This window comes from Streptomyces sp. ISL-99, assembly GCF_018614005.1.
GTDB lineage: Bacteria > Actinomycetota > Actinomycetes > Streptomycetales > Streptomycetaceae > Streptomyces > Streptomyces flavidovirens.
In genome coordinates this window covers 1-57671 of record NZ_JAGGPC010000063.1, presented here as the reverse complement: position 1 = coordinate 57671, position 57671 = coordinate 1, and the positions used below count along the sequence as shown (strand labels likewise).

Annotated in this window: 49 protein-coding genes, 2 pseudogenes and 1 riboswitch (1 of these 52 running past the window's edge); of the genes and pseudogenes, 13 read left to right on the top strand and 38 right to left on the bottom strand. The window is 70.6% G+C overall.

All coding sequences use genetic code 11. The annotated features are described in order from the left end of the window. Positions 1-725 carry the 5' portion of an ATP-dependent endonuclease gene (locus J7E91_RS30710; RefSeq protein ID WP_214910079.1) on the bottom strand. It extends 1156 nt beyond the left edge of the window, so 725 of the gene's 1881 nt are visible here — the first part of the coding sequence; the start codon lies at positions 723-725; its stop codon lies beyond the left edge, outside the window. Between the two features lie 739 nt (positions 726-1464). On the opposite strand from J7E91_RS30710, the gene J7E91_RS30705 reads away from it, so the two are divergent. Beyond that, a complete protein-coding gene (locus J7E91_RS30705) occupies positions 1465-2805 on the top strand; it encodes an HNH endonuclease signature motif containing protein (RefSeq protein ID WP_214910078.1) in 1341 nt (446 codons plus the stop codon). Between the two features lie 424 nt (positions 2806-3229). On the opposite strand, the gene J7E91_RS30700 is transcribed toward J7E91_RS30705, so the two are convergent. Continuing rightward, positions 3230-4612, bottom strand: a complete 1383-nt coding sequence (locus J7E91_RS30700) for a class I SAM-dependent RNA methyltransferase (RefSeq protein WP_214910075.1) — start codon at positions 4610-4612, stop codon at positions 3230-3232. 102 nt (positions 4613-4714) lie between these two features. Further along, positions 4715-6763 carry an APC family permease gene (locus J7E91_RS30695; RefSeq protein ID WP_214910074.1) on the bottom strand — a complete coding sequence of 683 codons (2049 nt, stop codon included), beginning with the start codon at positions 6761-6763 and terminating at the stop codon, positions 4715-4717. A gap of 339 nt (positions 6764-7102) precedes the next feature. On the opposite strand from J7E91_RS30695, the gene J7E91_RS30690 reads away from it, so the two are divergent. Together J7E91_RS30690 and J7E91_RS30685 are read left to right on the top strand one after the other, a co-directional pair. Further along, positions 7103-7774 (top strand): TrkA family potassium uptake protein, encoded by a 672-nt coding sequence (locus J7E91_RS30690; protein ID WP_028814135.1) that lies wholly within the window; start codon positions 7103-7105, stop codon positions 7772-7774. After that, entirely contained in the window at positions 7771-8448 is a 678-nt protein-coding gene (locus J7E91_RS30685) for a TrkA family potassium uptake protein (RefSeq protein ID WP_028814136.1), read from the top strand. Before J7E91_RS30690 ends, J7E91_RS30685 begins: the two co-directional genes overlap by 4 nt. Positions 8449-8539: 91 nt before the next feature. Here J7E91_RS30685 and J7E91_RS30680 read toward each other — a convergent pair whose 3' ends face one another. From J7E91_RS30680 to J7E91_RS30620, 13 genes and pseudogenes are all read right to left on the bottom strand, one after another. Further along, entirely contained in the window at positions 8540-9307 is a 768-nt protein-coding gene (locus J7E91_RS30680) for a DUF3159 domain-containing protein (RefSeq protein WP_214910073.1), read from the bottom strand. 3 nt (positions 9308-9310) lie between these two features. Then, entirely contained in the window at positions 9311-9709 is a 399-nt protein-coding gene (locus J7E91_RS30675; protein ID WP_214910072.1) for an OB-fold nucleic acid binding domain-containing protein, read from the bottom strand. A gap of 74 nt (positions 9710-9783) precedes the next feature. Then, a complete protein-coding gene (locus tag J7E91_RS30670; protein WP_214910071.1) occupies positions 9784-10467 on the bottom strand; it encodes a response regulator in 684 nt (227 codons plus the stop codon). After that, positions 10464-13037 carry an ATP-binding protein gene (locus J7E91_RS30665; RefSeq protein WP_214910070.1) on the bottom strand — a complete coding sequence of 858 codons (2574 nt, stop codon included), beginning with the start codon at positions 13035-13037 and terminating at the stop codon, positions 10464-10466. Before J7E91_RS30665 ends, J7E91_RS30670 begins: the two co-directional genes overlap by 4 nt. Before the next feature lie 79 nt (positions 13038-13116). Next, positions 13117-13786, bottom strand: a pseudogene (locus J7E91_RS30660) (ABC transporter ATP-binding protein). Positions 13787-13854: 68 nt separating this feature from the next. After that, positions 13855-14526, bottom strand: coding sequence for a potassium-transporting ATPase subunit C (locus J7E91_RS30655; RefSeq protein WP_214910069.1), 672 nt, complete (start codon positions 14524-14526; stop codon positions 13855-13857). Between the two features lie 5 nt (positions 14527-14531). Continuing rightward, on the bottom strand, positions 14532-16643 hold the full coding sequence (gene kdpB / locus J7E91_RS30650) for a potassium-transporting ATPase subunit KdpB (protein ID WP_214910067.1): 2112 nt from the start codon (positions 16641-16643) through the stop codon (positions 14532-14534). Then, the gene (gene kdpA / locus J7E91_RS30645) at positions 16640-18304 is read right to left on the bottom strand and encodes a potassium-transporting ATPase subunit KdpA (RefSeq protein WP_214910065.1); all 1665 of its coding nucleotides are present in this window, start codon (positions 18302-18304) and stop codon (positions 16640-16642) included. Before kdpA ends, kdpB begins: the two co-directional genes overlap by 4 nt. 8 nt (positions 18305-18312) lie before the next feature. Then, on the bottom strand, positions 18313-18402 hold the full coding sequence (kdpF, locus tag J7E91_RS30640) for a K(+)-transporting ATPase subunit F (protein ID WP_063789431.1): 90 nt from the start codon (positions 18400-18402) through the stop codon (positions 18313-18315). Next, on the bottom strand, positions 18399-18620 hold the full coding sequence (locus J7E91_RS30635; RefSeq protein WP_214910089.1) for a hypothetical protein: 222 nt from the start codon (positions 18618-18620) through the stop codon (positions 18399-18401). The genes kdpF and J7E91_RS30635 overlap by 4 nt, the downstream gene beginning before the upstream one ends. Positions 18621-18704: 84 nt before the next feature. Continuing rightward, entirely contained in the window at positions 18705-19478 is a 774-nt protein-coding gene (locus J7E91_RS30630; RefSeq protein ID WP_214910063.1) for a DUF3710 domain-containing protein, read from the bottom strand. A 1-nt stretch (position 19479) separates the two neighbouring features. Then, positions 19480-19995, bottom strand: coding sequence for a dUTP diphosphatase (dut, locus tag J7E91_RS30625; protein ID WP_069926482.1), 516 nt, complete (start codon positions 19993-19995; stop codon positions 19480-19482). After that, entirely contained in the window at positions 19992-20534 is a 543-nt protein-coding gene (locus J7E91_RS30620) for a PaaI family thioesterase (protein ID WP_214910087.1), read from the bottom strand. Before J7E91_RS30620 ends, dut begins: the two co-directional genes overlap by 4 nt. 124 nt (positions 20535-20658) lie before the next feature. Between J7E91_RS30620 and J7E91_RS30615 the strand changes: the two genes are divergently transcribed. Then, the gene (locus J7E91_RS30615; RefSeq protein WP_214910061.1) at positions 20659-21117 is read left to right on the top strand and encodes a DUF3093 domain-containing protein; all 459 of its coding nucleotides are present in this window, start codon (positions 20659-20661) and stop codon (positions 21115-21117) included. Here the strand turns inward: J7E91_RS30615 and J7E91_RS30610 are convergent. The 4 genes from J7E91_RS30610 to J7E91_RS30595 all read right to left on the bottom strand — a co-directional run bounded on the left by J7E91_RS30610 (position 21114) and on the right by J7E91_RS30595 (position 24589). Next, entirely contained in the window at positions 21114-21986 is an 873-nt protein-coding gene (locus J7E91_RS30610) for a hypothetical protein (protein ID WP_214910060.1), read from the bottom strand. The genes J7E91_RS30615 and J7E91_RS30610 overlap by 4 nt on opposite strands. An 11-nt stretch (positions 21987-21997) precedes the next feature. Further along, positions 21998-22294 carry a DUF4193 domain-containing protein gene (locus J7E91_RS30605; protein WP_028814145.1) on the bottom strand — a complete coding sequence of 99 codons (297 nt, stop codon included), beginning with the start codon at positions 22292-22294 and terminating at the stop codon, positions 21998-22000. Positions 22295-22687: 393 nt separating this feature from the next. Then, complete coding sequence (locus tag J7E91_RS30600; RefSeq protein ID WP_214910059.1) at positions 22688-23929, bottom strand: HAMP domain-containing sensor histidine kinase; 1242 nt, start codon at positions 23927-23929, stop codon at positions 22688-22690. 6 nt (positions 23930-23935) lie between these two features. Then, entirely contained in the window at positions 23936-24589 is a 654-nt protein-coding gene (locus J7E91_RS30595; protein WP_138895681.1) for a response regulator transcription factor, read from the bottom strand. A gap of 302 nt (positions 24590-24891) precedes the next feature. Here J7E91_RS30595 and J7E91_RS30590 point away from each other — a divergent pair, with 302 nt between their 5' ends. Then, positions 24892-25065, top strand: a complete 174-nt coding sequence (locus tag J7E91_RS30590; protein WP_167546483.1) for a hypothetical protein — start codon at positions 24892-24894, stop codon at positions 25063-25065. 91 nt (positions 25066-25156) lie between these two features. Here the strand turns inward: J7E91_RS30590 and J7E91_RS30585 are convergent, their stop codons facing one another. Both J7E91_RS30585 and J7E91_RS30580 read right to left on the bottom strand, forming a co-directional pair. Continuing rightward, the gene (locus J7E91_RS30585) at positions 25157-25957 is read right to left on the bottom strand and encodes an inositol monophosphatase family protein (protein WP_214910058.1); all 801 of its coding nucleotides are present in this window, start codon (positions 25955-25957) and stop codon (positions 25157-25159) included. 21 nt (positions 25958-25978) lie between these two features. Next, complete coding sequence (locus J7E91_RS30580; RefSeq protein WP_214910057.1) at positions 25979-27109, bottom strand: ferrochelatase; 1131 nt, start codon at positions 27107-27109, stop codon at positions 25979-25981. Between the two features lie 108 nt (positions 27110-27217). Here J7E91_RS30580 and J7E91_RS30575 point away from each other — a divergent pair, with 108 nt between their 5' ends. Continuing rightward, on the top strand, positions 27218-28474 hold the full coding sequence (locus tag J7E91_RS30575; RefSeq protein ID WP_214910056.1) for an MFS transporter: 1257 nt from the start codon (positions 27218-27220) through the stop codon (positions 28472-28474). Then, positions 28425-29753, top strand: a complete 1329-nt coding sequence (locus J7E91_RS30570) for a D-arabinono-1,4-lactone oxidase (protein ID WP_214910054.1) — start codon at positions 28425-28427, stop codon at positions 29751-29753. Before J7E91_RS30575 ends, J7E91_RS30570 begins: the two co-directional genes overlap by 50 nt. Before the next feature lie 59 nt (positions 29754-29812). Here J7E91_RS30570 and J7E91_RS30565 read toward each other — a convergent pair whose 3' ends face one another. Continuing rightward, positions 29813-30667, bottom strand: a complete 855-nt coding sequence (locus tag J7E91_RS30565) for a hypothetical protein (RefSeq protein WP_214910052.1) — start codon at positions 30665-30667, stop codon at positions 29813-29815. Positions 30668-31115: 448 nt separating this feature from the next. Here J7E91_RS30565 and sepH point away from each other — a divergent pair, with 448 nt between their 5' ends. After that, on the top strand, positions 31116-32186 hold the full coding sequence (gene sepH / locus J7E91_RS30560; RefSeq protein ID WP_214910048.1) for a septation protein SepH: 1071 nt from the start codon (positions 31116-31118) through the stop codon (positions 32184-32186). A gap of 83 nt (positions 32187-32269) precedes the next feature. On the opposite strand, the gene J7E91_RS30555 is transcribed toward sepH, so the two are convergent. Next, positions 32270-33097 carry a sulfurtransferase gene (locus tag J7E91_RS30555; RefSeq protein ID WP_214910046.1) on the bottom strand — a complete coding sequence of 276 codons (828 nt, stop codon included), beginning with the start codon at positions 33095-33097 and terminating at the stop codon, positions 32270-32272. Between the two features lie 244 nt (positions 33098-33341). Here J7E91_RS30555 and J7E91_RS30550 point away from each other — a divergent pair, with 244 nt between their 5' ends. Then, complete coding sequence (locus J7E91_RS30550; RefSeq protein ID WP_214910045.1) at positions 33342-34121, top strand: VOC family protein; 780 nt, start codon at positions 33342-33344, stop codon at positions 34119-34121. On the opposite strand, the gene J7E91_RS30545 is transcribed toward J7E91_RS30550, so the two are convergent. The 4 genes from J7E91_RS30545 to J7E91_RS30530 are packed head-to-tail and all read right to left on the bottom strand — an operon-like array spanning position 34093 to position 40077. Next, the gene (locus tag J7E91_RS30545) at positions 34093-34785 is read right to left on the bottom strand and encodes a thymidine kinase (RefSeq protein ID WP_214910044.1); all 693 of its coding nucleotides are present in this window, start codon (positions 34783-34785) and stop codon (positions 34093-34095) included. The genes J7E91_RS30550 and J7E91_RS30545 overlap by 29 nt on opposite strands. A gap of 51 nt (positions 34786-34836) precedes the next feature. Beyond that, on the bottom strand, positions 34837-36024 hold the full coding sequence (locus J7E91_RS30540) for an alkaline phosphatase family protein (protein ID WP_214910043.1): 1188 nt from the start codon (positions 36022-36024) through the stop codon (positions 34837-34839). Beyond that, complete coding sequence (locus tag J7E91_RS30535) at positions 36024-36611, bottom strand: DUF5998 family protein (RefSeq protein ID WP_028814156.1); 588 nt, start codon at positions 36609-36611, stop codon at positions 36024-36026. The genes J7E91_RS30540 and J7E91_RS30535 overlap by 1 nt, the downstream gene beginning before the upstream one ends. Positions 36612-36663: 52 nt before the next feature. Then, positions 36664-40077 (bottom strand): bifunctional GNAT family N-acetyltransferase/acetate--CoA ligase family protein, encoded by a 3414-nt coding sequence (locus tag J7E91_RS30530; RefSeq protein WP_214910042.1) that lies wholly within the window; start codon positions 40075-40077, stop codon positions 36664-36666. Between the two features lie 144 nt (positions 40078-40221). Between J7E91_RS30530 and J7E91_RS30525 the strand changes: the two genes are divergently transcribed. After that, the gene (locus J7E91_RS30525) at positions 40222-40503 is read left to right on the top strand and encodes an HPr family phosphocarrier protein (RefSeq protein ID WP_093803258.1); all 282 of its coding nucleotides are present in this window, start codon (positions 40222-40224) and stop codon (positions 40501-40503) included. Between the two features lie 165 nt (positions 40504-40668). Here the strand turns inward: J7E91_RS30525 and J7E91_RS30520 are convergent, their stop codons facing one another. The 4 genes from J7E91_RS30520 to J7E91_RS30505 form a co-directional block, all read right to left on the bottom strand. After that, positions 40669-41376, bottom strand: a complete 708-nt coding sequence (locus J7E91_RS30520) for a GntR family transcriptional regulator (protein ID WP_214910041.1) — start codon at positions 41374-41376, stop codon at positions 40669-40671. 178 nt (positions 41377-41554) lie between these two features. Next, entirely contained in the window at positions 41555-42382 is an 828-nt protein-coding gene (locus J7E91_RS30515; RefSeq protein ID WP_214910039.1) for a M23 family metallopeptidase, read from the bottom strand. A 12-nt stretch (positions 42383-42394) separates the two neighbouring features. Then, a riboswitch (cyclic di-AMP (ydaO/yuaA leader) is annotated at positions 42395-42562 on the bottom strand. A gap of 223 nt (positions 42563-42785) precedes the next feature. After that, on the bottom strand, positions 42786-44153 hold the full coding sequence (locus J7E91_RS30510; protein WP_214910084.1) for a pitrilysin family protein: 1368 nt from the start codon (positions 44151-44153) through the stop codon (positions 42786-42788). A 20-nt stretch (positions 44154-44173) separates the two neighbouring features. Continuing rightward, entirely contained in the window at positions 44174-45553 is a 1380-nt protein-coding gene (locus J7E91_RS30505) for a pitrilysin family protein (RefSeq protein WP_214910037.1), read from the bottom strand. 215 nt (positions 45554-45768) lie between these two features. Here J7E91_RS30505 and J7E91_RS30500 point away from each other — a divergent pair, with 215 nt between their 5' ends. Further along, positions 45769-48222, top strand: coding sequence for a DNA topoisomerase (ATP-hydrolyzing) subunit A (locus tag J7E91_RS30500; protein ID WP_214910035.1), 2454 nt, complete (start codon positions 45769-45771; stop codon positions 48220-48222). A gap of 141 nt (positions 48223-48363) precedes the next feature. On the opposite strand, the gene J7E91_RS30495 is transcribed toward J7E91_RS30500, so the two are convergent. Further along, positions 48364-49419 (bottom strand): GTP-binding protein, encoded by a 1056-nt coding sequence (locus J7E91_RS30495; RefSeq protein WP_374224804.1) that lies wholly within the window; start codon positions 49417-49419, stop codon positions 48364-48366. Positions 49420-49568: 149 nt separating this feature from the next. On the opposite strand from J7E91_RS30495, the gene J7E91_RS30490 reads away from it, so the two are divergent. Both J7E91_RS30490 and J7E91_RS30485 read left to right on the top strand, forming a co-directional pair. Beyond that, positions 49569-51278: a sensor histidine kinase gene (locus J7E91_RS30490; protein WP_214910033.1), complete on the top strand. Its 1710-nt coding sequence runs from the start codon at positions 49569-49571 to the stop codon at positions 51276-51278. Then, positions 51275-51952: a response regulator gene (locus J7E91_RS30485; protein WP_214910031.1), complete on the top strand. Its 678-nt coding sequence runs from the start codon at positions 51275-51277 to the stop codon at positions 51950-51952. The genes J7E91_RS30490 and J7E91_RS30485 overlap by 4 nt, the downstream gene beginning before the upstream one ends. 44 nt (positions 51953-51996) lie before the next feature. On the opposite strand, the gene J7E91_RS30480 is transcribed toward J7E91_RS30485, so the two are convergent. From J7E91_RS30480 to J7E91_RS30460, 5 genes and pseudogenes are all read right to left on the bottom strand, one after another. Further along, a complete protein-coding gene (locus J7E91_RS30480) occupies positions 51997-53589 on the bottom strand; it encodes a cation acetate symporter (RefSeq protein WP_214910029.1) in 1593 nt (530 codons plus the stop codon). Then, complete coding sequence (locus tag J7E91_RS30475; RefSeq protein ID WP_308377509.1) at positions 53586-54071, bottom strand: DUF485 domain-containing protein; 486 nt, start codon at positions 54069-54071, stop codon at positions 53586-53588. The genes J7E91_RS30480 and J7E91_RS30475 overlap by 4 nt, the downstream gene beginning before the upstream one ends. 96 nt (positions 54072-54167) lie before the next feature. Then, complete coding sequence (locus J7E91_RS30470) at positions 54168-54854, bottom strand: response regulator transcription factor (protein WP_214910027.1); 687 nt, start codon at positions 54852-54854, stop codon at positions 54168-54170. Then, positions 54851-56066: pseudogene (locus tag J7E91_RS30465) on the bottom strand (sensor histidine kinase). Before J7E91_RS30465 ends, J7E91_RS30470 begins: the two are co-directional and overlap by 4 nt. Before the next feature lie 102 nt (positions 56067-56168). Further along, a partial coding sequence (locus J7E91_RS30460) for a toprim domain-containing protein (protein ID WP_214910023.1) occupies positions 56169-57671 on the bottom strand: 1503 nt, incomplete at its 5' end.

Genomic DNA, 57671 nt, shown 5'->3' with positions numbered 1-57671 from the left:
ACGTCGTCACCGATCGCGAACCGCTGCAGGTATGCCGAGTTGATGTCCTCACTCACCTCCGCGACGGCCTTGTTGTCGCGGATATCGCACTCAGCCCTCCTCAGGATTCCCCGCAGGGTCGACGGGGGTTCATCACCGGTCGGGTCGAAGTCGTCGACGTCCTGGTCCTTCATCGCCGGGTAGCCGGCGAGGATCTGGGACAGCCGTGACCCGCGGCCCGAGCGCAGTTCCGCCTCTGCATCGCGAAGGGGGCGCAAGTAGGTGGCGCGCAGGAGTTCGCGAGCAGCGCCGTCCAGGGCGGGGCCATTGCCGTCCGGTCCGGTCCGGGTGGTGACCGAGACCCGGTTGCGCAGCGGATCCATCCGCTGGGCCTTGAACGTGACACACAACCAGGCGGTGCCGTCGCGGTCGTGGGTGAGCAGTTCCAGGAAGACCGCCTGCTCCTCGGTCGACAGGTCGGTGAAGGCGCACCCGATGGTGAAGGTCTCCGCCCTCCCGTCCTTCCCGAGGTGGAAGTCGTCCTGGGAGACCCGGTAGTAATCCGATGCTGCGGACTGCAGGCACAGCCGGATCGCGTCGACGATCGCCGTCTTCCCGCTGTCGTTCTCCCCCACGAGCACATTAGTCCCGGCCGTGAACGACAGGCTCAGCGCATCATCCCGCTCGCCCTCGCCCTGCGCTGCGGGTCCGAAGACCCGGAAGTTCTCGACCCGCAGATGCGCCAAGTACACACAGTCCCCCCGCCAGCAGGGGCCGCGGCACCCTTTTCTCCGAGACGGAGCCCCCAGGCGGCACGGCCCTTGTCAATATTCCCGGAATCCTACGCTCTCCGCTGGCTCCGCCCAGAAGGATTCCGGCAGAGCGGTGGGCGCCAACGGCATGAGTGCACCTCCGGCGACGACAACGTAGCTCGCGGAGCCCCGGCGGTACGTCGACCACCCAGCGCGAGGCAGTCGGGCGGAGCGTCGGCGTCGGTCGCGGCGAGTTCGTAGTATCGGACCCGTTCCTCACCATGCGGGATGGCCGGTCCCTTCGCGGCTCGGCAAAGGTAGTCGAGAACGGCGGTGGTCGAGCGCAGCTGGTTGAACAGGAAGTCCCGGTCGCGGCGGGTCAGGGCGATGGAGGGCATGCCGGCCGGCTGCCACGTTGCGGTGGTTCCTTCCGGTACGCAGGGGCGGTCCAGTAGGAGTAACACCGCGTCTTACTCGTAGCCGTTGCCATCCACGCGCAGCGTTGATCGGCACAGCGAACGGGCGGACCCACGCGTCCTCAAACGCTTCAACATTCACTGCAGGCACGGAGCCAACCCGCGTTTGAAGGGGGCTTTGACCCGGCCGCAACAGCTCGGGCCACGAGCCTGTCGGGTTAGATTGACTCCAGGCCCTCGTCCGTCGCCATGGAGTCAACAGCTTCACATGTTCGTAGAGTTCGATGCCGTTCCGTTCAGCCCCGTGGGAGAGCAGCATGTGGTGTGCGGGTGCCACCCCCGCCGGGTTCGGCCCACCGGTCTACGTCCAGAACCCGGACGCACAGCCGAACGACGTTTCGAGGAATCTGCTTGAGCGCTACCCACGGTTGCCGAAAGGGTTGAAGTCCGCCGGCCAGCTAAAGGCGGCAGGGCTGCGCGCGTCGAACTTGTTCCGTCCCGACGCCTACGTGCTCGGGCCTCCGCAGCTGATTGCCATCCCCGGGGTGCCCACGAGCACCGGGCGCACGACGCCGGAATGGGAAGAGACCGTATATCCGCCGTCGCCTGTCTACCGCGCGGATCAAGCTCTCCCCTTCTCGGCGCCACCCGATGCCGCCGAAGCCCAAGCCATCCGCCATGCTGCGATCCGTTGGACACAGGATGTCCTCGACGACCCCGATACGGTCATTCTGGCCGTCAGCGCCATCGGGTCACCTGATCCGTCCACCCCACCTCTGGAACGGGCCGTGCCCTATGAAATAGCACTCACCTCGACCGGTGGCCGCAAGAGATGGCATCAATTCATCAACCCCGAATGGGAAACGACATACCTGCAGCAGCTTCGACTCGGCCATACCTGCCCTGCGGAACTCGAAGCCGCCCCCCGTTTCCGCGAGGTAGCTGACACCCTGCTGCGCAGACTCCAGGGCAAGCGCGTCGTCACCTACGGACGCAACCTCCAATACGCCGCGATCTACGCGGGGCTGGAGTACGCCTGGCTACGGGACGGCCTCCCCTACGGTGCCCTGTGGCCGGACACGGCGATCACACTCACGAAGTTGAACCGCAGCCGCTGGGAGTGCGCGCGTCTGCGCCACGGCGAGTTCCACAGCGACTGGGACTCGACCGCCGGTCACTTCGCACTGCCGACCGAGGAACCGGCCGCCGACGCACTCGACCGCTGCCGGATGACCGTTGCCCTGCTGCGCCGCATGGCAGATCCGGCTCTGCGCTACGCGGAGCTGAATGCCCGGGCGGAGCACGCTGTGCGGGACGGCAAGAGCCACCGCCGCCGACCCCAAGGTGGTCAGCGGCTGAGCCGCATCGCCGCATCCCGCCACGCAGTGCTCGAGCGCAGCCAAGGGGGCTGCGAGAACCCCCGCTGCCCTGATCCCCGCTACACCTCGGCACTCAGCCGCAATGGCTCTTACCTGTTGGAAGTGGATCACATAGACGACCACGCCAAGGGTGGCGCGGACCTTCCCAAAGCCATGATCGCTTTGTGCCCGAACTGCCATGCCCTGAAGACTCGTGGGAAGGTGACCGACGAGTTCCGTGCTCTCCTCCGCAGTACGGCCCTCGCCAGACACCAGGAACTGCTCGCCGCGGCTCGATGAACCTGCCCCTTCATCGGCACCGACACGCCGGCTGATGGTGTGTGCGGTCCCTCGCGCAGCTCGCGGAGGGCGCCCGAGGACCAAGATCCGGACCATACACGGGCCAGTGGCTCTGCTCTGGACTTTCCACCGCCTGTTCGTGCCGGTCAGAGTCGTGTGGGCAGGTGTACCACCAGCAGACGAAGAACCTGCTGGAACTCTGCGCAGGTGACTGAGTGGGACCGCTCAGCACCACGAAATTCCCGGCACTTTGCCGCACCCGTGCAGTCGGGAGCCCGCCTGACCAGCGGCGCGATGCACCTGATGGCCCATCAGAACGAGCGTCAAATGAGCGTCAAGATGCCTCGGAGAGCGTCATTTCAGCGTCAAGATATCGCCCGTAACGCCCACAATGCACATAGCGCACACGACCCAAACCTGCAGGTCAGGCGCCCTTTGCGACGGGTTCCAGGATCGCCACGCACTCCACATGATGCGTCATCGGGAACAAGTCGAACGCGCGCAGCGTGCGCGGCTTGTAGCCCGCGTCGCGGAAGTACGCCAGGTCGCGGGCCAGGGCCGCCGGGTCGCAGGCGACGTATGCGATGCGGCGGGCGCCGAGGGAGGCCAGGTGCTTCACCGTCTGCTTGCCCGCGCCCGCGCGCGGCGGGTCCAGGACGATCAGGTCGGTCTCGGTGATGCCGGTGCGCGGGAGCACCTGCTCGACCTTGCCCTGCTCGATGCGTACGTACTCCATGTCCTGGAGGTTGTGCCTGGCGTCCTCGACGGCGCGCTTCGAGGTCTCGATGCCGAGCACCGCGCCCTTGTCGCCGATGCGCTCGGCGATCGCGCCCGCGAACAGGCCCACGCCGCAGTACAGGTCGAGCGCCGACTCGCCCTTCCTCGGCATCAGGCCCTGCATGACGGCCTTGATGAGGATGTCGGGCCCCTGCGGGTGGACCTGCCAGAAGCCGCCCATGCCGACGCGGTACGTGCGCCCGTCCGCCCGCTCGCGCACGAAGGCGCGGCCGTGCACCCGGTGTACTCCGCCGTCCTTCTCCTCCACGCGGAGGACCGAGACCGGCTTGTCGAGTTCGACGAGGGGCAGGCGGCCGCCCGGTCGCGGGGTGAGGACCACCTGGCGGTCGTTCGAGCCAGTGGCCGCGATCGCCTCGACCGACGCCATCTGGGGCCAGTCCTGCTTCTCGATGCCGAGCTCGCTGACGCCGGCTGCGGCGATCATGCAGTGGTCGATGGGCTGTACGTCGTGCGAGCGGTGCTTGCGCAGTCCGGCCCGGCCGTCGGGGTCAACGGCGTACTGCACGCGCGTGCGCCAGGCAGGGACCTCACCCTGCGGGAGCTTGTCGCCCGGTGCCGGCATGACGGTGCCGTCCCAGCCGGCCTCCTCCGGCGTGAGGCCCGCGAGGCGCATGAGCTGCTCGGCGATGACCTCGCCCTTGAGCCTGCGCTGCGCGCCCGGCTTGGCGTGCTGCCAGTCGCAACCGCCGCACTTGCCGGGGCCGGCGTACGGGCACGGGGCCTCGATGCGGTCCTTCGACGCCTCTATGACCTCGATCGCGTCGGCGCGCAGGTAGCGGGAGGTCTCCTCGCCGTCCGTCACGCGGGCGCGGACCTTCTCGCCGGGCAGCGCGTGCCGTACGAACAGGACCCGGCCCTCGTCGGTGCGGGCGATGCAGTGGCCGCCGTGGGCGACCGGGCCGACCTCGACCTCGTACTCGGTCCCTACGAGGGAAGCGGCCGACGTGGCCGGCTCAGCCGACTCGACCGACTCGGCCGATTCCTTCGCGTCCTTGGAATGTGACTGCATTGCGGGGTGACTCCAGGGATCAAAGGGGTACGGCCGGACTTCAGCCCACCAGTCTACGTGGGAGTCGTCCGGCCGTTCACCACAGCGAAGAAAGCAGCGGCGTCAGCGTTTGTTGTTCGGCTCCTTCGGGCGGCGGTCCACCGGTCCGCGCCGCACCGCACCCGGCGCGTTCCACTCCTGGCGCTTCTTCGCCCGCTCCTTCGCCAGCTCCGAGGACTGCAGCTGGTACGGCACCGAGGTCACCATCACACCCGGCGTGAACAGCAGCCTGCCCTTGAGCCGCAGCGCGCTCTGGTTGTGGAGGAAGTGCTCGTACCAGTGGCCCACCACGTACTCCGGGATGTAGATGCTGATCGCGTCCCGCGGGCTCTCCCGCCGCAGCCCCTTCACGTAATCGATGATCGGCCGCGTGATCTCGCGGTACGGCGAGTCGAGGATCTTCAGCGGCACGTTGATGCCGCGCCGCTCCCACTCGTCCTTGAGCGCCTTGGTCTCGGCCGGGTCGACGCTGACGCTGAGCGCCTCAAGGCGGTCGGAGCGCGTCAGCTTGGCGAAGGCCACGGCCCGCAGCGTCGGCTTGTGGACCTTGGAGACCAGGACGATGGAGTGGACGCGCGACGGGCGGACGCTGTCGTCGGACGGGCCCTCGTCGGCGGCGATCTCCTCGGAGACACGGTCGTAGTGCTTACGGATCGCGGTCATCGTCCCGTAGAAGATCACCATGCCGAGCAGCGCGACCCACGCGCCATGCGTGAACTTGGTGGCCAGTACGACGACGAGCACGAGGCCCGTGAAGAAGGCGCCGAAGGTGTTGATCGCCCGGGAGCGGATCATGCGGCGGCGCGCGGCCGGGTCCCGTTCCGTCCGCAGATGGCGGTTCCAGTGCCGCACCATGCCGATCTGGCTGAGCGTGAAGGAGACGAAGACGCCGACGATGTAGAGCTGGATGAGCCGGGTCGAGTCGGCTTCGTAGATCCACACGAGCAGGATGGCCGCGCCCGCGAGCAGCACGATGCCGTTCGAGAAGGCGAGGCGGTCGCCGCGGGTGTGGAGCTGGCGCGGCAGGTAGCGGTCCTGCGCGAGGATCGAGCCGAGCAGCGGGAAGCCGTTGTACGCCGTGTTGGCGGCCAGGAAGAGAACGAGCGCGGTGGCCGCCGCCAGCAGGATGAAGAAGAACGTTCCGTCACCGAAGACGGCCGCCGCGACCTGTGAGATCACCGGGTCCTGGACGTACTCGGAGCCGACGGCGACGCCGTTGTGGAGCAGGTCCTTCGCCGGGTTCTCGGCCATCTTCACGTCGGTGGCCATGGCGAGTCCGATGATGCCGCAGAACATCGTGACGGCCAGGCCGCCCATCAGGGCCAGTGTCGTGGCGGCGTTCCTGCTCTTGGGCTTGCGGAAGGCCGGCACACCGTTGCTGATCGCCTCGACGCCGGTGAGCGCCGCACAGCCGGAGGAGAAGGCCCGCAGCAGCAGGAAGACCAGGGCGAAGCCGGCCAGGCCCTGGTGTTCGGGCTTGATCTCGAAGTCGGAGGTCGGGGCGTGCATGGTGTCGCCCACGACGATGCCGCGGTAGGCGCCCCAGGCGATCATGATGAAGACGCCCGCCACGAAGACGTACGTGGGGATCGCGAAGAGCTTCCCCGACTCCTTCACCCCGCGCAGGTTCATGAGCGTCAGCAGCACGATGATGCCGATCGCGCACATCACCTTGTGCTCGACGACGAAGTGGATCGCCGAACCGAGGTTCTCCACTCCCGACGAGATCGACACGGCGACGGTGAGGACGTAGTCGACGAGCAGGGCACTGGCGACGGTCAGTCCCGCCTTGGGGCCGAGGTTGGTGTTGGCGACCTCGTAGTCACCGCCGCCGCTCGGGTAGGCGTGCACGTTCTGGCGGTACGAGGCCACCACGGTGAACATCAGCACCACGACGGCGACCGCGATCCACGGGCTGAAGTGGTACGCCGACACACCCGCGATGGAGAGCACCAGGAGCACTTCTCCCGGTGCGTACGCCACGGAGGAGAGCGGGTCGGAGGCGAAGACGGGAAGTGCGATGCGCTTGGGGAGAAGGGTTTCTCCCAGCCTGTCGCTGCGCAGCGCCCGGCCGATCAGGATCCGTTTGGGCACGTCGGTCAGTTTGGACACGCAGAGGATCGTAAGCGTTCGAAAAGGACACCGCCCACCCACCACCCACTTGAGCGGTGGAAACTTCCATATCTGCCACACTCTCCCCGCTTCCGCCACGATGCGCACCGCGGACGCGGGGACTGAGCGGGAACGCGTCACCGCGCGACCCCTGAATGAACCCGGAGATGCCGACGTGATCGATGGCGCGTTCGGAGTTGACGCTACGGTGGACGAAGACAGGGGCGAGGCAGTACCGGGCACTGGTGCCCGCGCCACCCCCGGTGAGCCGAGAAGGAAGATGTGAGCAGGGTGTTTGTGCAGGTCAGCGGGGCGACCAGGAGTGCGGGGTAACGGACGATGCACGTCGTCATCATGGGGTGCGGGCGAGTGGGAGCCGCGCTCGCGCAGAACCTGGAGCAACAGGGGCACACGGTCGCGGTGATCGACCAGGACCCCACGGCCTTCCGCCGCCTGGGGTCCGGTTTCGGTGGCCGCAGGGTCACCGGGGTCGGTTTCGACCAGGACACCCTACGCGAGGCGGGCATCGAGGACGCCGGCGCGTTCGCCGCGGTGAGCAGCGGCGACAACTCCAACATCATCGCGGCCCGGGTGGCCCGCGAGATGTTCGCGATCGAGAACGTCGCGGCCCGTATCTACGACCCGCGGCGCGCCGAGGTGTACCAGCGCCTGGGCATCCCCACCGTCGCCACGGTCCGCTGGACCGCCGACCAGATGATGCGCAGGCTGCTGCCGTCGGGGGCGGAGCCGCTGTGGCGGGACCCGAGCGGCGGCGTACAGCTCGCCGAGGTGCACACCTCCCCCGCCTGGATCGGGCACAAGATCAGCCGGCTCCAGGAGGAGACGGGCGTACGGGTCGCGTTCCTCACCCGGCTGGGCGAGGCCGTCCTGCCGACCTCCCAGACGGTGCTGCAGGAGGGTGATCTCGTCCACGTGATGATGCGTACGGAGGACATCGCGAAGGTCGAGGCGGCCTGCTCGCACGGCCCCGAGGAAGGCGGTCAGGGATGAGGGTCGCTATTGCCGGTGCCGGCGCGGTGGGGCGTTCCATCGCGGGCGAGCTGCTGGAGAACGGTCACGAGATCCTGCTCATCGACAAGGCGCCGACCGCCATCTCGGTGGAGCGTGTGCCGCTCGCCGAGTGGCTGCTGGCCGACGCCTGCGAGATCACCTCGCTCGACGAGGCGGCGCTCCAGCGCTGCAACGTGGTGATCGCGGCGACGGGTGACGACAAGGTCAACCTGGTCGTGTCCCTGCTCGCGAAGACCGAGTACGGCGTGCCGCGGGTCGTGGCCCGCGTCAACAATCCCAAGAACGAGTGGCTCTTCACCGAGGCATGGGGTGTCGATGTCGCGGTCTCCACACCGCGTCTGATGTCGGCGCTGGTCGAGGAGGCGGTGAGTGTCGGCGATCTCGTACGGCTGCTCCGCTTCAGCCACGGCGACGCCAACCTCGTCGAGCTGACGCTGCCGCCCGAGTCGGCGCTGGCCGGGACGCAGGTCGGGGACGTGGACTGGCCCGAGGACACCTCGCTGGTCACCATCATCCGCGGTACGCGCGTGCTCACGCCGAGCCAGGAGGAGACCCTGGAGGCGGGCGACGAGCTGCTGTTCGTGGCCGCTCAGGCGCGCGAGGAGCAGCTGGAGGACCTGCTGTCGGTCCGCAAGACGGACGCGGCGAGCTGACGGCGGAACGTACGACAACGTGTGTGGGGCCCGGAACGAGGACGGTTCCGGGCCCCACACACGTACGTACGGGAAGTCAGGCGTACGGGAATCAGGCCTCGCGCCGCGCCGCCGCCTTGCGCTCCTTCTCGGCCTTCTCCTGCGCCTCCATCTCCGCGAACACGTCGATGGGCGGCGGGGCCTTCGCCAGGAAGACCCACGTCAGGTACACCGCGAGCAGGAACGGCGGGATCTTCAGCGCGACCAACACCCAGCCGAGCTGGGTGGTGTCGGCCCACCAGTACAGCGGGAAGAGGATCGCGCACTTGGCGAGCAGGATCAGGCCCCAGGCCCAGCTCGCCTTGGCGTACGCCTTCTTGCGTCCCGGGTTCCGCGTCCGCCAGGAGAGGTTCTCCTTGAAGATCGGGCCGAGGATCAGGCCGATCAGCGGAACGCCCGCGAGCGTGGTCACGATGTACGCGAGGGCGAGTCCCAGGGTGTAGATCATGCCCGGCAGGTAGAAGTCCTTGGCGTTGCCGGTCATCATCGCGAAGACGACACCGAAGGCGACTCCGAAGACGCCGCTGAAGGCGTGCTTGACGGTGTCCCGGCGGATCAGCCGTACGGCGACGAGCAGCAAGGACACCGCGAGAGCGGCGATGGCCGAGATGTGCAGGTCCTTGTTGATCGTGAAGATGGTCACGAACAGCAGACCGGGAAGCACGGTCTCCACCATGCCGCGGAGGCCGCCGAAGGCCTCGAAGAGGGCCGCCTCGGTAACGGCCTTGGCGGCCCTGGCGCCCTGGGCGCCCCGGGCGTCCTCGGCTTCGGTCTGTTCGCTGTCGTGGTCCGTCGCGGTCGGCTTGTCGAGAGACGTCACCGGCTACTCCTGTCCGAGCGGTCGGAGCTCGTATTTGGGATTGAAAAGCACCCGGCGGCCGTGGCTCATGGAGATCCGGCCCGAGGCGATGAGCCTGCGGCCCGGTTCTATGCCCACGATGGAACGGCGGCCCAGCCACACGACGTCCAGGGGCGCGGTGCCGTCGAACAGCTCCGCCTCCAGGGCGGGTACACCGGCCCGCGGACGCAGGGTGACCGTGCGCAAGGTACCAGTCACCTTCACCACCTGGCGGTCGTCGCAGTCGCAGATGCGTGAGCAACCCGCGGCCTCCGCGTCTTCCTGCAGCTCCGCGGAGTGCAGGTCCTCCTGCGAGGTGGACAGCCGGTCAAGCATCCGGCGGAACCGGCCGGCAGGCTTCTCCGAACGTGGTACGGCACTCATACACGAAGCCTACCGGGGAGCGGGCCGCCCCGGATCACCCCGGATTCCGGTCGTCGCTGCCGCTGCAGCTACCGCTACCGCTCGAAGCGGTATCCCATGCCGGGTTCGGTGACGAAGTGCCGGGGGTGCGAGGGATCCGCCTCCAGCTTGCGGCGCAGCTGAGCCATGTAGACGCGCAGGTAGTTGGTCTCGGTGCCGTACGAGGGGCCCCAGACCTCCTGGAGGAGCTGCTTCTGGCTGACCAGCCGGCCCGTGTTCCGTACGAGCACCTCCAGGAGGTGCCATTCGGTGGGGGTCAGCCGTACGTCCCTGCCGTCACGGTTCACCTTCTTGGCGGCCAGATCGACGGTGAAGTCGCCCGCGTCGACGATCACGTCGTCCTCCGCCCCTCCCGTCGGCTCGGCCCTGCGGACCGCGGCGCGGAGCCTGGCCAGCAGTTCGTCCATGCCGAAGGGCTTGGTGACGTAGTCGTCGGCCCCGGCGTCCAGCGCCTCGACCTTCTCGTCGGAGGTGTGGCGGGCGGAGAGCACCAGGATCGGTACGCGGGTCCAGCCGCGCAGGCCCTTGATCACCTCCACGCCGTCCATGTCGGGCAGGCCGAGGTCGAGGACGACCACGTCGGGGTGGCGGGCGGCGGCGAGCTGGAGCGCGGTCGCGCCGTCGGGGGCCGCGTCCACTTCGTACTTGCGCGCCTTCAGGTTGATCACGAGGGCGCGTACGATCTGCGGCTCGTCGTCGACCACGAGCACCCGGGTCATGGAGTGCCTGCCTTTCTGCTGGATGCACAGGTGGATGTACGGGCGGGGCGACCGGTTCGTACCGGCGGGTGCCCGGGGGCCGCTTTGAGGGTGAGGACCATCGTCATGCCGCCGCCGGGCGTGTCCTCGGCGGTGAGCGTGCCGCCCATGGACTCGGCGAAGCCGCGGGCGACCGCGAGCCCGAGGCCCACTCCGGCGCCGCGCGGGGCGTCGCCGTAGCGCTGGAACGGCTCGAATATCCGGTCCTTCTCGTCGTCGGGGACTCCGGGCCCGCGGTCCGCGACGCGCAGCTCGACGCGGTCGCCGAGCGCGCTGGCGGCGACGGAGACGGGGACGCCGCCGGGGCTGTACTTCACGGCGTTCTCGACGATGTTGGCGACGGCGCGTTCGAGGAGGCCGCGGTCGACGGCCACCATCGGCAGGGTCTCCGGGATGTCGAGGCCAACGCTCTCGGCGGGTACGCCGACGAGCGCCATCGGGACGACCTCGTCCAGGTCGGTCTCGCGGATGAGGGGGGTGACAGTTCCGGTCTGGAGCCTGGACATGTCGAGGAGGTTGCCGACCAGGTGGTCGAGGCGGTCGGCGCCGTCCTCGATGCCCGCGAGCAGTTCGGCCTCGTCGGCGTCCGACCAGGACACGTCGTCGGAGCGCAGGGACGACACGGCGGCCTTGATCGCGGCGAGCGGCGTACGCAGGTCATGGCTGACGGCGGCGAGCAGGGCGGTGCGGATGCGGTTACCCTCGGCCAGTTTGCGCGCCCCCTCGGCCTCGCCCACCAGGCGCTGCCTGTCGAGTACGACCGCTGCCTGGGCGGCGAAGGCGCCGAGCACCCGGCGGTCCTCGGCGGGCAGGACGCGGCCGGAGAGCGCGAGCGCCATGTGGTCGCCGACGGGCATGTCCACGTCGGCGTCCTCGGGGCGTGTGACCGGGCGGGGGCCGACGCTGCCCGCGCACGTCCAGGGGTCGACGTCGCTCGCCCGTTCGAGCAGCGCGACCGACCGCATGGCGAAGGTCTCGCGGACCCGCTCCAGCAGGGCGTCCAGGGTCGTCTCGCCGCGCAGAACGCTGCCCGCGAGGAACGAGAGGATCTCGGACTCGGCGCGCAGCCGGGCGGCCTGGTGGGTGCGGCGGGCCGCCAGGTCGACCACGGAGGCGACCGAGACGGCCACCGCGAAGAAGATCACGATGGCGACGATGTTCTTCGGGTCGCTGACCGTGAGGGTGCGGGTGGGCGGCGTGAAGTAGTAGTTCAGCAGGAGCGATCCCACGGCGGCCGACGCAAGCGCGGGCAGCAGCCCGCCGAGCAGGGCCGCGAGCACGGTGAGGAACAGGAACAGCAGGACGTTGTTGGCGAGCCCCGGGCCGTGCTCCATGCTCGTGAGCAGCAGCGCGAGCAGGGCGGGAGCCACGGCGCCGACCAGCCATCCGGAGACGATCCGGGCCCGGCCGAGGCGGGCGCCGCGGGCGACGGGCAGGCCCCGGCCCTTGGCGACGTGGTCGTGGGTGACGATGTGGACGTCCAGGTCGGGCCCGGAGTCGCGGGCCACGGTGGCGCCGACTCCGGGGCCGAGGACGTACTGCCACGCCTTGCGGCGGCTGGAGCCGAGCACGATCTGCGTGGCGTTGACGCCGCGCGCGAATTCGAGCAGGGCGTGCGGTACGTCGTCGCCTATGACGTGGTGAAACGTTCCGCCGAGGTCCTCGACGAGGGTGCGCTGTACGACGAGTTCCTTGGGCGAGGCCGAGGTCAGGCCGTCGCTGCGGGCGATGTAGACGGCGAGGATCTCGCTGCCGGACCCCTTGGCGGCCATGCGGGAGGCGCGGCGGATGAGCGTACGGCCCTCGGGTCCGCCGGTGAGGCCGACGACGATGCGTTCGCGCGCCTGCCAGGTGGAGCGGATGTTGTGCTCGCCGCGGTACTGCTGGAGGTACTCGTCGACGCGGTCGGCGACCCACAGGAGCGCCAGCTCACGCAGCGCGGTGAGGTTGCCGGGGCGGAAGTAGTGGGACAGGGCCGCGTCGAGTTTGTCCGGCTTGTATATGTTGCCGTGGGCCATGCGGCGGCGCAGGGCCTGGGGCGACATGTCGACGAGCTCGATCTGGTCGGCCCGCCGTACGACCTCGTCGGGTACGGTCTCCCGCTGCCGTACGCCGGTTATCGACTCGACGACGTCGCCCAGGGACTCCAGGTGCTGGATATTGACCGTGGAGATGACGTCGATGCCGGCCTGGAGCAGCTCTTCGACATCCTGGCAGCGCTTGGCGTTGCGTGAGCCCGGGACGTTGGTGTGGGCGAGTTCGTCGACGAGGGCGACGGCGGGGCGGCGCCGGAGGACCGCGTCGACGTCCATCTCGGTGAAGGCCGCGCCGCGGTACTCGATCTCGCGGCGCCCGACCTGCTCCAGTCCGTGCAGCATCACTTCGGTGCGGGGACGGTCGTGGTGCTCGACGAAGGCGACGACGCAGTCGGTGCCGCGCTCGACGCGCCGGTGGGCCTCGGCGAGCATGGCGTACGTCTTGCCGACACCGGGCGCCGCACCCAGATAGATCCGAAGTTTGCCGCGTCCCATGGCCCCATTGTCATCGCTGTCTCCAGGCAAAACGGACGCGGGGGGCGACTTCAGGTGCGTATTGACGAAGTTCTGATGCTCAGACGTGTTCGACGAGGTGACCGTCGCCGAGTTCCAGGACCCGGTCGGCGAGGTCCAGGAGCTGGGCGTCGTGCGTGGCGACGAGCGCGGTCACGCCTTCGCTCCGTACGACCGCGCGCAGCGCCGGCTTGTTGGCGAGTGCGCGGGCGATGGCGACGCGCTGCTGCTGGCCGCCGGAGAGCTCGCCGGGGCGCTGCGCGGCCTGGCCGGCGAGGCCGACGAGGGCGAGCAGCAGCTCGACGCGCTCCTCGCGCACCTTGGGGTCGGTCCTGCGCAGCCGCATCGGTACGCCGACGTTCTCGGCGGCGGTGAGGATGGGGATCAGGCCGAAGGACTGGAAGATGAAGCCGAATGCGGTCGCGGCGCAGTTCCAGGAGGCCGGTCTCGCCGAGGCCCGCCAGTTCGGTGCCGTCTACGACGATGCGGCCGCGGTCGGCGGTGTCGAGGCCGCCGACCAGGTTGAGCAGGGTTGTCTTGCCGGAGCCCGACCGGCCCTTGAGCGCGACGAGCTGACCGCGCGGCACGGTGAAGGAGACGCCGCGCAGCGCGTGGACGGCCGCCGCTCCCGTGCCGTAGGAGTGGTGCAGATCCGTCACCTCGACCATGGGTCGTCCGGCCGGGTCGTCGACGACCGCAGCGCCGGTGCCGCCCCTGGTGTTCTCGTTCACGCGTGCTCCCCCGTACGGTCGTTCGGCCGGGCGTCAGTATGGTCACCGCGCGCCCGGCCCCGCAACGGTCAGCCCGTGGCCACGAGTTCCTTGAGCGCGATGTTGAGTGCGAGGACGTTTACGCGGGGCTCGCCCATGAAGCCGAGGGTCCGCCCTTCGGTGTGGTCCTCGACCAGCTTCTCGACCCGCTTGACGCCGAGCCCGTTGCGTTCCGCGACCCGGTGCGCCTGGAGGGTGGCGTACTGCGGTGAGATGTGCGGGTCGAGCCCCGAGCCGGACGAGGTGACGGCTTCGGCCGGTACGTCGGAGGGGTCGACCCGGTAACCGGCCGTGGAGTTGTCCCGGACGACGGCGGCCTTCGCGTCCCTGACCCAGGCGATCAGCTCCTTGTTGTCGCCGGAGCGGTTGGTCGCCCCGGAAAGGATGAGCCGGTACTGGGTGTTGACGCTGTTGGTGCCGAGCCCGTTGGCCGGGCGCGGCTGGAACCATCTCAGGTCCGGGTCCGGCGTCTTCTGGCCCTGCTTCAGCGGCAGGTCGTACCGCTGTCCGATCAGCGCGGAGCCGACGACCGCGCCCTGGGACGTGACTTCTGAGCCGTTGGCCTTGTCGTGGAACAGGGCCTGCGCGACACCGGTGACGGCGAGCGGGTAGACGACACCGCAGACGACGGTGAGGACGAGCAGGGCGCGGAGGGCGGCGCCGAGCAGCCGTGCGGAGTTTCTCAGGGAGTTGTTGGTCATTGACGTCACCCGATGCCAGGAATGAGGGAGATGATCAAATCGATGATCTTGATGCCGGCGAACGGCGCGACGAGCCCGCCGAGTCCGTAGATCCCGAGATTGCGCCGGAGCATCCTGTCGGCGCTCATCGGCCGGTAGCGGACACCCCGCAGGGCCAGCGGCACCAGGGCGACGATGACCAGCGCGTTGAAGACGACGGCCGACAGGATCGCGGACCTGGGCGAGGACAGGTCCATGATGTTGAGCTTGTCCAGGCTCGGATACACGACGGCGAACATGGCCGGGATGATCGCGAAGTACTTCGCCACGTCGTTGGCGATCGAGAACGTCGTCAGCGCGCCCCGCGTGATGAGCAGCTGCTTGCCGATGGCCACGATCTCGATCAGCTTGGTCGGGTCGGAGTCCAGGTCCACCATGTTCCCGGCCTCCTTGGCGGCCGACGTCCCGGTGTTCATGGCCACGCCGACGTCCGCCTGCGCGAGCGCGGGAGCGTCGTTCGTACCGTCACCCGTCATCGCCACGAGCTTGCCGCCGGCCTGCTCGCGCTTGATGAGCGCCATCTTGTCCTCGGGGGTGGCCTCGGCGAGGAAGTCGTCGACGCCGGCCTCTTCGGCGATGGCTTTGGCCGTCAGCGGGTTGTCACCCGTGATCATGACCGTCCTGATGCCCATGCGGCGCAGCTCGTCGAACCGTTCCCGCATGCCCTCCTTGACGACGTCCTTGAGGTGGACGGCGCCCAGCACCCGTGCGCCGTCGGCGTCCTCCAGAGCCACCAGCAGCGGCGTACCACCCGCTTGCGCGATGCGGTCGGTGATCTCACGCGCGTCCGGTGCGACACTTCCGCCCCGCTCCTCGACCCAGGCGACGACCGAGCCGGTCGCGCCCTTGCGGACCATGTGCCCGTCCACGTCCACACCCGACATCCGGGTCTGGGCGGTGAAGGCCACCCACTCGGCACTTGCCAACTCCCCCTGGTGGCGCTCGCGAAGGCCGTACTTCTCCTTGGCGAGTACGACGACGGACCGCCCCTCGGGGGTCTCGTCGGCCAGCGAGGAGAGCTGGGCGGCGTCCGCGAGTTCGGCCTCGGTGACGGCCCCGACCGGAACGAATTCGACGGCCCGGCGGTTGCCGAGGGTGATGGTGCCGGTCTTGTCGAGCAGCAGGGTCGACACATCGCCCGCCGCTTCGACGGCGCGCCCCGACATGGCCAGCACATTGCGCTGTACGAGCCGGTCCATGCCGGCGATGCCGATGGCGGAGAGCAAAGCTCCGATCGTCGTCGGGATCAGGCAGACGAGCAGCGCGGTCAGCACGGTCACCGACTGCTTCTCGCCCGCGTAGACGGCGAACGGCTGGAGTGTGACGACCGCCAGCAGGAAGACGATCGTCAACGAGGCGAGCAGGATGTTCAGCGCGATCTCGTTGGGCGTCTTCTGCCGGGCCGCTCCCTCGACCAGGTTGATCATCCGGTCGATGAAGGTCTCGCCGGGCTTCGTCGTGATCTTTACGACGATGCGGTCGGAGAGGACCTTCGTACCACCGGTGACGGCCGACCGGTCGCCCCCGGACTCCCGGATGACAGGCGCCGATTCGCCGGTGATGGCCGACTCGTCGACCGAGGCGACCCCTTCGACGACATCACCGTCCCCCGGAATGACGTCCCCCGCCTCGCAGACGACCAGGTCGCCGATACGAAGGTCCGTACCCGGCACCCGTTCCTCGGCGGAGCCGTTCAGCCGTCGCGCCACCGTCTCGGTCCTGGCCCGGCGCAGGGTGTCGGCCTGCGCCTTGCCGCGGCCCTCGGCGACGGCCTCCGCGAGATTGGCGAAGACCGTGGTCAGCCACAGCCACGCGGTGATCGCCCAGCCGAACCAGTCGGTCGGGTCGAGGAGGGCGAAGGCAGTGGTCAGTACCGATCCCACCAACACCACGAACATCACAGGTGACTTGACCATCACCCGCGGGTCGAGCTTCCGCAGAGCGTCCGGAAAGGACCTGAGCAGCTGCACGGGGTCGAACAGCCCCCCGCCGACGCGGCCGCCGGCCTCGGGCCTGTGCCCGGCCGGCACGTCCTGGTCGTCCCGGTGCGGCGCACGGGTCACGGTGTTGGTGCTCATGACGCGAGCCCTTCGGCGAGCGGACCCAGCGCGAGCGCCGGGAAGTAGGTCAGACCGGTGATGATCATGATCGTGCCGACCAGCAGCCCGCTGAAGAGCGGCTTGTCGGTACGGAGGGTGCCGGCGGTCTCGGGCACCGGCCGCTGCCCGGCGAGCGATCCGGCGAGCGCCAGGACGAACACCATCGGGAGGAAGCGGCCGAGCAGCATCACGATGCCGAGGGTGGTGTTGAACCACTGCGTGTCGGCGTTGAGGCCCGCGAAGGCGCTGCCGTTGTTGTTGGCGCCGGAGGTGTAGGCGTACAGGATCTCGGAGAAGCCGTGCGCCCCGGAGTTGGTCATCGAGTGGGCCGGTGTGTCCAGCGCCATCGCCGCGGCGGTGAAGGAGAGCACCAGCGCCGGGGTGACCAGGATGTAGCAGGCCGCCAGCTTGATCTCGCGGACGCCGAGTTTCTTGCCCAGGTACTCGGGCGTACGGCCGACCATGAGGCCCGCGATGAACACCGCGACGACCGCCATGATCAGCATGCCGTAGAGGCCGGAGCCGGCACCGCCGGGGGCGATCTCGCCGAGCTGCATGCCGAGCAGGGCGATGCCGCCGCCGAAGCCGGTGTACGAGGAGAGGAAGGAGTTGACGGCGCCGGTCGAGGTGAGCGTGGTGGCCACCGCGAAGACGGCCGAGCCGCCGATCCCGAAGCGGGTCTCCTTGCCCTCCATCGCGCCGCCCGCGAGGTCGAAGGCCGGGCCGCCGTGGTGGAACTCGGTCCACATCATCAGGGCGGTGAAACCGAGCCAGATGACCGCCATCGCGGCGAGGATCGCGTAGCCCTGCCGCAGGTTCCCGGCCATGCGGCCGAAAGTGCGGGTGAGCGAGAAGGGGATGACGAGGATCAGGAAGATCTGGAAGAGGTTCGAGAAGGGGTTCGGGTTCTCGAAGGGGTGGGCGGAGTTGGCGTTGAAGTAGCCGCCGCCGTTCGTACCCAGCTCCTTGATGACCTCCTGCGAGGCGACGGCCCCGCCGTTCCACTGCTGCGTTCCGCCCGTGAACTGGCCCACCGGGTGAATCCCGGCGAAGTTCTGTACGGCGCCGCACGCGACGAGCACGATCGCGCCGAGCACGGCCATGGGCAGCAGGATCCGTACGGTGCCGCGCACCAGATCCGCCCAGAAGTTGCCGAGCTCGCCGGTGCGGGAGCGGGCGAAGCCCCGTACCAGCGCCACCGCTACGGCCATGCCGACCGCCGCCGAGAGGAAGTTCTGCACCGCGAGGCCGCCGGTCTGCACGACGTGGCCCATGGCCTGCTCGCCGGCGTACGACTGCCAGTTGGTGTTGGTGACGAAGGACGCGGCGGTGTTGAACGCCTGGTCCGGGTCGATGGAGGAAAAGCCGAGCGAGCCGGGCAGGGAGCCCTGGAGGCGTTGCAGCAGGTAGAGGAAGAGGACGCTCACCGCCGAGAGGGCGAGGACACCGCGCAGGTACGCGGGCCAGCGCATCTGCGCGGTGGGATTGGCGCCGACGGCCCGGTAGATCCACTTCTCGGCCCGCAGGTGGTTCGGGGAGGAGTAGACGCGGGCCATGTGGTCGCCGAGCGGCCGGTACGCCAGAGCGAGCGCCACGACGAGCGCGAGCAGCTGGAGTACGCCGGCGAGGACGGGGCTCATGGTGGGGCTCAGAACCTCTCCGGGTACACAAGGGCGAGGACGAGATAGCCCAGCAGGGAGACGGCCACGACCAGTCCGACGATGTTCTCGGCAGTCACAGCTTCGCCACCCCCTTGGCGACTAGGGCCACCAGCGCGAAGACCGCGAGCGTGGTGACGACGAAGGCCAGATCGGCCATCGGGTGCTCCTGGATGAGATACGGATTCTCTGACCCCCCGAGGAAACCTCCTCCACAGGCGCCCGGGCCGTCCGTTGACGCCTCCCTTACGGCCACGGCCACCGTCTTGACGAGATCCGTACGAGCCCGCCCCACCATCCCCTGACCAGCAAAAAGCCGGTGGGCCGTACCCCCCGCTCGGGGAGTACGGCCCACCGGCCACGTCAGTCTCGGGTCAGCGCGTCAGCGCACTTCGGTGATCTCCGGACCACGCTGCAGCTGTCCCATCCCGCCGGAGAAGCGCGAGCCTTCCTGCTCCTCCTGCTGGACGCCCTCGGGCACCATCTGCGCGTCGTCCGGCAGCTTGAGGACGATCGGGTCACGCGGCGCCATCGGACCCTCGCCCCGTACGACCACGGTGTCCTTGAAGACGTGCTCCAGCACACCCGCGGCCTCCGGCTGCACCGCGCCCTGACCGGAGATCACTCCGCGCAGGAACCAGCGCGGCCCGTCGACACCGACGAAGCGCACCATCTGCACGCCACCCGTGCCGTCCGGCAGCTGTACGGGCACCTGGGCCCGCAGCTCCCAGCCCAGCGGGCCCTCGATCTCGTCGATCACGCCGCCCTGCTGGGTGATGCCCGACGCGATCTCCTCGCGGACCTCGCCCCAGATGCCTTCCTTCTTGGGCGCCGCGAAGGCCTGGAGCTGGACGGCGCTGTCGCGCAGTACGACCGTCGCCGCGACGATCGCGTCGCCCGCGACCTCGACCCGCAGTTCCATGCCCTCGACTCCGGGCACGAACAGTCCGCCCAGGTCGACCCGGCCCTCACCGGGCTCCCTGACCTCGGACACGTCCCACGGACCGTCCGGGCGGGGTGCCGGCGGCAGGTTCACCCTGCGCAGCGACCCGTCGCCGTCCGCGGCCTCGTCAGGCTCGACGTCGTCGACGACCTGCTCGGCCTCGCCCGCCACTACATCGTCGGCGGATTCGCTCTTCTTGCGACGTCCGAACACGTCACTGTCCTTCCCGGTCGGATACGACCGATGCGTATCGATTCCCACCCGCCCGGCCGTCCACAGCGGCATGACCGCCGGTGGAACCGAAGCCCCCCTCGGCCCGCGCCGAGCCGGGAAGCTCCGCGACCTCGTGGAAGCGCACCTTCTCGACCTGCTGGACGACCAGTTGGGCAATCCGGTCGAAGCGCTCGAACCGCACGCTTTCGCGCGGGTCGAGATTGACCACGATCACCTTGATTTCCCCACGGTACCCGGCATCCACCGTCCCCGGGGCATTCACGAGGGCGACTCCACAGCGGGCGGCGAGACCGGATCGCGGGTGCACGAAGGCCGCGTACCCGTCGGGCAGCGCGACAGACACCCCGGTGGGCAGCACCGCACGCTCACCCGGCGCGAGTTCGGCGGCCTGCGTGGTCACCAGATCGGCTCCCGCGTCGCCCGGATGCCCGTACGAAGGCAGCGGTACGTCGGGGTCGACCCGGCGGATCAGCACGTCTACAGGGTTACGGCTCACGGGTTCACCTCGAAGGCGCGGGTGCGCCTGACCTGATCGGGGTCGGCCATCGCCGCCCGGATCTCCTCCGGGCGTCCGTTCTCGATGAAGTGGTCGACCTTGACTTCGATGAAGAGGGCGTCGGCGCGGACGGCCACCGGCCCATCGGGGCCGCCGATCCGTCCGGTCGCCGTGGAGTAGATCTTCCGGCCGTGCACCGCGGTCACCTCGGCGTCAAGGTGCAGCACGGTGTCCACCGGCACGGGACGTACGAAATCGGTCTCCAGCCGGCCGGTCACCGCGATCACCCGCAGCAGCCAGTTCAGCGACCCGAGCGTCTCGTCGAGCGCCGTGGCCAGTACGCCGCCGTGCGCGAGGCCGGGGGCGCCCTGGTGGGCGGGCCTGACTGTGAACTCGGCCGAGACGCGCACGCCGTCGCCGGCGCGGGCCTGGAGGTGCAGCCCGTGGGGCTGGCCGTCGCCGCAGCCGAAGCAGTGGTCGTAGTGCGCGCCGAGCAGCTCTCCGGGCGGCGGTGCGTCGGGGTGCCTGACCGGGGCTATGGCGTCGGCCGGGGGCTTCAGGGCCGCGGACCCGGGGGCCGTCTCCCGGAAGTTCTCAGTACTCACAGGCGCAGACCTTACCCGCGCGGGTACGCGCAGGTCGCACCGTGCCAAGCTTGGTTTCATGCAGCCTTCCGCCCCGCAGTACGCAGAACGTCTCACCGCACCCCGCTCCTGGTGGATCATCGCCGGGCTCATCGGCATCGCGGGCGGCCTGATGCTGCTGCCCCTGGGTCTCCTGCCGATGCTGGGCGGGCTGGTCGGGGCCGGAGCGCTCGCCGCGGCGGGCGTGAGCGCGTACGGCTCGCAGCGGATCCGGGTGGTCGGGGACGCGCTGATCGCCGGTGACGCCCGTATCCCGGTCTCCGCGCTGGGCGAGACCGAGGTGCTGGACGCGGAGCAGGCCCGCGCCTGGCGGTCGTACAAGGCCGATACGCGCGCCCACATGCTGCTGCGCAGCTACATCCCGGGAGCGCTGCGGGTGGAAGTCACCGACCCGGCCGACCCGACGCCGTACCTCTACCTCTCGACGCGCGACCCCGAGGGCCTGGCCGCGGCTCTCGCGGCCGTACGGGCGGCCTAGCCGCCCAGCTCCTTGCGGCCCGGCCCCGGCTCGACCGGGGGCTGTGCCGGCTTTTCGGGCTCGTCGAGAGGCGGCAGCTCGGGCAGCGCGTCCCAGGGGATCTGGGTGCTGCGCAGGTCCTTGCGGACCCGCTCGGCGAGCTTTCTGGTGTCGCGGCGGTTCATCACGGCGCCGACGGCGGCGCCGACCATGAACGGCATGAGGTTCGGCAGATTGCGGACCATGCGTTTCATGATCTGCTGCCGGAGCTGGCGCTTGAGCTGCGTGCCGAGCGCCGTGTTGTACGTGGCCGGTTTGGTCACGTCGATCCCCCGCTCCTGGGTCCAGGAGGTGAGGTAGGCGGTGCTGCGCTGGGTCAGCCCGCCGGGCGGCCGCATGCCGTAGACCTCGTGCAGCTCCGCGATGAGCTTCAGCTCGATCGCGGCGACGCCGGTGATCTCGGCGGCCAGCTCGGCCGGCATCGCGGGGGGTACGGGCAGCATGGCCGCCACGCCGATGCCCGCCCCCACGGTGGAGGTGCCGTTGGCCGCACCCGCCACCAGCTTGTCCGCGATCTGCTCCGGGCCGAGGCCCGGGAACTGCTTGCGCAGGGTCGGCAGGTCACGTACGGGAACGCGCGGCGCCAGCTCGATGACCCGGTCGGCGAGATAGCCGATGCCGGCCTTCGCGCCCTGGCCGCCCTTCCGTACGCCCTGCCTGACAGCCGCCAGGCGCCGGGCCCGCGCAGTGGGCCCTTCCGCCGTTTCGAGCGAGGCCGGCAGGCCTCGCTCGTCGTCACGTGCGCCGACGGCCGCGCTCACGCCTTGCGGCGCCTCCGGGGAATCCTTGCGCCGGAAGCGCTTCTTCCTGGACGGTGTCGCGCCTGCCATGGCCGGCCTGCCTAGTCGCAGTCGCGGCAGATCGGCTGACCGTTCTTCTCCCTGGCCAGCTGGCTGCGGTGGTGCACCAGGAAGCAGCTCATGCAGGTGAACTCGTCGGCCTGCTTGGGCAGGACGCGAACGGCGAGCTCTTCGTTGGACAGGTCGGCGCCGGGCAGTTCAAGCCCTTCCGCCGCCTCGAATTCGTCCACGTCAACGGCCGATGCCGTCTTGTCGCTCCGACGTGCCTTGAGCTCTTCAAGGCTGTCGGAATCGACGTCGTCATCGGTCTTGCGTGGGGTGTCGTAATCCGTTGCCACTGTCGCTCTCCCCCTCTGGGTAGTTGCGGTGTCTCAGCGCACGTAACGCGTGAGAGGCCGGACTTGTGCCCGACCTGAGGCGGAGATTTTGCCTCACATCAAGGTCTGTTACTCAATCGACACCCAACCGAGCCCCTCGGGGTTGATCGGTTTTGATGGCGATCGGGACCGTACACGGTCCGAATGTCGCACTTCACGAGCGCCACCTCGTGTACTTCCCGTTATCTCACCCCCAGGAAACCCGGACTTTTCCCGGTTTTCCGGGGAAGTCCGCGATCACGGAGAGTGGGTGGCCGGAAATCCGAGCCTGTGATCGATCACACACAGGCCGACCCCGGCCGGGTCCAAAAAATTCCGCTTAAAGCGAACAGCCGCGTGGCTGCGCGAAACGTCTCAGACCGGGAGAGTGACACGCATCACGAGGCCGCCGCCCTCGCGGGGCTCCGCGATGATACGGCCTCCGTGGGCCCTCGCGACGCTGCGCGCGATCGAGAGCCCGAGACCCACGCCCTTGTCGCTGCCGGTGCGCTCGGTACGCAGGCGCCGGAACGGCTCGAAGAGGTTGTCGATCTCGTACGCGGGAACCACTGGACCCGTGTTCGAGACCACCAGGAGTGCCTGGCCGTGCTGAATCTCGGTGGTGACCTCGACCCAGCCGTCCTGCGGGACGTTGTAGCGCACGGCGTTCTGCACCAGGTTAAGGGCGATCCGCTCCAGCAGTACGCCATTGCCCTGCACCACGGCGGGCGCCCGCTCGCCGCGGATCTCCACCCCTTTCGCCGCCGCCTCGCCGTGCGCCTGGTCGATGGCGCGCGAGGCGACCTCGGCCAGGTCCACCGGCTTGCGCTCGACGATCTGGTTCTCGCTGCTGGCGAGCAGCAGCAGGCCCTCCACCAGCTGCTCGCTGCGCTCGTTGGTGGCCAGCAGTGTCTTGCCGAGCTGCTGGAGCTCGGGGGGCGCGCCGGGGTCCGACAGGTGGACCTCCAGCAGCGTCCTGTTGATCGCGAGCGGCGTGCGCAGCTCGTGCGACGCGTTGCCCACGAACCTCTGCTGGGCGGTGAAGGCCCGCTCCAGACGGTCGAGCATCTCATCGAAGGTGTCCGCGAGCTCCTTCAGCTCGTCGTCGGGCCCGTCCAGCTCGATCCGCCGGGTCAGGTCCGTGCCGGCCACCCGGCGGGCCGTGCGCGTGATCCTGCCGAGCGGCGAGAGGACGCGCCCGGCCATCGCGTAACCGAAGGCGAAAGCGATGACACTGAGCCCGAGCAGCGCGAGCAGGGAGCGGCTGAGCAGCTCGTCGAGCGCCTGCTGCCGCTGGTGGTTGACGCAGGCGTTCATCGCCGCGTTGAACTGCTCGGGCGAGGGGTTGCTGGGCAGGTCCCGCAGGTCGCACACGGTGCTCTCGACCCGGCCGCTCACGATCTTGAAGGGCAGGTCGCTGCCCACCGCGAGGGCCTGCGCCGCGAGCAGGTAGATGATCGAGAGCAGCAGAATGCCCGCGATCAGGAACATCCCGCCGTACAGCAAGGTGAGCCGTATCCGGATGGTCGGGCGCAGCCACGGGAACGAGGGTTCCGGCCCCCTCGGGTCCCAGGTCGGTTTCGGCGGCGCGCCGGGGGGCGCCGGGGTGGAAGCCATCGCGCGTCAGATCCGGTAGCCGGAACCGGGCACGGTGACGATGACCGGCGGCTCACCGAGCTTGCGGCGCAGCGTCATGACGGTGACCCGCACGACATTGGTGAACGGATCGGTGTTCTCGTCCCACGCCTTTTCGAGCAGCTGCTCGGCCGACACGACGGCACCTTCGCTGCGCATCAGCACCTCCAGCACCGCGAACTCCTTCGGCGCGAGCTGGATCTCCTGGCCGTCGCGGAAGACCTCGCGGCGGTTCGGGTCGAGCTTGATGCCGGCACGCTCCAGGACGGGCGGCAGCGCGACGGTCGTACGGCGCCCCAGGGCCCGTACCCGCGCGGTCAGCTCGCTGAAGGCGAAGGGCTTGGGCAGATAGTCGTCGGCGCCGATCTCCAGGCCCTCCACGCGGTCGCTGACGTCACCGGAAGCGGTGAGCATCAGGACGCGGGTGGGCATGCCCAGCTCGACGATCTTGCGGCAGACGTCGTCACCGTGGACCAGCGGGAGGTCACGGTCGAGCACGACGACGTCGTAGTCGTTCACCCCGATACGTTCCAGGGCGGCCGCTCCGTCGTACACGACGTCGACGGCCATGGCCTCCCGGCGCAGTCCGGTGGCCACCGCATCGGCGAGCAGCTGCTCGTCCTCGACGACGAGTACGCGCACGTCGTAATTCCTTCCGCTGACTGCCCTGGCGAGCAGGTGTATCCGATGGACTGTGTGCTGCCATCCTGCCCCTTTCGGCCATAAACCGGCGGTAAGGCGATACAGGCGGACGGCGACGGCCGAGGGCCATGAGTGGGGATTTCCATGATTCCTGGGCGAGTTGAGGTTTTCCTGAGGCGGGCTGTGGGGAGGACGACTGAACACCCCGCGATCACGCCCTGTATTCGGCACGCCACGTGATCGACCCACCCCACCCCCGGCACACCCCCGTGCCGCCGACCCATGACGAGGGGGCGCAACCCATGGACGCTTTCACCGCAGGCCTGCTGCAGCGCATAAAGGCCACGGAATCGGACCTCACGATGGCTCGAGAGACGGGCGACGACTTCCTGGCGGAGGTGGAGCAGGCGGAGCTGGAGGACCTGCACCGCCTCGCCGCGGAGCACGGCGTAAAGGTAACCGCCGCGAGCGTGTGACCTGCCGGTCTTCGACCGTACGGAGTGCGACAGGGCCCCGGCGCCGGGGAAGGCGCCGGGGCCTTTCCGACCCTGATCTGCCGGACAGGCCCTAGTCGTGGCAGGCGCCGAACTCCTCCAGCAGTGCCTGCAGCGGCTCGAACACCCCCGGCGACGCGGCGATCGTCAGCTCACCCGACGGCCGCTCACCGGTCCGGCCACCCGTCACCGCCCCCGCCTCCCGCGCGATCAGGTCACCGGCCGCCAGATCCCAGGGGCTGAGCCCCCGCTCGTAGTACCCGTCCAGCCGCCCCGCCCCCACATCGCACAGGTCGATCGCCGCCGACCCGCTCCTGCGGATGTCCCGCAGCCTCGGAATCAGCCGCCGCACCACGTCCGCCTGGTGGCTGCGGACCGTGGCGACGTAGTTGAAGCCGGTGGAGACCAGCGCCTGGTCGAGCGGCGGCGCGGGCCGCACCCGCAGCGCCGTGCCGTTGGCGTACGCGCCGCCGCCGCGCACCGCCTGGTACGTCTCACCACGCATCGGCGCCTCAACGACCCCCACCACCGTCTCGCCACGCAGCTCGGCCGCGATGGACACCGCCCAAGTAGGCAGCCCGTACAGGTAATTGACCGTGCCGTCGAGCGGGTCGATCACCCACCGCACCCCGCTCGTGCCCTCGCTGCTCGCGCCCTCCTCCCCCAGGACCCCGTCATCGGGCCGGTGTTCGGCGAGGAAGCCGGTGATCAGCTTCTCGGCGGCGATGTCCATCTCGGTGACGACGTCGATGGGGCTCGACTTGGTGGCGGCCACGCCGAGATCGGCCGGCCGCCCGTCCCGCAGCAGCGCACCGGCCCGCCGCGCGGCCTCCAGGGCGAGTTCGAGCAGCTCGGAGGTGAGGGGATCGGTCACGGCTCTCCTTGTGCGTAAGGGTTACGTGTACGGACTGTCGGCGCCCGCGGCTGCGGGCTTCGGAGCCCTGGCCGGGCAGCACCCGACCGGGCAGAGGTCGTGGCTCGCGCCCAGCGCCCCCAGCGCGCACCGCTCCACCACGAGCCCCCGCTCGGCGGCCGCCCGCTCCAGCAGCAGCTCGCGTACGGCGGCGGCGAAGCGCGGGTCGGCGCCGACGGTCGCGGACCGCCACACCGGCAGGCCGAGTTCGGCGGCCTTGGCGGTGGCCTCGGTGTCGAGGTCGTACAGAACCTCCATGTGGTCCGAGACGAAGCCGATCGGCACCATCACGACCGCCGGCACACCCGCGGCGTGCCGCTCCTCCAGGTGGTCGCAGATGTCCGGCTCCAGCCACGGGATGTGCGGCGCCCCACTGCGCGACTGGTAGACGAGCTGCCAGGGATGCGCGACGCCGGTCTCCTCGCGCACGGCCTCGGCGATCACCCGGGCGACGTCCAGGTGCTCGGCGACGTACGCGCCACCGTCACCGTGCGCCTCCACCGGCCCCGACGTGTCCGCCGCCGCCGTGGGGATGGAATGCGTCGTGAAGGCGAGGTGCGCCCCCGCCCGTACGCTCTCGTCCAGCTCCGCCAGGGACTTGACGACCCCGTCGACCATGGGACGTACGAAGCCCGGATGGTTGAAGTAGTGCCGCAGCTTGTCGACGCGCGGCGGCTCGATCCCCTCGGCGCGCAGCGTCGCGAGTGCCTCGGCGAGGTTCTCGCGGTACTGGCGGCAGCCGGAGTACGAGGCGTACGCGCTCGTGGCGAGCACGGCGATACGGCGGCGGCCGTCCGCGGCGATCTCGCGCAGGGTGTCGACGAGGTACGGCGCCCAGTTGCGGTTGCCCCAGTAGACCGGCAGGCCGTCCAGACCGTGCTCGGCGAAGTCCTTGCGCAGGGCATCCAGGAGCGAGCGGTTCTGCTCGTTGATCGGGCTGACTCCGCCGAAGAGGAAGTAGTGCTGCCCCACCTCCTTGAGCCGCTCCTTGGGGATGCCGCGGCCACGGGTGACGTTCTCCAGGAACGGAACCACGTCGTCCGGGCCTTCGGGGCCGCCGAAGGAGAGAAGCAGCAAGGCGTCGTATGGGGCTGGATCGCGCTGATCGGGCATGGGAACGATCCTGCCACTCGCGCGCGGCGGCGGTGAAACCGCAGTGCGGCACGCCGCCCGGCGGCCGTAAGATGCAAGTTCCACCTATACGCCTTACCGGAGCGCCCCTTGCCCAGTCCCTACCGCGCGATTTTCGCCGCCCCAGGCACCAAGGCGTTCTCCGTCGCCGGTTTCTTCGGCCGGATACCGATTTCCATGATGGGAATCGGCATCGTCACCATGATCTCCGAGCTCACCGGCCGGTACGGGCTGGCGGGCGCCCTCTCGGCGACCCTCGCGATGGCGGCCGCCGTGATGGGCCCCCAGATATCGCGGTACGTCGACCGGTACGGGCAGAGCCGTGTCCTGCGCCCCGCCACCCTGGTCGCGGTCGCGGCGGTCGCGGGGCTGCTGATCTGTGCCCAGCAGGGCGCGCCCGACTGGACGCTGTTCGTGTTCGCGGCGGGCGCCGGCTGCGTACCGAGTGTCGGCTCGATGGTCAGGGCCCGCTGGGCGGAGATCTACCGGGGCTCCCCGCGCGAGCTGCACACGGCGTACTCCTGGGAGTCGATCGCCGACGAGGTGTGCTTCATCTTCGGCCCGATCATCTCCATCGGGCTCTCGACCGCGTGGTTCCCGGAGGCCGGTCCGCTGCTCGCCGCCGTCTTCCTGACCATCGGCGTCTTCTGGCTGACCGCCCAGCGCGCCACCGAGCCCGTCCCGCACCCGCGCCACGAGCACACCCGCGGCTCCGCGCTGAGCTCCCCCGGCCTCCAGGTGCTGGTGGCCACGTTCGTCGCCGTCGGCGCGATCTTCGGGGCGATCGACGTGGTGACGGTGGCGTTCGCGGAGGAGCAGGGCCACAAGGCCGCTGCCAGCCTCGTTCTCGCCGTGTACGCGCTCGGTTCCTGCCTGGCGGGAGCGGTCTTCGGGCTGCTGCATCTCAAGGGACAGGCATCCACCAGGTGGCTGGTGGGCGTGTGCGCCATGGCCGTGAGTATGATCCCCCTCCTACTGGCCGGGAACTTGCCGTTGCTGGCCGTGGCGCTCTTTGTCGCTGGCCTTTCCATCGCACCCACGATGGTGACCACAATGGCTCTGATCGAGCAGCACGTACCGCGCACCAAACTGACCGAGGGCATGACCTGGACAGGGACCGGGCTCGCCGTCGGCGTCGCTCTCGGTTCCTCGGCCGCAGGCTGGGTGGTCGACGCGGCGGGGGCGGACGCGGGGTACGCGGTGCCCGTCGCGGCGGGAGCTCTCGCGGCCGTCGTGGCGTTCCTGGGGTTCCGCCGGCTCCGCACGCCGGCACCGACGCGGGGAGGGCACGGAACAGATGGCCGGCACATCCAGGACGGCGTCCAGGACAGCGAACACGTGGCGTAACTGGGCGGGCAACGTCACCGCCCGTCCGGTGCGGGAAGTGACGCCCGCCTCGGCCGAGGAGCTCGCCGAGGCCGTGCGCGGGGCCGCCGCGGACGGCCTGAAGGTGAAGCCGGTCGGCACGGGCCACTCCTTCACGGCGGCCGCCGTGACCGACGGTGTGCTGATACGACCCGACCTCCTGACCGGCATCCGCCAGATCGACCGGGCGGCCGGGACCGTCACCGTGGAGGCCGGCACCCCGCTCAAGCGCCTGAACGTGGCCCTCGCCAGGGAAGGCCTGTCGCTCACGAACATGGGCGACATCATGGAGCAGACCGTGGCCGGCGCGACCAGCACCGGAACGCACGGCACGGGCCGCGACTCGGCAGCAACGGCCGCTCAGATCCGCGCGATGGAACTCGTACTGGCGGACGGGTCGCTGCTCACCTGCTCCGAGAAAGAGCATGCCGACGTCTTCGCGGCCGCCAGGGTCGGGATCGGCGCGCTGGGCGTCGTCACGGCGATCACCTTCGCCGTGGAGCCCCTTTTCCTGCTGACGGCCCGCGAAGAGCCGATGACCTTCGACCGGGTCACAGCCGACTTCGACGCACTGCACGCCGAGAACGAGCACTTCGAGTTCTACTGGTTCCCGCACACCGGCAACTGCAACACCAAGCGCAACAACCGCAGCGCGGGCCCCGCCGCCCCGCCCGGCCGGGTCAGCGCCTGGGTCGAGGACGAGCTCCTCTCCAACGGTGTCTTCCAGGTGGCCTGTTCGGTGGGCCGGGCCTTTCCCGCGGCAGTCCCCGCGATCGCCAAGGTCTCCAGCCGCGCGCTCTCCGCCCGCACGTACACGGACATCCCCTACAAGGTCTTCACAAGTCCGCGCCGGGTCCGCTTCATGGAGATGGAGTACGCCGTTCCGCGCGAGGCGGCGGTGGCGGCGCTGCGCGAGGTGAAGGCACTGATCGAGCGCTCGCCGCTGCGCGTCAGCTTCCCGGTGGAGGTACGCACGGCTCCGGCGGACGACATCACGCTCTCCACGGCGTCCGGCAGGGACACGGCGTACATCGCGGTGCACCTGTACCGGGGGACGCCGTACCAGGCGTACTTCACCGCGGTGGAGCGGATCATGATCGCGCACGACGGCCGGCCGCACTGGGGCAAGGTGCACACGCGCGACGCAGAGTATCTGGCCGGGGTGTACCCGCGCTTCGCCGAGTTCACGGCGCTGCGCGACCGGCTGGACCCGCAGCGCCTCTTCGCCAACGACTACCTGCGACGGGTCCTGGGCGAGTAGGCCGCCGGGGGGCTAAGGGGTGCCGCAAGCGGCACCCCCGCACGGCAACCCGCCACGGCCTACGGCGCAGGGGTTTCGCCCTGCGCGCCGCTGTCCGCCGCGTCGGCGTCGCCCGTCGCGGGGGCCTCGTCGGCGCCGGCGCCGGTGTCGCTACTGGTACTGCCGGACGGTGTCGGGGTGGGGGTCGGCGCCGGGGTCGCCTCGCCGGTCGAACCGCCGTCCGTCGTCGGGGGCGGCGTCTTGCCGGGGTCGGGCGAGGCGTCGGTATCTCCGGTGCCCGTGCTGGAGGCACCGGAGTCCTCGTCGGCAGTCCCCGTACCGCCCGGCGTCGCTGAGCCGCCGTCAGAGGTTTCCGCGGGCGGTGTCCGCGCCGGCGGGCTCTTCTCCCGGTGCTGGTCGCTTTCGCTGCCGCTGCCGCGGAAGACGTTGCCGACCGTACTGCCCCTGCCGCCACTGAGGTCGCCGCCCGAGAGCAGCTCGTACGCCGTGATGCCTCCCATGGCCACGACGAAGACGACGACGGCCGCGATGACGGAGCGCTTCCAGCCCCGCACCCGCGTGGCGTGGGTGGTGGCCTCGCCGAACTCCCCGTTCGTCAGGTCCGCCGGCACCGTGACGGTACGCGGCACCCGACTCTCCGTCACCTGACGGGCAGCCGCCTTCGGCTTCGCGTGAACCGTGACCTCGCGGATCTGCTCCCCGGTGCGCCGGAAAAGATGCTGGAAGACCGTGCCGCCGCTGGTCGCGACGACACTGACCACTCCCGCGCCGATGATCGTCCCGTACACGCCGAGCTTGGACGCCAGCACCGCCGCCACGACCGCGGCCACCGCGCTGCCCGCCACCTGAGCCACGCTCAGGTCGAGTCGCGCGTCCTTCGGTTCCGCCCTGTCGGTTTCCGGCTTCCCGTCCATGCTCGGCCTCTGCCTACCCATCTCACCCATCTGGCCCATCTGTTCCACCTCGCAACATGAAGGGACATTTGGGCGAAGTGGATAGTTCCGTTTCCGCTGATTCTGTGAAACAGGCCACGTGAGAGTGGTTGCGGCGGCGATCCGGCGGACTCAACTCCCGTACCCCACGAGAACTTCGGTGGCGCGCCGGTCCACCCCCATGGCCCGAATGGAGTACTGTGACGAGCCCTGGGTCCGGGCTTCACCACGGGCGCCCGCTGCTCAAAGTGACGATGCGGTCACTATGAGTGGCGAAACGGTAACCGTGCCATAACGGCGATCCTGGGCTGATGCCCGACACACCGGGCAACTGGGCAAGGTTGTGGCAGGCTGCACCCGGGCAGGCCACACTCGACTAGCGGAAGCAGCGACGCACGTGACGTCGGCAGGCACCACCCGGGAGGTTCCCATGCCCGAACTGCGTGTCGTGGCCGTCTCGAATGACGGCACACGACTGGTGCTGAAGGCTGCTGACAGCACGGAGTACACGCTTCCGATCGATGAGCGGCTGCGTGCCGCGGTGCGCAACGACCGCGCCCGTCTCGGCCAGATCGAGATCGAGGTGGAGAGCCACCTGCGCCCTCGCGACATCCAGGCCCGTATACGCGCCGGAGCCTCCGCCGAGGAGGTCGCTCAGCATGCCGGTATCCCCGTCGACCGGGTCCGCCGCTTCGAAGGACCCGTGCTCGCCGAGCGCGCCTTCATGGCCGAGCGCGCCAGAAAGACGCCCGTACGCCGTCCCGGTGAGAACACCGGGACCGGACCCCAGCTCGGCGAGGCGGTGCAGGAGCGGCTGCTGCTGCGCGGCGCCGACAAGGAGACCGTTCTGTGGGACTCCTGGCGGCGCGACGACGGCACGTGGGAAGTGCTGCTGGTCTACCGCGTGGCGGGCGAGCCCCACTCCGCGAGCTGGACGTACGACCCGCCCCGTCGGCTCGTACAGGCCGTGGACGACGAGGCGCGCGCGCTGATCGGCGAGACGGACGACACGTCCCTGGCGGCCGCGCCCGAGCCGAGCTTCCCGTTCGTACCGCGGATCGCGCGGCTGCCGCGGGACCGGCCGCTGGACCGCGCGCTCGACCGGCAGATGGAGCGGCCCGGCGCACCGCCGCCCGCACCTGATCCCGAGGAGAGCACCGGCAACGAGCGCGATTCGCTGACCAGCCTGCTGGAGGCGGTGCCGAACTTCCGTGGCGACATGGTCGTGCCCGAGCGGCCCGCGCCGACCGAGCCGCCGACGACCGAGCCCGCCTCGGCGGAGGAGCCGGAGGCCGAGGAGCCCGCGGCGTCCGCCGCCTCCGGAGCCGGCGCGGCGTACGCCGATGTGCTCATGCCGCGCGCCGTCGCAGGTCACCGCGATCGGCTCACCGGCACGACGGACCGCCAGGCCGAGGCCGACGGGGTCCGTCCCGGGCGGCGGGCGGCCGTACCGAGCTGGGACGAGATCGTCTTCGGTACGCGCCGCAAGAAGCAGGAGTAGACGCTTTGCGCGGAGGGGCCCGTACGGATGGCGTACGAGCCCCTCGGCATGCCGAGTTGTCGGAGATGCCCGGATTGTCGGAGTTATCGGGGGTCGGCTCCGGTGGCCACGGGGCGGGACTCGTCGGCGGACCACTCGGACCACGACCCCACGTACAGCGCCGCCGGGATGCCCGCGACCTCCAGGGCGAGCACCTGCTGGGCCGCGGAGACACCCGATCCGCAGTAGACGCCGACCGGCCGGTCCTCACCGGCGCCGAGCGACTTGAAGCGGGCGGCCAGTTCGGGCGCCGGGAGCAGGCGGCCGTCGGGGCCGACGTTCTCCATGGTCGGGGCGGAGACCGCGCCCGGGATGTGTCCGGCGACCCGGTCGATCGGCTCCACCTCACCCCGGTACCGCTCGCCCGCCCGCGCGTCGAGCAGCAGCCCGGTGCGGGCCAGTTCGGCGGCGCCGTCGGCGTCGAGGAGCGGTACGGCGCCCGGAACCGGCTGAAAATCGCCGGTTGCCGGCGCCGGGACCTCGGACTCGACCGGGCCGCTCCACACCGCGAGACCGCCGTCCAGGACCCGCGCATCGGGGTGGCCCGTCCAGCGCAGCATCCACCAGGCCCGCGCCGCCGCCCAGCCCTGTCCGCCGTCGTACACGACGACCGGGGTGTCGTGACAGACTCCCGCGCGGCGCATGACGGCGCCGAAGGCATCGACGTCCGGGAGCGGGTGGCGGCCGCCGGAGCCCGGCGGACCGGCGAGTTCCGCTTCGAGGTCCACGAAGACGGCTCCGGGGATGTGACCCGCCTCGTACGCGGCGCGGCCGTGCGGTCCGCCCATCTGGTAGCGGACGTCCAGGAGGACCGGCGGCCGGTTCCCCGTCAGCTCGTCGGCGAGTTCGGCTGCGCTGATGATGGCATTCATACCTGCCATCCTCGCGCAGCCTTCAGTGCGACCGACGCCGTACGGCCACGGGGCCGAAACGGGTGGGAAATGCTAAATCGGGCATTCTCCTGCGGGAACCCCAGAGAAAGCGGCGCGGCCGGGACGCGCGGCACGACAGGTGGTGCAAGCATCTGCACGGGCGCGCCCCTTCACGGCTTCACAGCCTCACAACGGGGCGCCCGTTCCCGCACGACCACCACGATGGTCCGAGGAGAGAGTGACGATGACCGAGGCAGCGACCCGGCGGCGGACGCCAGGTGCGCCCTGCTGGGTGAGCCTGATGGTGCACGGCCTGGCCACCACCCAGGAATTCTACGGAGCGCTGTTCGGCTGGGAGTTCCGGCCGGGACCGCAGCAGCTCGGCCCGTGCGTACGGGCGATGCTCGACGGCAAGGAGATCGCCGGCATCGGACAACTGCCGCCCGACCGGCATCTGCCCATCGCCTGGACGCCGTATCTGGCCACCGATGACGCCGATGTCACCGCCGAGTCGATCAGGAGCCACGGCGGCACCGTCGGGGTCGGCCCGCTCGACGCGGGCGACGCCGGCCGGATGGCGATCGGCTCCGACCCGTCGGGCGCGGTCTTCGGCGTCTGGCAGGCCGCGGCCCATCTCGGCACGGCGCTCGCCGGCACCCACGGCACCCCGGTCTGGAACGAGCTGATGACGCGCGAGACGTCGACGGTCGGCAAGTTCTACGCGGCTGTCTTCGGTTACGAGGTGGAGCCCGGCACCTCGGCCGACTTCGACCAGCTGACGCTGCGCCTCGACGGCCGCCCGGTGGCCTCGGTGCGGGGCGTGGGCCAGGCTCTGCCACGCGACAGGGGGGCACACTGGATGACGTACTTCGAGGTGGCGGACACCGATGAGTCGGCCCGGCTGGTGAGGGAGCTCGGCGGGCAGGTGCTGCGGCCGCCCCACGACGCCGCCACCGGCAGGGCGGCGGCCGTCTCCGACCCGGAAGGCGCGGTGTTCACGCTCGTGACGACGGCGACCGGCTGACGGAGTCGGCGAGGGAGGACGGGTCGACGGGCAGCACGTCGGGCGAAAGGGCCCCGGCGTGCGCGGCCGCGGCCGTCATCCGGCGCCGGTGGTGGCGGCGGCACAGCACCTCGTAACCGACCTCGTCCGGCGACTGGTTGACGTCGCCGACGACGACCTGGGCGCCCTCGACGACCATCTCGCCGCCTATCGTGCGGGCGTTGTGCGTGGCGCGCGCGCCGCACCAGCACAGTGCCTCGACCTGAAGCACCTCGACCCGGTCGGCGAGTTCGACCAGCCGCTGTGAGCCGGGAAAGAGCTTGGAGCGGAAGTCGGTGGTGATACCGAAGGCGAAGACGTCGAGTTCCAGGTCGTCGACGACGCGGGCGAGCTGGTCGATCTGCTCGCCGGCGAGGAACTGCGCCTCGTCCACGATCACGTAGTCGGCGCGGTTGCCCTGGGAGAGATGGGCGACGAGGTACGCGTAGAAGTCGAAGCCCTCGGCGGCCTCGACGGCGTCGGTGACCAGGCCGAGGCGGGAGGAGAGCTTGCCCGCGCCGGCCCGGTCGTCGCGCGTGAAGATCATGCCCTGGAGACCACGGGTCGACCGGTTGTGCTCGATCTGAAGAGCGAGGGTGCTCTTTCCGCAGTCCATCGTTCCGGAGAAGAACACCAGCTCGGGCATGAGGGGTTGAGGACCTTTCGGTTCGGTGCGGGGCGGCGTGCGGTGCCGGGGTTACGAGCGGACTTCGAGGAGCGGGACGAGCTGCTCGGCGGCCGTCATGGAACCGTGCATGCCCACCATCTCGGACTCGTGCGGCTCCCGGCGCGACGCGATGACCACGACGTCGTCACAGGCCGCGGCGACGACGTCACCGATGCGCCCCCGCACCCGCTCGTCGACCACCGGGCCGAACCAGCCGGCCGCGATCGCCTCGTCCCTGCTCGCCACCCAGAACTGCTCGCCGAGCACCTCGCGCCAGACGGTGAGTACGTCGGTCTCGGCGCCCGGGACGGCGTACACGTGACGGGCGCGGCCCTCGCCGCCCAGCAGGGCGACGCCGGCGCTCAGTTCCCAGTCCTCGTCGAAGTCGATGCGCGACTCCTCGTCGAAGGAGATGTCGATCATGCCGTGGTCGGCGGTGATGTAGAGCGCCGTGCGGGGCGGCAGCTGCTCGGCGAGGCGCTGGGCGAGCCGGTCGACGTACATCAGCTGGCCGCGCCAGGCGTCGGAGTCCATGCCGAAGCGGTGGCCCTTGCCGTCGACCTCGCTGTAGTACGTGTAGACGAGTGAGCGGTCCCCGGCGGCCAGTTCGGCGGCGGCCAGGTCCATCCGGTCCTCGCCGGTGAGCTTGCCGCGGAACGTACCGCCGCTCAGCGCGATCTTGGTGAGCGGGGTGTGCTGGAAGTCCGGTGAGGACACCTGCGCGGTGTGCACACCCGCGGCGTCCGCGAGCTGGAAGACCGTGGGGTACGGCTGCCAGAGGTGCGGGTCGGTCCACGGCTTCCAGCGCAGCTGGTTCATCAGCGCGCCGGTGTCGGGGTCACGGACGGTGTAGCCGGGCAGGCCGTGCGCGCCGGGCGGCAGGCCGGTGCCGACCGAGGCGAGCGAGGTCGCGGTGGTGGCGGGGAAACCGGCCGTGAGCGGGCGGCCGGTGCCGCCGCGCGAGCTGCCGAGGAGGGAGTGGAGGTACGGAGCCTCTTCGGGGTGCGCCTTGATCTGCTCCCAGCCGAGACCGTCTATCAGGAACACGCAGTTCCGGTCGGCGGGCGTCAGCTCGGGGATCGTGGCGGTCGTACCCGGTACGTCCATACCTGCCGCCAGGGTCGGCAGCAGGTCGGCCAGGGAGCCGGCGCCGTACTCGGGGACGGGCGCGGTGTCCAGGGCGAGCGGAACCGGGTCGGACCAGGCGGGCTGCGCCATCAGCGGTCGGCCGCGGCGGTCGCTTCGGAGAGCGCCTGGGCGAACGCGAGCGTCTGGCGGACGGTGTCCGGACCGTCGCCGGCCTCGCTGACGCGCAGGCTCAAATCGTCGGCGGTGGTGTTGCCGGTGTAGCCGTGGTCCGCCTCGCAGTTGGGGTCGCCGCAGGCGGCGGGCTCCAGGTCGATGCGGGATACGGCGCCCCAGCCGATGGTCAGGACGACCTCGCGGGGCAGCGTGCCCGGAACGTACTTCTCCGGGTTGGCGACGACGCGGCTGACCACGACGGACGAGATCCGGTCCAGCTTGACCGACTCGGTGGAGGTGGTGGCGTACGGCGCCGGGGACGTGGTGTCGGCGGCCTGCTCGTCGGTGTGGCTGACGATGAAGCGGTTGCCGGTCAGGACGAGGACCGTGACATGCCGGCGGACCTCGTTGGAGTCGAAGGTCGTCTCCTGGTGCACCAGGTATGAGGAGACCGGCTCACCGCCGACAGCGGCCTCCACCGCTTCGGCCACAAGGGCCGGGTAGTAGCCGCTGCGCTCGATCGCCGCGCGCAGCCCCTGGGTCGTCGTACCGGTCTTCGCCATGCCCTCCATCCTACGGGGCGTGGGAGGCCGCGATGCCGGGTCTGTGGATGGCTCAGTAGCTCGGCAGGCGGCGGGGGCCGAGGTCGTCGCGGGCGGGCGGGGGCGCGAGACGTACGGTCGCGCCGAGGACGGACAGGCCGTGCGGGGCGACGACCACGGGTTCCAGGGCGACAGCGACGACTTCCGGGTGGTCGTCGACGAGTCGCGAGACGCGCAGCAGCAGCTCTTCCAGCGCGGCGGTGTCGACGGGATCCGAACCGCGCCAGCCGAAGAGGAGTGGGGCGGTCCGGATCGACCTGATGAGTTCGGCGGCGTCCCGGTCGGTGGCCGGAACCAGTCGGTGCGCGACGTCTCCGAGCAGCTCGGATGCGGCTCCGGCCAGCCCGAAGGAGAGCACGGCGCCGGCGGCGGCGTCGATGGAGGCCTTGACGACGGTGTCGACGCCGCGCGGGGCCATGGCCTGAACAACGAGCTGAAGCTCTTCCGGCTTGCCGAGGGCGTCGGTCAATTCGCGGTACGCCCGCCGCAGTTCCGTCTCGTCGGCCAGGTCGAGGCGTACGGCGCCGAGGTCGGGGCGGTGGCGCAGGTGCGGGGCGGTGGTCTTGAGCGCGACGGGGTAACCGAGCTGCCCGGCGGCGGTGACGGCGGCGTCGGGCCGGGGCGCGGGCAGGGTCGGCCGTACGTCGATCCCGTACCGCCCGAGGAGCTCGCGGGCGGCGTCGCCGGTCAGGGGCATGGACCGGGGCCCGACCCCACCCCTGCCCTCACGCTCACCCTTCCCCTCCCCCTCACCCTCGCCCAGCAGCGCGCGGATCTGGCCGGCGGCCCCGGCCTCGTCGATGTCGTCGTACTCGGGCACCCGCCCGGGCTCGGCAGCCTGCCGGCGCCACTGCGCGTACTTGACCGCCTCGGCGAGCGCGCGAACGGCGCGCTCGGCGGCGGGATAGGCGGGGATGCGCCGCCCGGCGTCACCGGCTCCGCCGGCCTCCGGCTGCGATTCGGCGCCGGGTGGCTGGCTCGCCGGACCTCCTCTTTCCCCTACCCGCCCCTCCCCGAAACCGGGGGCAAGCCCCCGGCCCCCCGGACGCCCTCCGGGCGCGTCCTCAAACGCCGGACGGGCTTGATCGTGCTGACCAGCGGCCACATACCGTGCCGCATCCGGGCCCGTGGCCACATCCGGCCCGGCGGACACGCCCCGGCTCGCAGACACATCCGCGCCCGCGGGCACATCCCGGCCAGCGGACACATCCCGACCCACGGGCCTGTCCGGCCCCAGGGGCACATCCCGGCCCGCGCTCCGACCTCGACCCGCGGCCGAATCCAGCCCGTCCGGCGTTTGAGGACCGGGGTCCGGGGCAGCGCCCCGGTTCGGGAAGGGGCGGGTAGGGGAAGAGCTCCGCGCAGCGCCCCCCCGGCCACAATCCCCTGGCGCCGGGTCCGCGTCCGGGGCTGGAGCCGCGTCCGGATCGGGAGCCGCGTCCGCGTCCGCGTCCGGGCCCGGGTCCCGGACGAGGTCGGGGGCTCCCCGTTCGGAGCCGCGGGCCGCGGCGGCCAGGGGTGGTGGCGAAGGGCGGGCCGTGCTTGTCGCCGCGGCGAGGGCGTCGGCCAGCGCGCCCATCTCCACGTGCACGACCGCCACGGGCTTCGCCGGCCCCGCCGCCGCCCCCTCCCGCAGCGCCGCCGCCAAGACCTCCCCGTCGCCGGATTCCGTCGCTCCGCTCTCGCCGACCCACGGGATCGCCGTGACCACGACCGCGTCGCACGCCCCGTCCTCCAGCGCCTCGGCCAGCGCCGCACGGAAGTCCGCCGGTGTCGCGGCGGTGGTCAGGTCGAGCGGCGGCAGCGGGCGAAGGCCCTGCGCCAGGCAGGCGTCGTACGTCAGGAGGCCCAGGGACTCGGAGTTGCCGAGGATCGCGACCCGCGGCCCGGCGGGCAGGGGCTGGCCCGCCAGCAGCAGCCCCGCGTCGACGAGCTCGGTGACGGTGTCGACGCGGATGACGCCCGCCTGGCGGAGCAGAGCGGAGACCGTCGCGTCCGGGATGCGCGTGGCGGGCACCGCGTGTCCCGGCGGCGTACTGCCACTGTGACGCGCGCCCTTCACCACCACGACCGGCTTCTCCGCCGCCGTACGCCGAGCGAGGCGCGTGAACTTGCGCGGGTTGCCGATCGACTCCAGGTAGAGGAGGACGACATCGGTGTCGGGATCGTCGTACCAGTACTGGAGGAAGTCGTTGCCGGACACGTCCGCCCGGTTACCCGACGAGATGAAGGAGGACAGGCCCGCGCCCCGCCGGTACAGCCCCGACAGCAGCGCGATCCCGATCGCGCCCGACTGCGTGAAGAGGCCGATGCGGCCCCGCGCGGGCGGCTCCGGCGCGAGGGAGGCGTTGAGGCGTACGGCTTCCGACGTGTTGATGACGCCGAAGGCGTTCGGGCCGATGATGCGCATGCCGTACGAACGCGCCTGCCGCACCAGTTCACGCTGGAGCGCCCGCCCCTCGGCCCCGCTCTCGGCGTATCCGGCGGAGAGGACGACCAGCCCCTGGACGCCGCTCTCGCCGCAGTCCGCGACCACCTCCGGGACCCGTTCGGCCGGTACGGCCACGACCGCGAGGTCGACGGCCTCGCCGATACCGGCGACGGAGCGGTGCGCGGGCACGCCGTCGATCTCGGTCAGGTCCTCGGGGAAGGCCCGGTTCACGGCGTACGTACGCCCGGTGAATCCGGCGGCGAGCAGATTGCTCAGGACCGTACGCCCCACCCCGCCCGGCGCGCGCCCCGCCCCGACGACCGCGACCGAGCCGGGGCCGAGCAGGCGCTGCACGGAGCGGGACTCGGCGCGGTGCTCGCGGGCGCGCTGTACGGCGACGGAGCGGTCGGTCGGCTCCAGGTCGAATTCGAGGTGGACGACGCCGTCCTCGAAGCTGCGCTTCTGGGTGTAGCCCGCGTCCGTGAAGACCTTGATCATCTTGGTGTTGGCGGGCAGCACTTCCGCCACGAAGCGCCGGATGCCGCGCTCCCGCGCGACCGCGCCGATGTGTTCGAGAAGGGCGGAGGCGACGCCGCGTCCCTGGTGTGCGTCCTGGACCAGGAAGGCGACCTCGGCCAGGTCCGCGCCGGGGCCGGACGAGGGGCGCCCCTGGGCGTTGATACGGTCGTACCGGACGGTGGCGATGAACTCGCCGCCGACCGTGGCGGCCAGACCCACTCGGTCCACGAAGTCGTGGTGGGTGAAGCGGTGGACATCCTTGGCGGAGAGTCGTGGGTACGGCGCGAAGAAGCGGTAGTACTTCGACTCGTCCGAGACCTGCTCGTAGAAGCTGACCAGGCGCTGCGCGTCGTCGGCGGTGATGGGGCGGATGCGCGCCGTACCTCCGTCGCGCAGCACCACGTCGGCTTCCCAGTGCGCCGGGTACGCGTGGTGCCCGTTCTCATCCGGCGGGGCCTGCTCCAGCGGGGGCTGCATGACGAAAGCGTACGGGTCGCGGGCCCGCTCTGGGCAAGGCAGGCTGAGGCCGCGGCGCCGGGCCGGCGCAGGGCCAGGGGCCGGCGGCTCCACGCGACGTGAGAGACTGGTCTAGACAACCGTTAGAACATGAAGGGCAACACCATGGTTGAGCGCCGTGTCACCGTCGGCTGGGCCGAAGGCCTGCACGCCCGGCCCGCCTCCATCTTCGTTCGCGCCGCGACCGCCTCGGGTGTCCCCGTGACGATCGCCAAGGCCGACGGCAAGCCGGTCAACGCCGCCTCCATGCTCGCGGTGCTCGGCCTGGGCGCGCAGGGTGGCGAAGAGATCGTGCTGGCTTCCGAGGCCGACGGCTCCGACGCCGCTCTCGACCGCCTGGCGAAGCTGGTCTCCGAGGGCCTGGACGAGCTTCCCGAGACCGTCTGACCCACTCGGACGGGCGAATTCTCACGAAGGAGCCGCGGCAACCCGAATTCGGGGCGCCACGGTTCCTTTTGTTTTACGTCACTTTATGCGGTGCTGTACGCCGCGAAATACGGGCAGCAGAAACAAGCCCCCGCGAATTCATCCTCTTTGTATACGGTGCGGCTGTTAATGGCGGCCACTCCCGGTGTTTACGGCACGTTGCGAAGTCCTCACGCGTTCTGGCCCGCGCTCCCGTTCGCGCTCCGGACCGGGGCGCCGCAACCGGTGCGCGGCCACCGCCCGTTCGACGTGCAGGGCCGTCAGCGCGCGGGCCCGTTCGGCGTCGCCGCGCGCCACGGCGTCGACGATCGCGCCGTGTTCGGCCCAGGCCTCGGCGGGCCGGGCGGCCTGCTCGACGGCGTACATCCAGGCGATCTTGTGCCTGAGCTGGGTGAGCAGGGCCGTGAGGCCGGGGCTGCCCGACGCCTGGGCGAGCGTCTCGTGGAACCAGCTGCCCAGCGACCGCAGGTCCTCCCCCTCGTTCCGGCGGGCCCGCTCCTGGCCGAGTCTGACCAGGCCGCGCAGCACCTTGAGGTGGGCCTCGGTGCGCCGTTGGGCGGCGCGGGCGGCGCCGAGCGGTTCGAGCAGCGTCCGTACCTCCAGCAGGTCGGCGGCCTCCCGCTCGGTGGGTTCGGCCACGCAGGCGCCCGCGTGCCGGCGGGTGGTGACGAACCCCTCGGACTCCAGCGTGCGCAGGGCCTCGCGCACCGGGACGCGGGAGACGCCGTAACGTCGCGCCAGCAGCTCTTCGGTGAGCCTGCTGCCCCGCGCGAACACACCGGAAACGATGTCGTCACGGATTGCCGTGCATACCGATTGCGCGGGAATGCGCATGACCGAACCTCCGCCTTAATCCCCGCGAAACGCGGTCGATCGACGCCTGTTCGGTGACTCTATTGCAGCATTCCTCGATTTCCGACGGGGTGCCGGAATTCATGGGCGGCTTTTGGACATACTGAAGGCCCCGGCGCGGAAGCCGGGGCCTTCAGTACGACTGAGCGTGCCTGGACCGTCAGACGTTCACGCCGTGCGCGCGCAGGTATGCGACCGGGTCCATGTCGGAGCCGTACTCGGGGGACGTGCGGGCCTCGAAGTGCAGGTGCGGGCCGGTCGAGTTGCCGGTCGAGCCCGACAGGCCTATCTGCTGACCGGAGGCGACGCTCTGGCCGACGGAGACGCCGAGGGACGACAGGTGGCCGTACTGCGTGTACGTGCCGTCGTTCATCCTGATGACGATGTTGTTGCCGTACGCCCCGCCCCAGCCGGCCTCGACGACGGTGCCCGCGCCGACGGCGACGACGGAACTGCCGGACGCGGCGCGGAAGTCGACGCCGGAGTGGCTGCCGGAGGACCAGAGGTTGCCGCCGGTCTTGTAGCCGGTGGTCACCACGGAGCCGGCGACCGGGAGGGTGTAGCCATTGAGGCGCTTGCGCTCCGCCTCGCGGGCGGCGCGCTCCTTGGCCGCGCGCTCCTCGCGCTCCTTCTTGGCCCGCGCCTCGGCCTTGGCCTTGGCTTCCGCCTTGCGCTTGGCTTCGGCCTTCCGCTCGGCCTCGGCCTTGCGTGCCGCCTCCGCCTTGACGGCGGCGCGCTTCTGCTGGTCGGCCTGGGCGGCGATCTGGTCGGCGAGGGAGTCGCCGATGACGATGGCCTGGGTCAGGCCGGTGTCCTGGACGGCGTGCGCCGCGTCGGCGCTGATGTCGCTGTCGGCGGCGAGGGCCGGAGAGGTCAGGCCTCCGATGACGCCGGTGGTCGCGAGGGCGGCGACGCCGGCCATGTTCGCGCTCCTGCGCGTCAGGCGGCTCGGACGACGGTGCTTCCCGGTGGCACGGGTGAACGCCATGAAGTGGCTGATCCTTTCCTTCCTTCTCGCCTACCGGGTTAGCTGACGGGTTCGGAGCAGGAAGGTCTCCTACGGACGCCTCCGTACGTACGCACAGAGGACACCCGATTCACCCCAGGGACTGATTGGGTCCCCGGCTCCCCAGGCTCGCGCCTGACGGGGACTCGGCGATGGCTGCCCGGTGCCGCGGATGCGGCTCACTGCTGACGGACAGCCGGACAGACGCTAAACGGGACATCTTTTAATCACCAAACAGACACGGCGTTTTGTAACGCACCCCACAGGCCAGACAGGCAACCTCCACAACAAAACGGACATACAAGAAGGACCCCGGCAGTCTTTCGACTCCCGGGGCCCCTCTATCGCCCGCTTTGGGGCGAGTTGCGCAATCGGCTCTGGCGGGTCAGCCGCTGACCACCGTCACGTCGCCGATGCCGAGCGCCCTGACGGGCTCCTCGATCTGCGACGCGTCTCCGACGAGGACCGTGACCAAGTGGTCCTCGGGGAAGGCGCTGACGACCGCCGCGGTGGCCTCCACGGTGCCCGTCTCGGCGAGCCGGGCGTACAGCTGGGCCTGGAAGTCGTCCGGCAGGTGCTGCTCGACCTGGTCGGCGAGCGTGCCGGCGACGGCCGCCGCCGTCTCGTACTTGAGCGGCGCGACACCGACCAGGTTCTGTACGGCGACGTCCCGCTCGGCGTCCGTGAGGCCCTCCGCGGCGAGGGTGCGCAGCACCTTCCACAGGTCTTCGAGCGCCGGTCCCGTGGACTCCGTGTCCACCGAGCCGCTGATCGCCAGCATGGAGGCGCCCGACCCGTCGGGAGCGGAGCGCAGCACCTGGCCGAAGGCGCGCACGCCGTACGTGTAGCCCTTCTCCTCGCGCAGGACGCGGTCCAGGCGGGAGGTGAGCGTGCCGCCCAGGCAGTACGTGCCGAGGACCTGGGCCGGCCAGACGCTGTCGTGCCGGTCGGGTCCGATCCGGCCGATGAGCAGCTGCGTCTGGACCGCGCCGGGACGGTCGACGATGACCACACGGCCCGTGTCGTCGGCGGTCACCGGCGGTACGGGGCGGGCCTCGCCGGTGTCGCCCTTCCACGCGCCCAGGGTGTCGGCCAGGATCGCGTCCAGGTCGGTGCCTTCGAGGTCGCCGACGATCACGGCGGTGGCGGTCGCGGGGCGCACATGTGCCACGTAGAAGGCCCGCACGGCGGCAGAGTCGATCTGCCCCACCGTCTCCTCGGTGCCCTGGCGCGGCCGCGACATGCGCGAGCTCGCCGGGAAGAGCTCCCTGGAGAGCTGCTTGGCGGCGCGGCGGGACGGGTTGGCCGTCTCGTGCGGGATCTCGTCGAGCCGGTTGGCGACCAGCCGCTCGATCTCGCTCTCCGAGAAGGCGGGGGCGCGCAGCGCGTCGGCGAGCAGGCCGAGCGCCTTGGGCAGCCGGGAGACGGGGACCTCCAGGGAGACCCGGACGCCCGGATGGTCGGCGTACGCGTCGAGCGTGGCACCGCAGCGCTCCAGCTCGGCGGCGAACTCCTCGGCGGAGTGCTTGTCTGTGCCCTCGGAGAAGGCCCGCGCCATGATCGTCGCGACGCCGTCCAGACCCTCCGGCTCGGCCTCCAGCGGCGCGGCGAGGAAGACCTCGACGGCCACGACCTGCTGGCCCGGGCGGTGGCAGCGCAGCACGGTCAGGCCGTTGGGCAGGGAGCCGCGCTCGGGGGCGGGGAAGGCCCACGGCGTGGGGGTGCCGGCCTGCGGCTGGGGGTGGAACTTCATGCTCACGGCTGCGGTGTCGGTCACTTGTCCGCCCCTTCCTGCGCTGCGGTCTCACCGGCGGTGGTGGTGTCGTCGGCTGCCCCGGCTTCGTCGGCCGCGTGTGTCGGCTCGTACACCAGGACCGCGCGGTTGTCCGGGCGCAGGCGCGCCTTGGCTGCCGCCTGGACCTCCTCCGCCGTGATGTCCAGGACGCGCTGCACGGCGGTCAGCGCCAGCTGCGGGTCGCCGAACAGAACGGCGTACCGGCACAGTTCGTCGGCGCGGCCCGCGACCGTACCGAGCCGGTCGAGCCACTCGCGCTCCAACTGGGCCTGCGCGCGCTCCATCTCCTCGGGCGTGGGGCCCTCGGCGGCGAAACGGGCCAGTTCCTCGTCGACGGCGCGCTCGATGTCGGGCACCTCGACGCCGGCCGATGTCTTCACGTCCAGCCAGCCGAGCGAGGGCGCGCCGGACAGGCGCAGCAGCCCGAAGCCGGCGGCGACGGCCGTACGGTCGCGGCGGACCAGGCGGTTGTGCAGCCGGGAGGACTCGCCGCCGCCGAGGACGGTGAGGGCCAGGTCGGCGGCGTCGGCCTCGCGGGTGCCGTCGTGCGGCAGCCGGTAGGCGGCCATCAGGGCGCGGGCCGGGACCTCTTCGCGGATCTCCTCGCGCAGTTCCTGCCCGATGATGTCGGGCAGCGTCCCGTCGCGCGGCGGCTGCTTGCCGTCGTGGGACGGGATGGAGCCGAAGTACTTCTCGATCCAGGCGAGGGTCTGCTTCGGGTCGATGTCGCCGACGACCGAGATCACCGCGTTGTTGGGCGCGTAGTACGTACGGAAGAAGGCCCGCGCGTCCTCGAGGGTCGCGGCGTCCAGGTCGGCCATCGAGCCGATCGGGGTGTGGTGGTACGGGTGGCCCTCTGGGTAGGCGAGGGCGGTCAGCTTCTCGAACGCGGTGCCGTACGGAACGTTGTCGTATCGCTGGCGGCGTTCGTTCTTGACGACGTCGCGCTGGTTCTCCATGGACTCTTCGTCGAGCGCGGAGAGCAGCGAGCCCATCCGGTCGGCTTCCAGCCACAGAGCCAGCTCCACCTGGTGGGCGGGCATCGTCTCGAAGTAATTGGTGCGCTCGAAGCTGGTCGTGCCGTTGAGCGAACCGCCCGCACCCTGCACCAGCTCGAAGTGGCCGTTGCCCTTGACCTGCGCCGAGCCCTGGAACATCAGGTGCTCGAAGAGGTGAGCAAGACCGGTGCGCCCCTTGACTTCGTGGCGCGAGCCCACGTCGTACCAGAGGCAGACCGCGGCGACCGGGGTCAGGTGGTCCTCGGAGAGCACCACGCGCAGGCCATTGGCCAGCCGGTGCTCAGTCGCTGTCAGGCCGCCGGAACCGGCCTGCGCTGTGGCCGTGTGACCCATGGGCATGTACGTCCCTTCGATCGCGATATGAAGAAGTCCTGCCACTGTATGCAAGCGCACTGACACCTGGCGAAGTTCCCGGCCGGTGTACGCCCTCAGGGAACGCCCGAGCAGGCGCTACGGACGGGTCGAGGTCGGCGTTGTCAGTGCGTCGGTCCACAATGGTCGGCATCAGACCCAAGAACTCAGCCCGACAGAACCGCGAAGGAGCCGCAGCCGCGATGGCCCGCCGCAGCACGAAGACCCCGCCGCCGGACGATGCGTTCGAGGAGAAGATCCTCGATGTCGACGTCGTCGACGAAATGCAGGGCTCCTTCCTCGAGTACGCGTACTCGGTGATCTACTCGCGAGCGCTGCCCGACGCCCGCGACGGCATGAAGCCGGTGCACCGACGCATCGTCTACCAGATGAACGAGATGGGGCTGCGGCCCGACCGCGGCTATGTGAAGTGCGCCCGCGTCGTCGGTGAGGTGATGGGCAAGCTCCACCCGCACGGCGACGCTTCGATCTACGACGCGCTCGTACGGATGGCGCAGCCCTTCTCCATGCGCCTGCCGCTCGTCGACGGGCACGGCAACTTCGGCTCGCTCGGCAACGACGACCCGCCGGCGGCCATGCGGTACACGGAATGCCGGATGGCCGACGCCACGTCGCTGATGACCGAGTCGATCGACGAGGACACGGTCGACTTCAACCCGAACTACGACGGACAGGAGCGCGAGCCCGTCGCGCTTCCCGCGGCGTACCCGAACCTGCTGGTCAACGGCGCGTCCGGGATCGCCGTCGGCATGGCGACGAACATGCCGCCGCACAACCTGGGCGAGGTCGTCGCCGCCGCCCGGCACCTGATCAAGCACCCCGGCGCGGATCTTGAGACGCTGATGCGTTTCGTGCCGGGACCCGACCTGCCGACCGGCGGCCGTATCGTCGGCCTCGGCGGGATCAAGGACGCGTACGAGAACGGGCGCGGCACCTTCAAGATCCGTTCGACGGCCACCATTGAGAACGTGACGCCCCGCCGCAAGGGCCTGGTCGTCACCGAACTGCCCTTCACCGTCGGCCCGGAGAAGGTGATCGCCAAGATCAAGGACCTGGTCTCGTCGAAGAAGCTCCAGGGCATCGCGGACGTCAAGGACCTCACGGACCGCTCGCACGGCCTGCGTCTGGTCATCGAGATCAAGAACGGTTTCGTCCCCGAGGCCGTCCTGGAGCAGCTCTACAAGCTGACGCCGATGGAGGAGACCTTCGGCATCAACAACGTGGCGCTGGTGGACGGCCAGCCGCTGACGCTGGGCCTCAAGGAGCTGCTGGAGGTCTATCTCGATCACCGCTTCGAGGTCGTACGCCGCCGCAGCGAGTTCCGCCGCACCAAGCGGCGCGACCGGCTGCACCTGGTTCTCGGCCTGCTCGTCGCGCTGCTCGACATCGACGAGGTCATCCGCCTCATCCGCTCCAGCGACAACTCGGCGCAGGCCAAGGAGCGGCTGATCGAGCACTTCTCGCTGAGCGAGATCCAGACGCAGTACATCCTGGACACGCCGCTGCGCCGGCTCACCAAGTTCGACAAGATCGAGCTGGAGGCCGAGCGTGACCGGCTGACGGCCGAGATCGACGAGCTGACGGCGATCCTGGAGTCGGACACCGAGCTGCGCAAGCTGGTCTCGGCGGAACTGGCGGCGGTGGCGAAGAAGTTCGGCACCGACCGGCGCACCGTGCTGCTGGAGTCGGGAAGTTCACCGGTCGCCGCGGTGCCGCTGGAGGTCGCGGACGACCCCTGCCGGGTTCTCCTGTCCTCGACCGGTCTGCTGGCCCGTACGGCCAACGGCGAGCCCCTCGCCATGGACGAAACCGGGCGCGCCAAGCACGACGTGATCGTCTCGGCCGTGCCCGCCACGGCGCGCGGCGACGTGGGCGCGGTGACGTCCTTCGGCCGTCTGCTGCGGCTGTCGGTCATCGACCTGCCCCAGCTCCCCGACACGGCCTCCGCGCCCAGTCTCTCCGGCGGGGCGCCGGTCACGGAGTTCCTGACTCTGGGGCCGGACGAGACGCTGATCTGCCTCACCACGCTCGACGAGTCCTCGCCGGGACTCGCGCTGGGCACCGAGCAGGGCGTGGTCAAGCGGGTGGTCCCGGACTACCCGGCGAACAAGGAGGAGCTGGAGGTCATCACCCTCAAGGAAGGTGACCGGATCGTCGGCGGCGCCGAGCTGCGCACCGGCGAGGAGGACCTGGTCTTCATCACCGACGACGCCCAGCTGCTGCGCTACCCGGCGGGGCAGGTCAGGCCGCAGGGCCGGGCCGCGGGCGGTATGGCGGGCATCAAGCTCGCCGACGGCGCCAAGGTGATCTCCTTCACCGCGGTCGACCCGGCCGCCGACGCCGTGGTCTTCACGGTGGCCGGTACGGCCGGCACGCTGCTCGGCGACACGGAGACGTCGGCGAAGCTGACGCCGTTCGACCAGTACCCGCGCAAGGGCCGGGCCACGGGCGGCGTGCGCTGCCAGCGGTTCCTCAAGGGCGAGGACATCCTCATCCTGGCCTGGGCGGGCGCGGCGCCGGCACGCGCGGCGGCGAAGAACGGCGCACCGGTGGAGCTGCCGGAGCAGGACCCGCGCCGCGACGGCTCGGGCACCCCGCTGACTACGCCGGTGGCGGCGCTGGCGGGGCCTGTGTAACCACGCCGCCACTCGGCCGCCGGACGGGTTTGTTCTGCCCCGCCCGGCGGCCGAGGACGGGCCTGTTTTCCAGCCGTCCGGCGATCCAGGGCTCTGGAAGGGGCGGGGTGGGTGGGGTGGGGAACAGACCGCTCCGCGCCCTCAGCCCTCGCCCTGCACGTACCGCAGAACGCCCCACATGCTGTGCTCATCGGCGGCAGCGGCGCCCCGCGCCCCGTCCTCCCGGCAGGCCGTGAGTTCCTTGCTGAGCGCTTCGGTGTCGGTCCCGGACCCGATGAGCACGAGCTGCGTGATCCGCGGCTCGTCGCGCCCCCACGGCTCCGGGTAGAACCGCAGGAACCGCCCGACCGCATGCACCCCGTACCGGTTGCGCGCGTCGGCCGTACCGAAGTCGACGTACCCCTTGATCCGGTAGAGCCCCTCCGGCCTGGTGTCGAGGAACTCCATGAGCCGGCGCGGGTCCATGGGCACGTCGGAGGTGAAGGAGACGCTCTCGTACGTCGTGTGCAGATGACCGCCGTCGCAGTCGTGGGCTTCCTCCTCGCTGCGCAGATCGTCGAAGGACAGCTGCCGCGCCTTCTCCTCGCCGTCCGGCCGCACCACCGGGTCGAAGAGCAGCTCGGGGTCGATCCGCCCGTACGACGCACGGATGACGGCCGTACCGCCGCTGAGGCCCGCGACGGTGTCGAGGACACGACCGAGCCGCTCCTCCCCCACCCGGTCCGTCTTGTTCAGGACGACGAGGTCGGCGATGGCGAGATGCCGGTCCAGCTCGGGATGACGCTCCCGCGTCGCGTCGAACTCGGCGGCATCGACGACCTCGGCGAGCCCCCCGTACACGATCCGCTCGTTCTCGCTGGCCAGGATCATCCGGACCAGCTCCTGCGGCTCGGCAAGCCCGCTCGCCTCGATGACGATCACGTCGAGACGGGCGGCGGGCCGGGTCAGTTTCTCCAGATACTCGTCGAGCTCACTGGCGTCCACAGCGCAGCACAGACACCCGTTGCCGAGCGAAACGGTGGAGTCCCCGAGCTGCCCGGCGACCGCCATGGCGTCGATCTCGATGGCCCCGAAGTCATTGACGATCGCACCGATCCGGGTGCCCCTGCTCTGTGCGAGCAGGTGGTTGAGCAAGGTGGTCTTACCGGATCCCAGGAAGCCCGCGAGGATGATGACCGGGATCTGCTTCTTGCTCACCAGGGGCCTTTCTCTTGGCACGGCAGGGGGCTGACCCAGGATATTGGCACTGGTGGAGCCCCGGACGGCCCTAGGAGCCGCACCGAGCCGGAGCGAGCCGGAGCGGGGGATTTCGGAAAGGTGTGCCCGGCGCTCTACCGTTCGTAGACATGAGCGCCGCACCGACCACCTCCGGCAGACGACTCCGTCTGGGCTGGCCCCAGCGCGTCTTCTCGCAAGTGCTCCTGATGCAGCTGGCCATCGCCACCGGTGTCACCGTGCTCGCCACCGGCCTCTTCCTGGCCCCGCTCAGCGCCCAGCTCGATCAGGAGGCGATGCGGCGCGCGCTCGCGATCGCGCAGACCACCGCGGCCCAGCCGCAGCTCGCCGGCGCGGTGACCGGTTCGCGGCCCGCCGTGGACGGGCCCGTGCAGGCCGAGGCGGAGCGCATCAGGCGCTCCACCGGCGCCGAGTACGTCGTCGTCATGGACAAGCGCGGGGTCCGCTGGTCCCACACCGACCCGCACCAGATCGGCAAGATCGTCTCCACCGACCCCAGCGACGCGCTCGCCGGCCACGAGGTCATGGAGATCGACGAAGGTACGCTCGGCCGCTCCGCCCGCGGCAAGGTCCCGCTGCGCGCCGCCGACGGCGAGATCGTCGGCGCCGTCTCGGTCGGCATCGAGTACGACAGTGTCCGCGCCCGGCTGCTCGCGGCGATCCCCGGGCTGCTCGCGTACGCGGGCGGCGCCCTCGCCGTCGGCGCGGTGGCGGCGTATCTCATCTCCCGAAGGCTCCAGCGGCAGACCCACGACCTGGCCTTCTCCGACATCTCCGCGCTGCTGGCCGAGCGCGAGGCGATGCTGCACGGCATCCGGGAAGGCGTCGTCGCCCTCGACTCCGGGGGCAGGATCCGGCTGCTGAACGACGAGGCCCAGCGGCTGCTCGGCCTCGGCCCCGAGGCCACCGGGCGCCCGCTCGACGACGTCCTGGGGGCGGGGCGTGCGGCCGACGTGCTGGCGGGGCGCGTGACCGGTGACGACCTGCTGACCGTGCGCGGGCAGCGCGTCCTCGTCACCAACCGGATGCCGACGGACGACGGCGGCGCGGTGGCGACCCTGCGCGACCGTACCGAGCTGGAGCGGCTCGGGCGCGAGCTGGACTCGACGCGCGGTCTGATCGACGCCCTGCGCGCCCAGGACCACGAGCACGCCAACCGGATGCATACCCTCCTGGGGCTGCTCGAGCTGGGCATGCACGAGGAGGCGGTGCAGTTCGTGACGGAGGTCGCGGGGGTGCACCGTGCCACCGCCGAGCAGATCACCGAGAAGATCCACGACCCGCTGCTGGCGGCGCTGCTGGTCGGGAAGGCCACGGTCGCGGCGGAGCGCGGGGTCGCGCTCCGGCTCTCCGACGCGACGCTGCTGCCGGACCGGCTGGTGGACCCGCGCGGTCTGGTCACCGTCGTCGGCAACCTGGTGGACAACGCGCTGGACGCCTCGGCCGGCTCCCCGGACGCCGTGATCGAGGTCGAGCTGAGGGCCCGGGGGCGTGCGGCCGTACTGCGGGTGACCGACAGCGGGCCCGGTGTCCCGGCGGAGCAGCGCGAGCTGATCTTCACTGAGGGGTGGTCGACCAAGGAGCTGCCGGCCCACGGCAAGCGCGGCCTCGGCCTCGCGATGGTGCGCCGGCTCGCGGAGCGACAGGGCGGCAGTGCCCGGGTCGGTGAGGGGGCGGAGGGCGGCGCCGAATTCACCGTCGTACTGCCGGAAGCACTGACCGATGCCGGGCTGGGCGAGGCGGAGCCGGCGGACACCGAGCCGACGGACACGGTGGGCCCGGCCGCGGCGGCGCTCGACACGGCGGGAGAAACGCGATGATCGATGTACTGGTGGTGGACGACGACGTCCGCGTCGCGGAGATCAACGCGGCATACGTGGCCAAGGTCGCGGGCTTCCGCGTCGTCGGCCGGGCACATTCGGCCGCCGACGCGCTGGCGCAGCTCCAGGCGGCCCACGTCGACCTGGTGCTCCTGGACCACTATCTGCCGGACCGGAACGGACTCGCGCTCGTCCAGGAGCTGCGCGCGCTCGGCCTCCAGACCGACGTGATCATGGTGACGGCGGCGCGCGACATCGGGACCGTGCAGGCCGCGATGCGCCAGGGGGCTCTCCAGTACCTGGTGAAGCCCTTCAACTTCGCCGGACTGCGCACCAAGCTGGAGGCGTACGCGGCGCTGCGCCGGACGCTCGACGGCGGCGGCGAGGCGGAGCAGGCCGAGGTGGACCGTATCTTCGGAGCGCTCTCCGTGGCCGGCTCCCCCGACCTCCCCAAGGGACACTCGCCAACCACAGCGGCCATGGTCCGGCAGGTGCTGCTGGCCGCCGGAGGACCACTCTCCGCCCAGGAGATCGCGGAGCGGGCGGGCATGAGCCGGCAGACCGCACAGCGCTATCTGAAGCTGCTGGAACGGTCGGGGCGGGTACGGCTCAGCCTCAAGTACGGCGAGACGGGCCGCCCGGAGCACCGCTACGCCTGGACGGCCGGCCGCTGAGGACGCGGAGCCGCATCCGGCCGGACCGCCCCTCGGACCGCGCCTCAGACCGCGCCCGCGCCCGTCAGCGAACGCACCTCCGTCTCCGCGTGCTTGGCCTCGTCCGGTGGTTCGGGTGACAGCGCCGTACCGGCCCAGCCCGCGAGGAAGCCCAGCGGGATCGAGACCAGGCCCGGGTTCTGCAGCGGGAAGAGCTGGAAGTCGGCCCCGGGGAACAGCGATTCGGGGCTGCCGGAGACGACCGGCGAGAGCAACACGAGCAGAACGGCCGGGATCAGGCCGCCGTACACGGACCAGACCGCGCCGCGGGTGGTGAAGTTCCGCCAGAACAGCGAGTAGAGCAGCACCGGCAGGTTCGCGGACGCGGCGACCGCGAAGGCCAGGCCGACGAGGAACGCGACGTTCAGGTCGCGGGCGAGCAGGCCGAGGGCGATGGCCACAACGCCGATTCCCGCCGCCGCGACGCGGGCCACCGCGACCTCGCTGTGCTGCCTGGCGTGGCGGCGCCTGAGCGAGGCGTACAGATCGTGGGCGACAGACGCGGAGGAGGCCAGCGTGATGCCCGCCACGACCGCGAGGATGGTGGCGAAGGCGATGGCCGCGACGACGGCGAAGAGAATCGTTCCACCTGTGGAGCCCGCACCGCCGCCCAGGTCGAGCGCGAGCAGCGGAACCGCCGTGTTCCCGGCCGCGTTGGAGGCCCGTACCTCGTCGGTTCCCACCACCGCGGCCGCGCCGAAGCCGAGCACGATGGTCATCAGGTAGAAGCTGCCGATGAGGCCGATCGCCCAGACGACCGAACGGCGGGCGGCGCGGGCGGTCGGCACGGTGTAGAAGCGGGACAGGATGTGCGGCAGTCCGGCCGTACCGAGGACAAGGGCGAGGCCGAGGCTGATGAAGTCGAAGCGGGCCGTCCAGTCCCCGCCGTACCTCAGACCGGGCGAGAGGAAGTCCTTGCCGTGCCCGCTGCGCTCGGCGGCCGAGAGCAGCAGCTGGTTGAAGTCGCCGTGGAAGCGCACCAGGACGAGCACGGTGAGCGCGACCGTGCCCGCCATCATCAGCACTGCCTTGACGATCTGGATCCAGGTGGTGGCCCGCATCCCTCCCAGCGATACGTAGATCACCATCAGCGCGCCCACGCCGATGACCGTCCAGGAGCGCGCGGCCTCGCTGCTCCCGCCCAGCAGCAGTGCGACCAGGCTGCCCGCCCCCACCATCTGCGCCACCAGATAGAGAACGGACACGGTGACCGAAGAAGTTCCCGCCGCGATACGGACGGGCCGCTCCCTCATGCGCGCGGCGACGACGTCCGCGAGCGTGAACCGGCCGCAGTTGCGGACGAGTTCGGCGACGAGGAACAGGACGACGAGCCACGCGACGAGGAAGCCGACGGAGTACAGCATGCCGTCGTAGCCGAAGAGCGCGATCAGCCCCGAGATGCCGAGGAAGGAAGCGGCGGACAGGTAGTCGCCCGCTATGGCGAAACCGTTCTGCATGGGCGAAAACAGCCGTCCCCCCGCGTAGAACTCCTCCGCGGATCCGCGCCGGTTGCGGCTCACCCACGTCGTGATCGCCAGCGTCGCCGCGACGAACGCGCAGAACAGCAGCAACGCGAGTGTCTGGTGTTCGTCGGTCACCGCTTGATCTCCTTGATCCCCCGGGTCAGTTCCTGGGTGTCCCAGCGGAGATCGAGCGCCGCACGGTCCCTGCGCAGCCGGGCGTGACGCGCATACGCCCAGGTGAGCAGGAAAGTGGTGAGGAACTGCCCGAGTCCGGCGACCATCGCGACGTTCACCGCGCCGACGACGGGACGGGCCATCAGGTCGTGCGCGGTGGTCGCCGCGACGACGTAGACGACGTACCAGGTGAAGAAGGCGAGGGACGCGGGAACGACGAACCGCCGGTAGCGGCTGCGCACTTCCTGGAAGGCGGCGCTGCGCTGCACCTCCAGATAGATCTCGGCGGCGCTGTGGCCGGGCGCGGGGCCTGCGGGCACGGGCGGCGTGACCGGCGCGGGTGCGCCCGTACCGTCCAGTTCGCCCCAGCCGGAGGCAAGCGCGTCGTACCAGGGGTCGTCGAACCGCACCGCTGCGGCCTCTCTGCCTTCCTGCTTCTCCACCGAACAACTCTCCTTGTCCGCGAACGAATGGTCCGCGTGCCCAAGGATGGACAGAGTGGAAGATCCCGGACTCTTCAATCCCCGCGCTTCACTCCATCAGGTGATGGATGTCCCGGGCGGCTGTGCGAGCCCGTGCCGGTAGGCGTACCGCACGGCTTGGGCCCGGTCGCGGACTCCCGCCTTGGCGAAGAGGTTGTTGATGTGGGTCTTCACGGTGGCCGCGGCGATGTGCAGCGTGCGGGCGATCTCGGCATTGGAGAGCCCCTCGGCGACGAGCGCCAGCACCTCGGCCTCGCGCCGGGTGAGGCCATCGGGCAGCTCGGCCGGGGCGCTCGTGACGGGGGCGGTGACCTGCTCGAGGAGGCGCAACTGGACGGCGGGCGCGAGCCCCGCCCGGCCCGACACCACGTCCGCGACCGCGCGTGCGATCTCCTCGCCGTCGGCGTCCTTGGTGAGGTAGCCGCGCGCGCCCGCGCGCAGCGCCGCGAAGAGCGAGTCGTCGTCGGCGTAGGTGGTGAGCACCACGACGTGCGTGGCGGGATGAGCGGCGCGGATACGGCGAGTGGCCTCGACGCCGTCGCAGCGCGGCGTCCGCAGGTCCATCAGGACGACGTCGGGCGGGTGTGCGGCGACCAGGGCGACCGCTTCGTCGCCGTCCTTCGCCGCGCCGACCACCTCGATTCCGGGCAGCAGGGCGAGGAGCAGCACGATGCCCTCGCGCACCATCGCCTGGTCGTCGGCGACGACGACTCTGGCGGTCGCGCCGGCGTCTCCAGCGGTCATGCCGGCACCCGCAGCCGCACCACGTACCCCTTCCCGTCGGCTCCCGCCTCCAGGCTGCCGCCCAGCAGCTCGGCCCGTTCCCGCATGCCCAGCAGGCCGTAACCGCAGCCGGAGTGCGTGAGCTCGCCGACGACACCTGAGGCGGAGGCGCTTGAGGCGCCTGAGGCGCCAGGTGCTGCGGGGGCGCCGGTCGCGCCCGAGTCCCGTATCTGCAACGTCACTTCGCCCTCCCCGTACGCGAGCAGGATACGAACCGTCGCGCCCGGCGCGTGCTTGCGCACGTTCGTCAGCGCTTCCTGCGCCACGCGCCGGACCGTCTGCGAGGCCTCGGCGGACAGCGGCCTGCTCTCCCCCGACACGTCGACCGACACGTCCCCTGAAGGGGCCGCCAGTTCCCGCAGGAAGGTCTCCACGGCCACCACCTCACCGCGCAGCGCGGAGAGCGCCTGGCGGGTCTCCGCGAGCCCCTCGCGGGCCATCCCGCGCGCCGCCACGACCCGCTCCAGGATCTTCGCGCGGTCCGCGCCCTGTTCGATCTGGATCCGCGCGGCCTCCAGGTGCACCATCTGCGCGGAAAGGCTGTGCGCCAGTACGTCGTGGATCTCGCGGGCGATGCGGGCCCGCTCGGCCAGGGCGGCGGACTCGGCCTCCGCCGCCCTGGCGGCCCGTTCCTGCGCCAGCAGCCGGAAGCCCGCGCCACGGGCCTGGGCGTCGAGACGCAGGGAGTAGCCGACGAGCGCGATCCCGAGCCCGAGAACGGCCGACTCCGGGCTCCGCCCGTCGTTGACGGAGTGCGCCGCCAGGACGACCGCGGTCACGGGCAGCGCGGCGGCGAGCGGCAGCCGCTCCATGGCCTGTACGGCGCAGATGATCCAGAGGATGGACGCGGGCATACGCGCCCCGGCGGCGTACGAGCCGGCTGCGACGAGGGCCGGCACGGCGAGCGCCCCGACGGCCGGCAGCAGCCGGTTGAGCCTGGTGAGCCGGTCGTACGCATGGGCGGCGGCCGCGCACAGCCCCACCCCGGCCACCGGGACGACGACGGCGGCACCCCGGAAGATCCCCGCGCCGTACGCCGTCCAGAGGGTCCAGGTGGTCATCGAGGGCCCAGACGACGCCGTCGATGACCATGCGTACGCGCGGCACACCGAGCCGCGACAGGGCCTCCGCGGAAGGCCACGCGGTCCAGCCGCCGCTCCTCTGCGATGTCATGGAACGACCGTACGGACCGGGCGCCCGCAGCGGATCGGCGCGTGGGTGGAGCTGTGTGCTCCACCCACGGGTGGACTCGGCGGAGCCGGCAGCGGCCCTGCCTCAGGCGTCGATGCGCGAGCGGTCCAGCGTGGCCGCCGAGCTGGTGATGAACCCCTTGCGGGGCGCCACCTCGTTGCCCATGAGGAGGTCGAAGACCTGCTCGGAGGATTCCAGGTCGCCGATGTTGATGCGGCGCAGGGTGCGGTGGCGGGGGTCCATCGTGGTCTCCGCCAGCTGGTCCGCGTCCATCTCGCCGAGGCCCTTGTAGCGCTGGATGGAGTCCTTGTAGCGGATGTTCTTGCGCTGGTACTCCAGCAGGGTCTGGCGCAGCTCGCTGTCCGAGTAGGTGTAGACGTACTTGTCCTGGCCCTTCTTGGGCTGGACGAGCTCGATCCGGTGCAGCGGCGGTACGGCGGCGAAGACGCGTCCCGCCGCCACCATCGGCCGCATGTAGCGCTGGAAGAGCGTCAGCAGCAGGCAGCGGATGTGCGCGCCGTCGACATCGGCGTCCACGAGGAGCACGATCTTGCCGTAGCGGGCGGCGTCGAGGTCGAAGGTCCGTCCGGACCCCGCTCCTATGACCTGGATGATGGCGCCGCACTCGGCGTTCTTGAGCATGTCCGAGACGGACGACTTCTGGACGTTGAGGATCTTGCCGCGGATGGGCAGCAGCGCCTGGAATTCGGAGTTCCGGGCGAGCTTGGCCGTACCGAGCGCGGAGTCTCCCTCGACGATGAAGAGCTCGCTGCGCTCGACATCGTCGCTGCGGCAGTCGGCGAGCTTGGCCGGCAGCGAGGAGGTCTCCAGCGCGGTCTTGCGGCGCTGCGCCTCCTTGTGCTGGCGGGCGGCGATGCGCGTCCGCGCGGCGGCGACGATCTTCTCCATGACGGAGCGCGCCTGCTGCTTGGCGTCGCGCTTGGTGGAGGTCAGGAAGGTCTTGAGCTCCTTGGCGACGACATTGCCGACGATCCGCGCGGCCGCCGACGTACCGAGCACTTCCTTCGTCTGGCCCTCGAACTGCGGCTCCGCGAGTCGCACCGTGACGACCGCGGTGAGGCCCTCCATGGCGTCGTCCTTGACGACGTCGTCCTCGGCGACGCGCAGCAGCTTGGCCGAGCGCAGCGCCTCGTTGACAGTCTTGGTGAGGGACCGCTCGAAGCCCGAGATGTGAGTGCCGCCCTTGGGGGTGGCGATGATGTTGACGAAGGACCGGACCGTGGTGTCGTACCCCGTGCCCCAGCGCAGCGCGATGTCCACGCCCAGCTCGCGGGTGACCTCGGTGGCCGTCATGTGCCCGCGGTCGTCGAGGACCGGCACGGTCTCCTTGAAGGTGCCCTGCCCGCTCAGCCGCAGGACGTCGCAGACGGCCTTGTCCTGCGCGAGGTACTCGCAGAACTCGCTGATGCCGCCGTCGAAGCGGAAGACCTCCTCGGTCTTGCCCTCGCCGCCCAGGGCGCGCTCGTCGCGTACGACGATGGTCAGGCCGGGCACCAGGAACGCCGTCTGGCGAGCGCGCTGGTACAGCGTCTCCAGGTTGAGCTTGGCGTCCTTGAGGAAGATCTG

Excerpts from the sequence above, each read along its gene's own strand:
- J7E91_RS30705 (WP_214910078.1), top strand. The coding sequence starts at position 1,465 with ATGTGGTGTGCGGGTGCCACCCCCGCCGGGTTCGGCCCACCGGTCTAC.
- J7E91_RS30700 (WP_214910075.1), bottom strand. The coding sequence starts at position 4,612 with ATGCAGTCACATTCCAAGGACGCGAAGGAATCGGCCGAGTCGGTCGAG.
- J7E91_RS30690 (WP_028814135.1), top strand. The coding sequence starts at position 7,103 with ATGCACGTCGTCATCATGGGGTGCGGGCGAGTGGGAGCCGCGCTCGCG.
- J7E91_RS30685 (WP_028814136.1), top strand. The coding sequence starts at position 7,771 with ATGAGGGTCGCTATTGCCGGTGCCGGCGCGGTGGGGCGTTCCATCGCG.
- J7E91_RS30675 (WP_214910072.1), bottom strand. The coding sequence starts at position 9,709 with ATGAGTGCCGTACCACGTTCGGAGAAGCCTGCCGGCCGGTTCCGCCGG.
- J7E91_RS30670 (WP_214910071.1), bottom strand. The coding sequence starts at position 10,467 with ATGACCCGGGTGCTCGTGGTCGACGACGAGCCGCAGATCGTACGCGCC.
- J7E91_RS30665 (WP_214910070.1), bottom strand. The coding sequence starts at position 13,037 with ATGGGACGCGGCAAACTTCGGATCTATCTGGGTGCGGCGCCCGGTGTC.
- J7E91_RS30655 (WP_214910069.1), bottom strand. The coding sequence starts at position 14,526 with ATGACCAACAACTCCCTGAGAAACTCCGCACGGCTGCTCGGCGCCGCC.
- kdpB (WP_214910067.1), bottom strand. The coding sequence starts at position 16,643 with ATGAGCACCAACACCGTGACCCGTGCGCCGCACCGGGACGACCAGGAC.
- kdpA (WP_214910065.1), bottom strand. The coding sequence starts at position 18,304 with ATGAGCCCCGTCCTCGCCGGCGTACTCCAGCTGCTCGCGCTCGTCGTG.
- J7E91_RS30635 (WP_214910089.1), bottom strand. The coding sequence starts at position 18,620 with ATGGTGGGGCGGGCTCGTACGGATCTCGTCAAGACGGTGGCCGTGGCC.
- J7E91_RS30615 (WP_214910061.1), top strand. The coding sequence starts at position 20,659 with ATGCAGCCTTCCGCCCCGCAGTACGCAGAACGTCTCACCGCACCCCGC.
- J7E91_RS30610 (WP_214910060.1), bottom strand. The coding sequence starts at position 21,986 with ATGGCAGGCGCGACACCGTCCAGGAAGAAGCGCTTCCGGCGCAAGGAT.
- J7E91_RS30600 (WP_214910059.1), bottom strand. The coding sequence starts at position 23,929 with ATGGCTTCCACCCCGGCGCCCCCCGGCGCGCCGCCGAAACCGACCTGG.
- J7E91_RS30590 (WP_167546483.1), top strand. The coding sequence starts at position 24,892 with ATGGACGCTTTCACCGCAGGCCTGCTGCAGCGCATAAAGGCCACGGAA.
- J7E91_RS30580 (WP_214910057.1), bottom strand. The coding sequence starts at position 27,109 with ATGCCCGATCAGCGCGATCCAGCCCCATACGACGCCTTGCTGCTTCTC.
- J7E91_RS30570 (WP_214910054.1), top strand. The coding sequence starts at position 28,425 with ATGGCCGGCACATCCAGGACGGCGTCCAGGACAGCGAACACGTGGCGT.
- J7E91_RS30565 (WP_214910052.1), bottom strand. The coding sequence starts at position 30,667 with ATGGACGGGAAGCCGGAAACCGACAGGGCGGAACCGAAGGACGCGCGA.
- sepH (WP_214910048.1), top strand. The coding sequence starts at position 31,116 with ATGCCCGAACTGCGTGTCGTGGCCGTCTCGAATGACGGCACACGACTG.
- J7E91_RS30555 (WP_214910046.1), bottom strand. The coding sequence starts at position 33,097 with ATGAATGCCATCATCAGCGCAGCCGAACTCGCCGACGAGCTGACGGGG.
- J7E91_RS30550 (WP_214910045.1), top strand. The coding sequence starts at position 33,342 with ATGACCGAGGCAGCGACCCGGCGGCGGACGCCAGGTGCGCCCTGCTGG.
- J7E91_RS30545 (WP_214910044.1), bottom strand. The coding sequence starts at position 34,785 with ATGCCCGAGCTGGTGTTCTTCTCCGGAACGATGGACTGCGGAAAGAGC.
- J7E91_RS30540 (WP_214910043.1), bottom strand. The coding sequence starts at position 36,024 with ATGGCGCAGCCCGCCTGGTCCGACCCGGTTCCGCTCGCCCTGGACACC.
- J7E91_RS30535 (WP_028814156.1), bottom strand. The coding sequence starts at position 36,611 with ATGGCGAAGACCGGTACGACGACCCAGGGGCTGCGCGCGGCGATCGAG.
- J7E91_RS30530 (WP_214910042.1), bottom strand. The coding sequence starts at position 40,077 with ATGCAGCCCCCGCTGGAGCAGGCCCCGCCGGATGAGAACGGGCACCAC.
- J7E91_RS30525 (WP_093803258.1), top strand. The coding sequence starts at position 40,222 with ATGGTTGAGCGCCGTGTCACCGTCGGCTGGGCCGAAGGCCTGCACGCC.
- J7E91_RS30520 (WP_214910041.1), bottom strand. The coding sequence starts at position 41,376 with ATGCGCATTCCCGCGCAATCGGTATGCACGGCAATCCGTGACGACATC.
- J7E91_RS30515 (WP_214910039.1), bottom strand. The coding sequence starts at position 42,382 with ATGGCGTTCACCCGTGCCACCGGGAAGCACCGTCGTCCGAGCCGCCTG.
- J7E91_RS30510 (WP_214910084.1), bottom strand. The coding sequence starts at position 44,153 with ATGAAGTTCCACCCCCAGCCGCAGGCCGGCACCCCCACGCCGTGGGCC.
- J7E91_RS30505 (WP_214910037.1), bottom strand. The coding sequence starts at position 45,553 with ATGCCCATGGGTCACACGGCCACAGCGCAGGCCGGTTCCGGCGGCCTG.
- J7E91_RS30500 (WP_214910035.1), top strand. The coding sequence starts at position 45,769 with ATGGCCCGCCGCAGCACGAAGACCCCGCCGCCGGACGATGCGTTCGAG.
- J7E91_RS30490 (WP_214910033.1), top strand. The coding sequence starts at position 49,569 with ATGAGCGCCGCACCGACCACCTCCGGCAGACGACTCCGTCTGGGCTGG.
- J7E91_RS30485 (WP_214910031.1), top strand. The coding sequence starts at position 51,275 with ATGATCGATGTACTGGTGGTGGACGACGACGTCCGCGTCGCGGAGATC.
- J7E91_RS30470 (WP_214910027.1), bottom strand. The coding sequence starts at position 54,854 with ATGACCGCTGGAGACGCCGGCGCGACCGCCAGAGTCGTCGTCGCCGAC.